The organism is Williamwhitmania taraxaci, assembly GCF_900096565.1.
GTDB lineage: Bacteria > Bacteroidota > Bacteroidia > Bacteroidales > Williamwhitmaniaceae > Williamwhitmania > Williamwhitmania taraxaci.
This window is the reverse complement of sequence record NZ_FMYP01000026.1, coordinates 1-47,994: the sequence shown is the minus strand read 5'-3', so window position 1 is coordinate 47,994 and position 47,994 is coordinate 1. Positions and strand designations below refer to the sequence as shown.

42 protein-coding genes are annotated in these 47,994 nt (G+C 43.6%); 26 read left to right on the top strand and 16 right to left on the bottom strand.

Translation table 11 applies throughout. The features are described 5' to 3' along the window. A partial coding sequence (locus BLS65_RS19020) for a DUF4372 domain-containing protein (protein WP_125869715.1) occupies positions 1–140 on the bottom strand: 140 nt, incomplete at its 3' end. 113 nt (positions 141–253) lie between these two features. Between BLS65_RS19020 and pnuC the strand changes: the two genes are divergently transcribed. Next, entirely contained in the window at positions 254–868 is a 615-nt protein-coding gene (pnuC, locus tag BLS65_RS08485; protein ID WP_092437928.1) for a nicotinamide riboside transporter PnuC, read from the top strand. Continuing rightward, positions 861–1,865, top strand: a complete 1,005-nt coding sequence (locus BLS65_RS08480; RefSeq protein ID WP_092437926.1) for an AAA family ATPase — start codon at positions 861–863, stop codon at positions 1,863–1,865. The genes pnuC and BLS65_RS08480 overlap by 8 nt, the downstream gene beginning before the upstream one ends. 370 nt (positions 1,866–2,235) lie before the next feature. On the opposite strand, the gene BLS65_RS08475 is transcribed toward BLS65_RS08480, so the two are convergent. Further along, positions 2,236–2,724, bottom strand: coding sequence for a hypothetical protein (locus BLS65_RS08475; protein ID WP_092437924.1), 489 nt, complete (start codon positions 2,722–2,724; stop codon positions 2,236–2,238). Between the two features lie 39 nt (positions 2,725–2,763). Then, a complete protein-coding gene (locus BLS65_RS08470; RefSeq protein WP_092437922.1) occupies positions 2,764–4,302 on the bottom strand; it encodes a YifB family Mg chelatase-like AAA ATPase in 1,539 nt (512 codons plus the stop codon). Positions 4,303–4,570: 268 nt separating this feature from the next. Here BLS65_RS08470 and BLS65_RS08465 point away from each other — a divergent pair, with 268 nt between their 5' ends. Then, complete coding sequence (locus tag BLS65_RS08465; RefSeq protein ID WP_092437920.1) at positions 4,571–5,827, top strand: nucleoside permease; 1,257 nt, start codon at positions 4,571–4,573, stop codon at positions 5,825–5,827. 217 nt (positions 5,828–6,044) lie between these two features. On the opposite strand, the gene lpcA is transcribed toward BLS65_RS08465, so the two are convergent. Next, positions 6,045–6,635 (bottom strand): D-sedoheptulose 7-phosphate isomerase, encoded by a 591-nt coding sequence (gene lpcA, locus BLS65_RS08460; protein ID WP_244500679.1) that lies wholly within the window; start codon positions 6,633–6,635, stop codon positions 6,045–6,047. Between the two features lie 137 nt (positions 6,636–6,772). Between lpcA and BLS65_RS08455 the strand changes: the two genes are divergently transcribed. The 5 genes from BLS65_RS08455 to BLS65_RS08435 all read left to right on the top strand — a co-directional run bounded on the left by BLS65_RS08455 (position 6,773) and on the right by BLS65_RS08435 (position 11,953). Next, complete coding sequence (locus BLS65_RS08455) at positions 6,773–7,057, top strand: hypothetical protein (RefSeq protein ID WP_092437918.1); 285 nt, start codon at positions 6,773–6,775, stop codon at positions 7,055–7,057. A gap of 10 nt (positions 7,058–7,067) precedes the next feature. Then, a complete protein-coding gene (gene mutL, locus BLS65_RS08450) occupies positions 7,068–8,903 on the top strand; it encodes a DNA mismatch repair endonuclease MutL (RefSeq protein ID WP_092437916.1) in 1,836 nt (611 codons plus the stop codon). A 219-nt stretch (positions 8,904–9,122) separates the two neighbouring features. Beyond that, positions 9,123–9,941: a rhomboid family intramembrane serine protease gene (locus BLS65_RS08445; RefSeq protein ID WP_092437914.1), complete on the top strand. Its 819-nt coding sequence runs from the start codon at positions 9,123–9,125 to the stop codon at positions 9,939–9,941. 1 nt (position 9,942) lies between these two features. After that, positions 9,943–10,824 (top strand): rhomboid family intramembrane serine protease, encoded by an 882-nt coding sequence (locus tag BLS65_RS08440; protein ID WP_092437912.1) that lies wholly within the window; start codon positions 9,943–9,945, stop codon positions 10,822–10,824. A gap of 1 nt (position 10,825) precedes the next feature. Continuing rightward, positions 10,826–11,953, top strand: a complete 1,128-nt coding sequence (locus BLS65_RS08435; RefSeq protein WP_092437910.1) for an endonuclease/exonuclease/phosphatase family protein — start codon at positions 10,826–10,828, stop codon at positions 11,951–11,953. Between the two features lie 145 nt (positions 11,954–12,098). On the opposite strand, the gene BLS65_RS08430 is transcribed toward BLS65_RS08435, so the two are convergent. Next, the gene (locus BLS65_RS08430; protein ID WP_092437908.1) at positions 12,099–12,881 is read right to left on the bottom strand and encodes a peptidase associated/transthyretin-like domain-containing protein; all 783 of its coding nucleotides are present in this window, start codon (positions 12,879–12,881) and stop codon (positions 12,099–12,101) included. A gap of 295 nt (positions 12,882–13,176) precedes the next feature. Between BLS65_RS08430 and BLS65_RS08425 the strand changes: the two genes are divergently transcribed. The 3 genes from BLS65_RS08425 to BLS65_RS08415 are packed head-to-tail and all read left to right on the top strand — an operon-like array spanning position 13,177 to position 15,591. Then, complete coding sequence (locus tag BLS65_RS08425; protein ID WP_092437906.1) at positions 13,177–13,992, top strand: 2,3,4,5-tetrahydropyridine-2,6-dicarboxylate N-succinyltransferase; 816 nt, start codon at positions 13,177–13,179, stop codon at positions 13,990–13,992. Between the two features lie 37 nt (positions 13,993–14,029). Beyond that, on the top strand, positions 14,030–15,007 hold the full coding sequence (locus BLS65_RS08420; RefSeq protein ID WP_092437904.1) for a glycosyltransferase family 9 protein: 978 nt from the start codon (positions 14,030–14,032) through the stop codon (positions 15,005–15,007). 2 nt (positions 15,008–15,009) lie between these two features. Then, complete coding sequence (locus BLS65_RS08415) at positions 15,010–15,591, top strand: L-threonylcarbamoyladenylate synthase (protein ID WP_092437902.1); 582 nt, start codon at positions 15,010–15,012, stop codon at positions 15,589–15,591. Positions 15,592–15,689: 98 nt separating this feature from the next. Here BLS65_RS08415 and BLS65_RS08410 read toward each other — a convergent pair whose 3' ends face one another. Beyond that, the gene (locus tag BLS65_RS08410) at positions 15,690–16,511 is read right to left on the bottom strand and encodes a head GIN domain-containing protein (protein ID WP_092437899.1); all 822 of its coding nucleotides are present in this window, start codon (positions 16,509–16,511) and stop codon (positions 15,690–15,692) included. A 35-nt stretch (positions 16,512–16,546) separates the two neighbouring features. Between BLS65_RS08410 and BLS65_RS08405 the strand changes: the two genes are divergently transcribed. After that, on the top strand, positions 16,547–16,957 hold the full coding sequence (locus BLS65_RS08405) for an acyl-CoA thioesterase (protein WP_092437897.1): 411 nt from the start codon (positions 16,547–16,549) through the stop codon (positions 16,955–16,957). Here the strand turns inward: BLS65_RS08405 and BLS65_RS08400 are convergent. Then, entirely contained in the window at positions 16,947–17,471 is a 525-nt protein-coding gene (locus tag BLS65_RS08400) for a ribosome maturation factor RimM (RefSeq protein ID WP_092437895.1), read from the bottom strand. The two genes, BLS65_RS08405 and BLS65_RS08400, sit on opposite strands and share 11 nt — an antisense overlap. 16 nt (positions 17,472–17,487) lie before the next feature. Beyond that, positions 17,488–18,024 carry a 30S ribosomal protein S16 gene (locus tag BLS65_RS08395; RefSeq protein WP_092437893.1) on the bottom strand — a complete coding sequence of 179 codons (537 nt, stop codon included), beginning with the start codon at positions 18,022–18,024 and terminating at the stop codon, positions 17,488–17,490. A gap of 367 nt (positions 18,025–18,391) precedes the next feature. Here BLS65_RS08395 and dnaE point away from each other — a divergent pair, with 367 nt between their 5' ends. Beyond that, entirely contained in the window at positions 18,392–21,877 is a 3,486-nt protein-coding gene (dnaE, locus tag BLS65_RS08390; RefSeq protein WP_092437930.1) for a DNA polymerase III subunit alpha, read from the top strand. A 68-nt stretch (positions 21,878–21,945) separates the two neighbouring features. Next, the gene (gene trxA / locus BLS65_RS08385; RefSeq protein ID WP_092437891.1) at positions 21,946–22,263 is read left to right on the top strand and encodes a thioredoxin; all 318 of its coding nucleotides are present in this window, start codon (positions 21,946–21,948) and stop codon (positions 22,261–22,263) included. A 388-nt stretch (positions 22,264–22,651) separates the two neighbouring features. Here trxA and BLS65_RS08380 read toward each other — a convergent pair whose 3' ends face one another. Next, positions 22,652–23,278 (bottom strand): NAD(P)H-dependent oxidoreductase, encoded by a 627-nt coding sequence (locus BLS65_RS08380; RefSeq protein WP_092437889.1) that lies wholly within the window; start codon positions 23,276–23,278, stop codon positions 22,652–22,654. A 210-nt stretch (positions 23,279–23,488) separates the two neighbouring features. On the opposite strand from BLS65_RS08380, the gene BLS65_RS08375 reads away from it, so the two are divergent. Beyond that, positions 23,489–24,868: a WD40 repeat domain-containing protein gene (locus BLS65_RS08375; RefSeq protein WP_170830044.1), complete on the top strand. Its 1,380-nt coding sequence runs from the start codon at positions 23,489–23,491 to the stop codon at positions 24,866–24,868. 138 nt (positions 24,869–25,006) lie between these two features. Here the strand turns inward: BLS65_RS08375 and BLS65_RS08370 are convergent, their stop codons facing one another. Continuing rightward, on the bottom strand, positions 25,007–25,627 hold the full coding sequence (locus BLS65_RS08370; protein WP_092437885.1) for a DedA family protein: 621 nt from the start codon (positions 25,625–25,627) through the stop codon (positions 25,007–25,009). Between the two features lie 177 nt (positions 25,628–25,804). On the opposite strand from BLS65_RS08370, the gene BLS65_RS08365 reads away from it, so the two are divergent. Together BLS65_RS08365 and BLS65_RS08360 are read left to right on the top strand one after the other, a co-directional pair. Further along, entirely contained in the window at positions 25,805–26,449 is a 645-nt protein-coding gene (locus BLS65_RS08365) for a cation efflux transmembrane domain-containing protein (RefSeq protein WP_092437883.1), read from the top strand. 37 nt (positions 26,450–26,486) lie between these two features. After that, a complete protein-coding gene (locus BLS65_RS08360) occupies positions 26,487–27,086 on the top strand; it encodes a class I SAM-dependent methyltransferase (protein WP_092437881.1) in 600 nt (199 codons plus the stop codon). A gap of 49 nt (positions 27,087–27,135) precedes the next feature. Here the strand turns inward: BLS65_RS08360 and BLS65_RS08355 are convergent, their stop codons facing one another. Beyond that, on the bottom strand, positions 27,136–27,792 hold the full coding sequence (locus tag BLS65_RS08355) for a hypothetical protein (protein WP_125869814.1): 657 nt from the start codon (positions 27,790–27,792) through the stop codon (positions 27,136–27,138). A gap of 4 nt (positions 27,793–27,796) precedes the next feature. Beyond that, positions 27,797–28,591, bottom strand: a complete 795-nt coding sequence (locus tag BLS65_RS08350; protein WP_092437876.1) for a metallophosphoesterase family protein — start codon at positions 28,589–28,591, stop codon at positions 27,797–27,799. A gap of 860 nt (positions 28,592–29,451) precedes the next feature. Between BLS65_RS08350 and BLS65_RS08345 the strand changes: the two genes are divergently transcribed. Continuing rightward, positions 29,452–30,033 carry an LOG family protein gene (locus BLS65_RS08345; RefSeq protein ID WP_092437874.1) on the top strand — a complete coding sequence of 194 codons (582 nt, stop codon included), beginning with the start codon at positions 29,452–29,454 and terminating at the stop codon, positions 30,031–30,033. A gap of 99 nt (positions 30,034–30,132) precedes the next feature. Here the strand turns inward: BLS65_RS08345 and ribD are convergent, their stop codons facing one another. After that, on the bottom strand, positions 30,133–31,218 hold the full coding sequence (ribD, locus tag BLS65_RS08340; protein WP_092437872.1) for a bifunctional diaminohydroxyphosphoribosylaminopyrimidine deaminase/5-amino-6-(5-phosphoribosylamino)uracil reductase RibD: 1,086 nt from the start codon (positions 31,216–31,218) through the stop codon (positions 30,133–30,135). Between the two features lie 122 nt (positions 31,219–31,340). Here ribD and prmC point away from each other — a divergent pair, with 122 nt between their 5' ends. The 6 genes from prmC to fumC all read left to right on the top strand — a co-directional run bounded on the left by prmC (position 31,341) and on the right by fumC (position 36,154). Then, positions 31,341–32,207, top strand: coding sequence for a peptide chain release factor N(5)-glutamine methyltransferase (gene prmC, locus BLS65_RS08335; RefSeq protein ID WP_092437870.1), 867 nt, complete (start codon positions 31,341–31,343; stop codon positions 32,205–32,207). Position 32,208: 1 nt separating this feature from the next. Beyond that, positions 32,209–32,730 (top strand): regulatory protein RecX, encoded by a 522-nt coding sequence (locus tag BLS65_RS08330; protein WP_092437868.1) that lies wholly within the window; start codon positions 32,209–32,211, stop codon positions 32,728–32,730. Between the two features lie 85 nt (positions 32,731–32,815). Then, positions 32,816–33,920 (top strand): peptide chain release factor 2 gene (gene prfB, locus BLS65_RS08325; protein ID WP_125869813.1). Its coding sequence is split into 2 segments (ribosomal slippage): positions 32,816–32,878 and positions 32,880–33,920, totalling 1,104 coding nucleotides; the frame shifts between segments, so codons are not numbered across the junction. A 2-nt stretch (positions 33,921–33,922) separates the two neighbouring features. Beyond that, on the top strand, positions 33,923–34,282 hold the full coding sequence (locus tag BLS65_RS08320) for an arsenate reductase family protein (protein WP_092437864.1): 360 nt from the start codon (positions 33,923–33,925) through the stop codon (positions 34,280–34,282). Between the two features lie 19 nt (positions 34,283–34,301). Then, on the top strand, positions 34,302–34,754 hold the full coding sequence (locus BLS65_RS08315) for a CAP domain-containing protein (RefSeq protein ID WP_092437863.1): 453 nt from the start codon (positions 34,302–34,304) through the stop codon (positions 34,752–34,754). A 5-nt stretch (positions 34,755–34,759) separates the two neighbouring features. Then, complete coding sequence (gene fumC / locus BLS65_RS08310; protein ID WP_092437861.1) at positions 34,760–36,154, top strand: class II fumarate hydratase; 1,395 nt, start codon at positions 34,760–34,762, stop codon at positions 36,152–36,154. A 93-nt stretch (positions 36,155–36,247) separates the two neighbouring features. On the opposite strand, the gene BLS65_RS08305 is transcribed toward fumC, so the two are convergent. Continuing rightward, entirely contained in the window at positions 36,248–38,665 is a 2,418-nt protein-coding gene (locus BLS65_RS08305) for a S9 family peptidase (RefSeq protein ID WP_092437859.1), read from the bottom strand. 205 nt (positions 38,666–38,870) lie between these two features. Between BLS65_RS08305 and queG the strand changes: the two genes are divergently transcribed. Both queG and BLS65_RS08295 read left to right on the top strand, forming a co-directional pair. Further along, positions 38,871–39,806 (top strand): tRNA epoxyqueuosine(34) reductase QueG, encoded by a 936-nt coding sequence (gene queG, locus BLS65_RS08300; protein ID WP_092437857.1) that lies wholly within the window; start codon positions 38,871–38,873, stop codon positions 39,804–39,806. 2 nt (positions 39,807–39,808) lie between these two features. Next, positions 39,809–40,780 (top strand): GSCFA domain-containing protein, encoded by a 972-nt coding sequence (locus BLS65_RS08295; RefSeq protein WP_092437855.1) that lies wholly within the window; start codon positions 39,809–39,811, stop codon positions 40,778–40,780. Positions 40,781–41,068: 288 nt separating this feature from the next. Here BLS65_RS08295 and BLS65_RS08290 read toward each other — a convergent pair whose 3' ends face one another. Both BLS65_RS08290 and BLS65_RS08285 read right to left on the bottom strand, forming a co-directional pair. Then, positions 41,069–47,218 (bottom strand): M6 family metalloprotease domain-containing protein, encoded by a 6,150-nt coding sequence (locus BLS65_RS08290; RefSeq protein ID WP_092437853.1) that lies wholly within the window; start codon positions 47,216–47,218, stop codon positions 41,069–41,071. 356 nt (positions 47,219–47,574) lie between these two features. Next, the coding region (locus BLS65_RS08285; RefSeq protein ID WP_317039061.1) for a group II intron maturase-specific domain-containing protein at positions 47,575–47,994 on the bottom strand (420 nt) is incomplete at its 5' end.

Below are 47,994 nucleotides of genomic sequence, written 5' to 3'. Positions count from 1 at the left end.
GGTTTTGCCTTAAACGTCTTATAGTAATGGTCTGCACCATGCTTTTTCACCAAGCTGCTGACATTAATGGCATCGATTAAGTTGATGGCTTGTTTGAAAATCGGCTGTCCGACTAATTTTATTTCTGTATTTTTGCCCATGTTGTGTTTTTTTTCGCAAAACAAATCTACAACATCGGGGTGAAACCTTCGGGGAGTAGCCCCTTATTTTTATTCAACTAACGTTTCAACTGGAATCTTTTTGTCGGACAGTAGTGATAGAAAATATTGCTTTTGAAATTTTAAGTTATCCAATAAGCTATGTAGAGTTAATAGGAACATTGTTTGGCTTGATTTCCGTATACTTTGCAACACGAGCAAACATCCTCACTTGGGCAACAGGAATTGTGAATGAAGGTTTTCTCTTCATCTTGTTTTTTCAGGTTCAGCTCTATGCTGATATGTTTCTGCAAGTTTATTTTTTTGCTGTCACGCTTTACGGTTGGTATCAGTGGAACGCTAAGACATCTGAAAACAAAATTTTCGAAACAAGTTTTAAAAACAAAATTTTCCTTGCAGCGATTATTCTGCTAGGAACATTGCTTTCTGGTATTTTCTTCACCAACATTCATTTGTATTTGCCAACTTATTTCAAAATACAAGCGGCTTATCCTTTCACCGATTCTTTTGTGATGGTTACAAGTATTGTTGCCACAATACTACTTGCAAAAAAAAGAGTTGAGAATTGGTATTTATGGATTGCGGTTGATTTGGTTTGTATAGTATTGTATTTCAAAAAAGGCATTTACTTTCTCTCTCTAGAATATTTTATTTTTCTATGGTTTGCATCTTACGGACTTTATCATTGGAGAAAAATGAGCTATGATTAAGGCATTTGTATTTGGGAAATTTTTACCTTTTCATAAAGGACATGAGGCGATGTTTAATTTCGCTTTAAGTAAGTGCAATCATCTTACGGTTTTAATTTGTTCCAGCGACAAGGAGAATATCTCGAGCACAACAAGGAAAAGATGGATTGAAAAAGCATTTGAGGAAAAGAAAAACGTTGAAATAAGAACCTTTAGTTATCTGGAAAGCGAATTACCAAACACTTCAGAATCTTCAAAAGAAGTTTCTGAAGTATGGGCAGCCATTTTCAAAAAACAGTTCCCCGATTATTCACTTGTTATAACATCGGAAGAATACGGCAACTTTGTTGCCGACTTTATGAATATCCAGCACATAGCTTTTGATATTCCTAAAAAACTTTTTCCTGTTTCGGCTACAGCTGTACGTAATGATGTATTTGCTAATTGGAAATTTTTACCTGATAGTGTTAAACCCTACTTTGCAATTAAGGTTGTGATATTAGGAACCGAGTCCACTGGCAAAACAACCTTATCAGAAAACCTTTCAAAGCACTTCAATTGCAGTTTGGTATTAGAAGCAGGTAGAGAAATTATTACCAACTCCAACTCTTTTAGTTTTGACGACTTGCACGTTGTGGCAAGAGTACATGCAACCAGAATTGAACAAGGAGTATTAGGCAATAGCCCTCTTGCAATTATTGACACGGATGTTCATACAACAAAATCCTATTCAAGATTCATCTTCGAAAAAGAACTTGAAATAGATGCAGACATCTACAACTCCAATGAAGCAAACCTATATATTTACCTTACTAGTGATGCGAAATACATACAAGATGGAACAAGATTGAGCGAAGCAGAAAGAAATTTACTAGACCTCTCCCATCGACAAGTTTTGACAGATCATAACATTGATATTGTAGAGATAAGTGGCAATTGGAACAAACGATTTGAAATAGCAGTTGAACAAATTAACCAACTAATTGCAAGAAATGGGAAGAACTACAAGAAGCAATAATTCATTGATAGGTTGGCGTATAGCTAGCAAAGTAGAAACGCATTCCCTTTTCGATAGTATAATCAAGCAATAAGGAGGCCTCTCAGCCTCCATTTTTTAGATCCACTGTGCTGATAATTTAGAAAGACCTAATACCACTCCTTAAACTGTGCGCATAGCGCCAATAAAGTTGCGCCATTACAAAAAAACGCCTACCATTGATCGTATCTATTACTACCCTACGGTATCATACCAAGCAGACTTATACTCATCGCACCTATTTCTGAAAAGACAGGAGCAGCATGCCATATTAGCAATGGAGTCCGCAAAGAGAAATCTATGTGCCAACTTTATTTCATGGTAGTTTCTAGTTCCGATCGATGCGAAGAGACTATGGTGTATCCGATTTAAGTGTAATCGTAACCATTGGAAAGCTGTTCATGCCGCCCTTTTGAAACAAAATACCCGATATAATACCGTCGTCCATATTAAACGATAGATGGATATCCTTGCTATCTATAGTGTCAACGGCAAAAACAGACCCTTTCAATGTGCCCGTGATGACGAAATCCGTTCCCAGGTGTAGCTTCTTAAAAAGCCAATTTCGGTTCTTATGAATGGAGCAGGCTTCAAAAGAGGCGTCACCCATATTTCCAGAGACTTGACCATTTGCGGAGATATTCAAGGTTAAGTTAATCGAGTCGGGGGCCGTTTTGAATTGATATTTACCATCAACCAAAAACCTTACGGTGACACGTTGGTTGGCACTCCAGCTACCAACGATGGATTCGGGTGGTGCCCAATCCATGGCCGATTCTATAAAGATTGAACCAACAAGAAAAACAAACACTACTCCAAACGCTAAAAGAATCCGTCTCATTCCATTATTAATAAAGGTATCCGGAAAACACACAAATTCCTATCCTGCCCAATTATCCCTATCCAAACTGCGGTATTGAATGGCCTCAGCAACATGAGCCGACTGAATATTCTCGCACTGCTCCAAATCGGCAATAGTACGAGCCACCTTTAAAATGCGGTCGTAGGCACGAGCCGACAACCCTAGTCGAGCCATAGCATTTTTGAGCAAAGCAGAGCCTGCCTCATCGAGGGTGCAATACTTCCTTAGCATCTTAGTGCTGATTAGCGCGTTGCAATGAACGCCCACATGGGCGGCATAGCGCTGAACCTGAACGTCCCTTGCCCTCACCACCCGTTCACGGATTTGGCTGCTGGATTCAGAAATCCTTGCCTCATATAGCTTATCGAACGGCACTGGCACCACCTCAATATGGATGTCGATGCGGTCGAGAAGTGGACCGGAGATCTTGTTCAGGTATTTTTGCACCACACCCGGCGAGCATACACACTGTTTTTCAGGATGGTTGTAATATCCGCATGGGCAAGGATTCATGGAGGCCACCAGCATAAAGTTGGCAGGATACTCAACGCTAAACTTAGCCCTTGAAATGGTAATCATTCTATCTTCGAGCGGTTGACGCAGCACCTCCAGCGCGGTGCGCTTAAACTCCGGAAGCTCATCAAGAAACAACACGCCATTATGAGCAAGCGAGATTTCGCCTGGCTGAGGATAGGTACCTCCACCCACCAGGGCCACATCCGAAATGGTGTGGTGAGGAGATCGGTAGGGCCGCTTTGTCATTAGCGATGTGCCGCTATCTATCTTTCCTGCCACAGAGTGAATCTTAGTGGTCTCCAACGCCTCGTCGAGGGTAAGTGGAGGAATAATGGTAGGGAGACGTTTGGCAAGCATAGTTTTTCCGGCACCGGGAGGTCCAATCATGATAATATTATGTCCGCCTGCCGCGGCAATTTCGAGGGCGCGCTTAACATTCTCCTGCCCCTTTACATCCGAAAAATCAACATCGTAGCTATTGGCATTTACGGCAAACTCCGCCACCGTATCCACAACCGTTGGTACAATGGTTAGCTTATCGCTCAAGAAATCGCACACCTGCCGAATATCCTCCACACCAATTACTTCAATACCTTTAACCACGGCGGCTTCGCGCGCATTGGCCATAGGTAGAATCAGTCCTTTAAAACCATCATCGCGCGCATTGATAGCAATGGGCAATACACCTTTTATAGCGTGAATACCTCCATCGAGCGACAGTTCGCCCATAATAACATACTTATCGAGATGAGAAGCAGAAACCTGCTCCGTGGCCGCGAGAATTCCAATGGCCAAGGGCAAGTCGTAGGCGGACCCCTCCTTGCGTATATCCGCAGGTGCCATATTTATAACAATTCGTTTGCCGGGCCAGTGATATCCACAGGTTTGAATAGCAGACACCATCCTTTGCTGGCTCTCTTTAACAGCAGCATCGGCAAGTCCAACAATAAAAAAGTTTATTCCTTGCCCCACATTTACTTCAATGGTTATGGTTGCCGCCTTTATCCCATATACCGCACTCCCAAAAGTTTTAACCAACATAGCGTTGTAGATTTGTGAATACACCACACAAGTAATTTAAAACAATTTAAGACTTATAAGTGAATAAATTTCGGACATAACCGAATAAAAAGCAAGCCTTTCAACTTTTTTGTTTGCAGAAAGTGATTTCATACTGCTTGAACAGCGCAGCCAATCAATGATTTATTAGAAATCGATTGCGAAAGCTTGGGCGACTCATTATTCTTACTATTTTTAGACCCCCTAATTCACTCGAAAAAAGAGAAATCTAACAGCAAAAAAAAATTATATGGGTATTAAAGGACGTCTAACCGCAATGAACTTCCTACAGTTTTTTGTTTGGGGTTCATGGTTAATAACAATTGGAAACTATTGGTTTAACACCAAGGAGTGGTCAGGTTCCGAATTTGGAATCATCTTTTCAACAATGGGAATCGCATCGCTATTTATGCCTGCAATCGCAGGAATAATTGCTGATCGGTTTCTTAATGCAGAAAAACTATACGGAATACTGCACTTACTTAGTGGCATTACGCTGTTTTTTCTTCCACAGGTAAACGATCCTTCCACCTTCTTCTGGGTAATGCTCGTATCCATGTGCTTTTACATGCCCACCATTGCACTTGCAAACTCTATTGCCTACACTGCACTGAAGAGCAACCGTTACGACGTTGTTAAGGACTTTCCGCCTATTCGCGTTTTTGGAACTATTGGGTTTATTGTAGCCATGTGGGTGGTAAATCTTACAGGCAATAAAAGTTCTGAGAACCAATTTTACATCGCTGCGGCAGTATCGATGTTCCTTGGCGTTTACTCCTTCTCGCTACCCAAATGCCCCTCATTTGGAGCCAAAAAGATTGATACTACACTGGCACAACGCTTTGGTTTAGATGCGTTCAAACTATTCAAGGACAAAAAGATGGCACTTTTCTTCGTGTTTTCTATGTTTTTGGGCGCTGCACTCCAACTTACCAATGCATACGGTGACGTTTTTCTAGGCGATTTCAAACTCATTCCGGAATACGCCAACTCCTTTGTGGTGAAGTACTCCACCATTATCATGTCAATTTCTCAAATATCCGAGACCTTGTTCATCCTTGCCATACCTTTCTTCCTTAAACGTTTCGGAATAAAGAAGGTAATGCTCATAAGCATGGTTGCTTGGGTTCTTCGCTTCGGACTGTTCGCTTATGGAGATCCAGTTGATGGCCTTTGGATGATTATTTTGTCGTGTATTGTTTACGGTATGGCGTTCGACTTCTTCAACATCTCCGGTTCGCTATTTGTAGAAACCTCCACTGATCCATCCATACGCTCGAGCGCACAAGGATTGTTCATGATGATGACCAACGGCTTTGGTGCCATTTTTGGCAGTTTAGTAAGCGGTTACCTAATCAAGGTTTTTTACACCTCTGCCGAAAACGTTAAAGACTGGCACTCCATTTGGTTGCTGTTTGCAATATACTCTGCAATAATTGCAATATTCTTTGCCATACTCTTTAAGCATAAGCACAACCCCAAAGAGATAGAAAACATACAACACTAAACAGTTACTGAACAAAAGCCCTACTCTTAAGGGAGTGGGGCTTTTTTATTGAGGGGAATCGGGCCAAACAAAGATACAGATTGACAAACCAAAATTAGCAAATAGCCGGTCTCCTATTTACTTTTCCACACTAGCAACTTTCCGTTTGCTCCTTAGAAAAGGAATGTCTTTAAGATAACCTTCCGAAAAGAAACGATGATTAAACACCATCGGTAGGTCATTTAGACAAATTAAGTTTCAGTTCAATAAGATGGATAAGCGAGTGAATAATCTTAATATGAACCTCCTGCACGCGATCGGCAAACCCGAAAAATGGAACGCGGATCTCCACGTCGCAAAGGTCGGCGAGCAGTCCACCATTTTTCCCGGTAAGGGCAACGATCTTCATTCCCTGTTCGCGAGCAGCCTTACAGGCTTCAACCACATTGCCCGAATTTCCACTCGTGCTAATGGCAAAGAGCACGTCACCGCGCCGGCCAAGGCCTTCGATAAAACGGGAAAATACCTTCTCATAGCCAAAATCATTGGCAGAGCAGGTAATGTGCGAAGGATCGCTAATGGCAATGGCTGGAAGAGCACGCCTATCTCCACGAAAACGACCGGAAAGTTCTTCGGCAAAGTGCATCGCATCGCTCATGGAGCCACCATTTCCACAGGAAATCAGCTTATGTCCCAGCTCAATTGCCTCCACCATTAAATTTCCTGCCTTCTCAATCGACTCCCAACTTTGGGACTCGGACATAAATAGATCGAGTACATCTCTCGCTTCCTGAAAGTTCTGCCGAACTTGTAACATTGGATCGTTCATAATTCAAAATTTGGATCGAATCTACAAAAATTTCTTATCCCACAGGCAACTCTCCAAGTAGAAACGCCGCCAGCAAAATTTAGTTGTGCACCATCGAGTAAAATGCCTAACTTTGTGCAAAGATAAAGCAAAAGACGATGGCATTTCGAGGATTGATTAAACTTCCTTCACATAAGCAATTTGGCTATGTGCCCCGCTATTACGATAAGGAAAAGGAAGAAAAGGAAGAGCAGCGCAAGAAGCGAGCCCTTGAGTTAGGTATTGAAGACAGAAATTCGGACCATAAACCAGGTACAAACATACGCCTAGGTGCAATGAGGGGCCATTACCGTCAGAAAGAGACTGGAAAAAGGACTTCCACTATCAGAGTAGTAATAATTATTTTTCTGCTACTGTTGGTAGCATATTACCTTCTCAGCTAAAAAACAGTCGATGCCAGATATCATAAGGCTTCTGCCCGACTCTGTGGCCAACCAGATTGCCGCAGGGGAAGTAATTCAACGCCCCGCCTCGGCCATCAAAGAGCTCGTGGAGAATGGGGTTGATGCAGGTGCCACCAGCATCACCGTTGTTGTTAAGGACGGAGGCAAAGAGTTAATACAGGTTATCGATAATGGTTCGGGGATGTCGGCTACTGATGCGCGCATGGCCTTTGAACGTCATGCTACCTCAAAAATCAGGGAGGCCAACGATCTATTTGCCATACACACCCTCGGTTTTAGAGGTGAGGCCTTGGCTTCCGTGGCTTCCGTGGCCGAGGTAGAACTCCGAACCCGCACGCACAACGAGGAGGTGGGCAATCTTATCCGTATCAGCGGCTCCAACATTACCGCCCAAGAACCCATCAGCTGCCCGGCTGGCTCTAATTTCATCATTAAAAACCTATTTTTCAACATCCCTGCACGGCGTAAATTTCTGAAGTCGAGTGCCGTTGAGTTGAAACATGTGGTAACCGAATTCGAACGCGTAGCGCTGGTATACCCTGCGGTAGAGTTCGCACTTTTCCACAATGAGACCCAACTCTTTTCCCTACCCGCAGGAAACCTTCGGCAACGTATTTCCGGCCTCTTTGGAAAGCCATTCAATACACAAATCATCGACATAAAGACCGACACCTCCATCGTGAATATATCGGGATTTATCGGAAAGCCTGAAAACTCAAAGAAAACAGCCGGCGATCAATATTTCTTTGTAAACGGTCGTTACTTCCGCAGCCCATACTTCCACAAGGCGGTGATGAGCGCCTACGACCAGCTGCTGATGCCCGAAGCGGTTCCCTCCTACTTCATCTATTTTGAGAGCGATCCGGCGGCCATCGACGTAAATATTCACCCTACCAAAACGGAAATCAAGTTTGAGGACGAGCGCGCCATTTGGCAAATTGTGCAAGCCACCGTACGCGAATCGTTGGGGAAATTTGCGGTAAGACCCTCCATCGATTTTAACACAGAACCTTCACTGGAGATGCCCATCCATAGACCAGGCATGAGTTTCAAACTCCCCCAAGTCGATATCGACCCCAACTTTAACCCTTTCGATACACGACCACAATCCGACGGAGGAAGTTTCCGGCCATCCTACCAATCGTATAGGAAAGAGGATGTACCGCAGGGATGGGAGGCACTTTATCAGGGTGCTGTAGATCGAAACATGGAGGAGCAATCGCGATTCAATCAACAAGAGACACTTTTCGAAAAGCCTAGTCTTGAAAAAAGTTTCTTTCAGGTTAAGGGCCGCTATATCCTCACCACCGTAAAATCGGGGTTGATGGTAATCGATCAAAAGCGAGCTCACGAACGCATTCTCTACGAATATTACCTCAGAAGCCTAAATACAGGACAAAAGGTTTCCCAAAAAGAACTCTTTCCTCAAGCCATCCAACTTATTCCATCGGATCACCTACTGCTCATGCAGAACGAGCACGAGTTAACACAAATTGGTTTTGAGATAAACGATTTAGGCAACCATTGCGTAGCCATAAGCGCAAAACCGGGCGATTTGGCCGAGGCCAATACCCAAGACTTAGTGGAACGATTGTTGGAAGGGCTAAAGGAAAACAGAGGCGCCCTTTTGGGCAGCAAAGCTGAAATTTTGGCTACATCACTGGCTAAGGCTGCCGCTGCCCGTTATGGACAACAACTCAATGGTGAAGAGATGCAGCACATAATGGACAAACTTTTTGCATGTAGCCAGCCCGGACTCAGCCCCGATGGCAAGCAAACCGTTTTCATACTTACGATGGACGATCTAGAGAAACGTTTCAAGTAAACTTGGTAACTATTCCTCCTTCGAATTCTAGTTTAGCCTAACGCAAATTCTAAAGATGGCAAACAACAGACTTCTAGGCTTGGAAGGTTGAATTATTGGAAGTAATTTCGCCTCCTAGATTCATTTCGTAAAAAGAATAAGCCACAGTGCGCTGACAAAAAATAGGGTTATTTGTTACTGTGAATAATACGCAAAGTTGATCACTCATAAAACTAGGCAATGAACGGATTAAGCAGAGGAATAAATTCAACACCTCCGGTGCTCAAGAATATTATTATCATTAATATTCTCCTCTTTTTAGCCACCGAGGTACTGACGAAGTTTGGGGTAAACCTAACCCAATATTTAGCGCTGTACTACCCCGGATCGGAATATTTCCGTCCACACCAACTCATCACCCACATGTTTATGCATGCCGGATGGGCTCACCTATTCTTCAACATGTTTGGTCTATGGATGTTTGGAAAAATACTTGAGCAGGTATGGGGCAGCAAGCGGTTTATGATATACTTTTTTGCCACAGGGCTTGGAGCTGCAGCGCTCCACTTGCTGGTAAACTACTTTATGATTTCGCATGCTATGGGAGAATATAAGGCCATGCTAAATACCCTTAGCCCCGAAACTTTCGATGCTTTCATACGGAGTAACTTCTCGGAATACTACGGTGCACTTAACCAAGAGTTAACCGACAAATGGTATAGCAATCCGGGTAGCGCGCAGCTGGCCGCCGATGCTCAAGGAGTAGCAAAACTACTAATGGATCGGATGATCAACATACCTACCGTCGGTGCATCGGGTGCTGTATTTGGTGTGCTGCTTGGCTTTGGAATGCTTTTCCCAAATACCGAGATAATGCTCCTTTTCCCCCCAATCCCCATGAAGGCAAAATACTTTGTGATGGGATACGGTGCCATTGAACTATACCTGGGAATTTCTCAACCGGGAAGCAACGTAGCCCACTTTGCCCACTTAGGTGGTATGATATTTGGATTTCTCTTGATAAAATACTGGAATAAGAAAACAACCACATTCTATTAGTATGAGCATAGGGCAGGAAATAAAACAATCTTTCAAGCAGGGAAGCCTTCACACCAAACTTATCTACGTTAACATAGGCGTATTTTTGGCGGTGAGCATCGTGAATGTAATCATGCTTATAAGCGGAAACAGAGATTATTTCTCCTTGCTCGAGTGGCTTCAGGTGCCCTCTTACCTTCCGCACCTGATTAGCACACCGTGGACCTTGGTAACCTACATGTTTACCCACGAGAACTTGTTCCACATCCTGTTCAACCTGTTGGCGCTATACTGGTTTGGCCAGATATTCTTGCGCTTTTTTACGCAAAAGCAGCTTCTCTCCACCTACCTCTGGGGTGGGTTGGCAGGAGGTATTCTCTTTGTATTGGCCTTCAATGCCATACCGCTGTTTGTGGAGATGAAATATTTATCAGTGATGATTGGGGCCTCCGCTTCAATTATGGCCATTACCTTTGCGGCTGCTACCTACGCCCCAAATCACACCATTTATCTTCTCTTCTTTGGAGAAGTTCGGCTTAAGTATATTGCACTGGTTTACCTGATCATCGATTTAATAAGCATTGCAGGAACAAATGCCGGAGGACATATTGCTCACCTAGGCGGAGCACTGGCAGGATACCTTATTGCACTTAAACTAAAGCAGAACAGCACCACCAACCTAGGACTGGGTTGGGTAGAGGGAATTTTCAACGTTTTTTCTTCGGAACGAAATAAGATGAAGGTAGTGCACAAGCGCAACATGTCCGATATGGAGTACAATGCCACTAAGGTAAAACGCGAGAGTAACATCAATGATATTCTCGATAAAATAAACAAAACAGGCTACGAATCGCTCACCAAAGAAGAGCGCGAAGAGTTATTCAAATTGGGTAATAAAAACTAGGGTGAGAAATTTCTTAAAGGGATTAGTCGTTTATTCGGGAACCATTATTGCAATTGCACTGGTAATGTCCTTTCTTGCCACACTAGTAAGTCCGGCTACCTTTTGGCCCCTTGCCTACTTTGGACTTGCCTTTCCCGTTTTACTCCTAATGAATCTTGTCGTTTTCGTTTTGCTTATTATACATAAAAAGAAAACGGTTATCATTCCCCTTATTGCCTTTATCATTTGTATTGAACCGGCCTCCAACTTCTTTCAGTTCAGGATACAAGCCCCTAAAAACAAGTTTGAGCATCGTGATGTTAAAATACTCACCTACAACGTTCACCTATTCAACCTGATAAACTGGAACGACACCCCCAACAAGTTGGAAGACGTGGTAAGGTTTATCAACTCTCAAAAACCAGATATCGTTTGTCTTCAGGAGTTCTGCCTCACCTCATCCCCCGAAGTTCAAAAGAAGATAAAAAAACTTTATGCCAACTACCCCTACAGGCATATTGAATACAGCATGACCTCTAAGAAATACAACTTCGGGATTGCTACTTTAAGCAAATTCCCAATCATAAAAAAAGGGGTTCTGCCATTCGACAAAACGGCAAATGTTTCGATATACAGCGACATAAAAATCGGTAAAGACACGGTAAGACTTTACAACAGTCACCTCCAAAGCACCAGGCTTCGCGAAAAGAACGTCAACCTACTGCTGAATCAGAAGTTTCAAAACTCCGACAAAAAGATGGAAGAGTTGAAGGACTTCAACACTCGGCTATTTGTGGCATACGAAAAAAGAGCCATTCAGGTTAAAATAGTGGCAAAGCACCGAGAAAAATCAAAGTATCCAGTAATCATGGCTGGCGATTATAACGATCCCCCAATCTCCTATAGCTACCGCAAAATGCGCGGAAACCTAACGGATGCGTTCAAGGAAGCAGGGTCGGGATTCGGATCAACCTATGTTGGAATGCTGCGTATTCTACGTATCGATTACATATTCCACGCCCCAGCCATCAAGGCCACCGAATACGCCAGTCCAAGAGTAAACTACAGCGATCACTACCCCGTGGTGGTGAATCTTGCATTCCCCAAAAATTTAAGAGGAGTTGAATTAAAGACCAACACAACAAAATAGAGAGAACAACTATACACCATTTTCAGAATGGTCCTCGCTATCCCGTTCATCCTCATTGCCAATAATATAAACAACAAACCCGAACCGCAAATCAGTTATGTGGCTTAAAAATAGCCACTTGGTCGGAATGGTCCGTTTTTGCCGATTAACACTTATTAAAAACCTTGCACCAGACCTCATACTTCACCTTTACATAAGCAAGAAGATCGTAATCTCGCGCGGTAATAACATACTCGGTATCGGCTTTGAGCCACAAGAGAAACGCACAGGCGTTCATCTCGGAACAATGCACCTCACGCATAATGGTAGCCGGATTCAACTTCTCCTCAGCCAATCGAATACGGCCGGTGGCCGCTAAATGTTCGTTGAGTTTGCGCTTCTGCTGGTGATACCAATCCTCTCCAAATCCGACTCCTGCAGATTTCGGCGTGCCTAAATATAACTCTTGGCTCATAGACGAAAGGTAGGCGCTGAGCCGTTGTGTTTTAGTATCGGGCAGTTTCAGCGCTAAGAAATCGCGCTTAAAGTCAGTATAATCGCGCCACCGCCTAGCCACCACGGCTTCTATTTCGTAAGAAATTGGGGCCAGGTAAAAAGGAACCCTCATGGTATCGGACATCACACCGAGGAAAAGTTGCATCCTCAGATGGGAGTAACCAATGGAGGAGATATACACCGAATCGTTATCGCCAACGCCAATCCGAAACAGTCCGAAGTTATCGGTGGTAGCCCCATAACCTCGGGTAAGGTTAACGATATGGGCAAATGCTATGGGTTCGCCATCCTTTAAGGAAACTACCTTGCCGGTAATAACCCTCACCGAGTCGGACTTGGGGGCCGTGGCACCACTGGCTTCAAAAACTCCAAAACAGAGCAGTAGCAAAAGGAAGGAATACTGTCGCACTTTTTTTATATAAAAGTAGGTCATTAATCATTACATCAGACACCAATCAATACGGCTATAGCTCTCTTTAGTAGGAATTAAGAATAATTAACAGTATAGCGGATAGGCTGGAATTATCTGGACACTGCAGCATTGCATGTCCTCACGATTAATATAAGGTAATACCTACACTCGAAATTCATCGATATTTCTTACGATGCACACCCAGGATCGGCCCACTAACAATACCTATAGTTTGGCGCAGCGGTTCGTCGACAATTAAATCGCTTGAGGCTGTAAGCACTTTCCGTCGAAATAGTACCTTTGTAAAAAAAGAAATATGGAAAAGTTAAGGATGGCCATTGAAGAGGCTTGGAACAACCGAGCACTACTCTCCACTCCCTCAACCCAGCAAACCATTAAAACCGTCATCGAGCTACTCGACAAGGGGGAAGTCCGCGTTGCCGAACCTACCTCCGATGGCTGGAAGGTAAACGAATGGGTAAAGAAAGCGGTAATCCTCTACTTCCCTATTTGCAAAATGGAGACCATTGAGGTGGGTCCATTCGAATTCCACGATAAAATTCCGTTGAAGAAGAATTACGCCGCCTTGGGTGTTCGGGTTGTTCCACACGCTATTGCCCGCCACGGATCGTTTCTGGCAAAAGGCACCATCCTAATGCCCTCTTACGTTAATATTGGAGCCTTTGTGGACGAAGGAACCATGGTGGACACATGGGCCACTGTAGGATCGTGTGCACAAATCGGCAAAGGCGTACACCTCTCTGGAGGAGTGGGCATTGGCGGTGTATTGGAACCCTTACAAGCGGCTCCAGTGATTATCGAGGATGGTTGTTTTATTGGCTCCCGATGCATTGTTGTTGAAGGAGTTAGGATTGGCAAGGAAGCCGTTTTAGGTGCCAATGTGGTACTTACAGCCTCCACCAAAATCATCGATGTTTCGGGTGAAACCCCAATTGAGTATAAAGGTTACGTGCCACCTCGCTGCGTAGTAATACCGGGAACCATTCCCAAAACATTCCCTGCCGGGACCTACCAGGTTCCCTGCGCCCTGATTATTGGTCGCCGCAAGGAGAGCACCGACCTCAAGACATCGCTCAACGATGCTCTCCGGGAGTACGATGTTGCAGTATAGTAAAACTCCACTAAAATATTTGCCACTACACTAGCGCATGAAAAAGATACTCATTATTCAAACAGCCTTTATTGGTGATGTCATTCTGGCCACCCCAGTAATTGAGGCATTGCATAAAACTTTTCCGGATGCGGCCATCCATTTCCTGCTGCGCAAGGGCAACGAAGGACTACTAAAAAATCATCCGTTTGTAAAACAGGTGATTATATGGGATAAGAAGAAAGAGAAGTTGAAAAACCTATTCCGGATTTTACGACAGTTGAGGAGAGAGCATTACGATTTAGCAATAAACCTGCAACGCTTCCTTTCTACGGGCATCTTCACCTCCTTCTGTGGTGCGACTGCCCGTATCGGGTTCAAAAAAAACCCCCTTTCGCTGTTTTTTACTCACCGTATTAAGCACGAAATAGGCACAGGGAAACATGAGTGCGAGCGCAACCTTGAACTGATTGTTCCCGTTGCAGGTGGTGGGTGGGAAAAGCGTCCGGTTCTCTATCCTTCGTCCGAGGATTATGCCGCGGTAGCTTTTCTGAAAAACGAGAGCTACGTTTGCATGGCCCCCACCTCGGTATGGTTTACCAAGCAGTGGCCACCCGAAAAGTGGGTAGAGTTAATCTCATCGCTCCCCAAGGACACCAAGGTTTACCTCACCGGAGGTCCGAGCGATTTCGGCGCATGCGAGGCAATTGCAGCAAAGTTCAGTGGCCAGGTTATCAACGTCGCAGGCAAGTTAAGCTTCCTCGAATCGGCGGCACTCATGGCCGATGCTACCATGAACTACGTGAACGATTCGGCACCGCTCCACATGGCCTCGGCGGTGAACTCACCCACCACAGCCATCTTCTGCTCCACTATTCCTGAGTTTGGATTTGGACCACTTTCGAGCAACAGCAGGATAATAGAAACTACCGAAAATCTGGACTGTCGCCCCTGTGGCCTGCATGGCCACCGCACTTGCCCCAAGGGCCACTTCCGTTGCGCCTACAACATCGATATAAAACAATTCAATTCATAACCATGGAACAAAGAGCCAACTTAGACCAATACATAACAGAGGCCTTAAAGGTGCTACGCGCCGGAGGAATCATCCTATACCCTACCGATACCGTTTGGGGCATTGGTTGCGATGCTGAAAATGCAGAAGCAGTTAAGAAAATATACGACCTCAAAAAACGTGAGGATTCAAAGGGAATGATTATTTTGGTTGACAAGGCTGACCGCATCAACAGCTACGTAAACGAAGTGCCCGAAATTGCATGGTCGCTCATTGATATTACCGACACCCCACTCACGATCATCTACTCGGGTGCTAGAAACCTTCCGACAAACCTTCTACCTCCCGAAAACAGTGTTGGAATTCGCGTGGTTAACCACCAATTTTGCGAACAGCTTATTCGGAAACTCAACCGTCCATTGGTTTCCACTTCCGCCAACACGACCGAAAAACCAAGTCCAATACAGTTCCATAACATCTCCCAAGAAATTATCGACGGGGTCGATTACGTGGTGCCAATGGAGGCCGAAGGAGAACCTACAGGAAAACCCTCTGCCATTATTATGCTGGGAGTGGGTGGCCAGGTAAAGATTGTAAGAGAGTAAAACCATCAACGCCTCCACAAACGATTTATCGATTTCAAAAAACAAAGGCTGTCTCAACCAAATGAGACAGCCCTTCCTATTTAACCCTAATCAACACACTATTTTACAGGTTCAATTTCACCCGAACCAGAAACCTTAGCCGAAAGTTTTGGGCTGCCCTTATACTTAATATCTCCGCTACCCGAAATACCTGCATCCAACGCTCCAGTTGCCCACACAGAGCAATCACCGCTACCGGCAATGCGCACTTTTGCATCAACAGCCTCAACGCCAGCAGCCGAGATAGAACCGGAACCGCTTATAGAACCGCTAAGGGCATTTGTTTTCCCTGCATTCAACTTCACATCACCGCTACCGGCAATGCTTGCCTTAAGGTTTGTAGCCTCAACTGATGAAATTACGATATCACCACTTCCGGCGATGGCGAGCTCCAAGTTTTCAACTTTCAACCCCAACTTTGCATAGAATCCACCGGAGCCGGCAATAGAAAATCCAGTATAGGTTGGTGCCGTAATGTAAATTTTCAAGTTCTCGTTGCTGTTCCAATTGAACCATTTGGTTTTCCACTTTATCTTTAGGGTAGAACCATCAACGGTAGTTTCAATCTCCTTAAGAGCATCGGCAGGTCCCTCGATGGTAAAACTAAAGGCCGAACCCTGCTCTACATATACATCGGCAGGAACCGCTAGCGCAACTTCGGTATAACCAGTTACATCCCGAGTTTCCTTAACAACCGGTCCACCAGTGGATGGAGTGGTAAAAGAGCACGACATCCCTAGTGTGAGTATAACAAATACTCCAAAAATAAATCCTGACTTTTTCATGGCACGAATAATTAGAATAGGTTTCTTATAAACGCCACTGCAATTATTTGCAGAAGAACTTGCCCTAAATACGCCAGTAAGAATTTTCCGCTGCACGATCTGAAGTTTTTTTTCTTCCTTTGCAAAAAAAAATGCAACACTACACTCCGATACAGATACGATTCAACGATATAGATGCACTTAACCACGTGAACAACACCGTATATATGCAGTTTTTCGACATAGGAAAACTAGCATTCTTTCAAGAGTGCCTTGGGGATGAAATTAACTGGAGCGAGGTTACTCCGGTAATGGTGCACCTGGAGGTAGATTTTTCAGCACCCGTTTTTATCGATTCAAAAATCAGGGTAAACAGCCACGTCACCGGATTTGGCAACAAGAGTTTCCGTATGGATCAGGAGATAGAAAACATTGATACAGGCGAAATCCATAGCCGTAGCAAAAGCATTATGGTGGCATTTAATCCGAAAACAAACGAAGGAGTGGTGGTTCCAAACAGTTGGAGAGAAAAACTTGCGCGTTACAGCGAACTTACTCTTTAAAAAGATCGATTAATCCCGATGGCAGGTCGAAGGTGATCTCCTTTTTCTTTTCAGAAACCTCTAGAATAAGATCTTCGTGAACCGGTATCAATATTTCGGTTCCATTATGGTCTACCACAAAGAGTGGATTGCCGGTGATGTCATGGAAGTCGACAATAGAGCCCAAAAGGCCAAGATCGTGGTCGATTACAGTGAAGCCGACAAACAGTTCAAGTCCCGTAAGTTCGTCCTCTTCCTCTTCGGTAGATTGGAAAACGAATAGGGGAAGTCCCACAAAACGAGCGGCAGCTCTGGACGATTCAAAATCGTCGAACATGACCAAAGCTTTGTCTTTTCCTCGGTTGCGGAACGATTTTAAAAAAAGAGGAACCGGAATTCCGTCTATTTCAACGAAAACCGGTTCCTTCATGTTCTCTTCAATGGAATACTCCGACGCAAGATTAACTTGTAGTTCGCCATCGGCACCAAACTCTCTGGCTATTCGGCCTATATATAGTTTGTCATCTTCTCCCATTGGAAATGCAGTGCAATTATGCCTCAGCAGGTGATTCGTCTGCAGCAGCGGTTTCTTCAGCAGCAGCTGGAGCAGGTGCATTCTTAGCGACCATAGCGGCGCGCTTTGCAGCAACTGTTTTTGCTTTTGCCTCACGAACCTTTGACTCTGCCTCAAGACGAGCCTTCAAGTCGGCATCTTCCTTGCTCGAAAGACCATCTTTCTTCGCTTGGATTGCAGATTCCTTCTTCTTGAGGAAATCTTGAAAACGCTCTTCAGCAACTTCCAAGGTAAACGCGCCCTTGCGAACGCCATCAAGAAGGTGTTTTTTGTAAATCACACCTTTATAGCGCAACATTGCCCTACAGGTGTCGGTGGGTTGAGCACCCTTTTGAAGCCAGTCTATTGCCTTATCAAAGTTAAGGTCAATAGTAGCAGGATTAGTGTTCGGATTGTAACTTCCAATCCTTTCAATGAACTTACCATCCCGTGGCGCCCTGCTATCAGCTACCACTACGTGGTAGTAAGCATACCCTTTGCGTCCATGACGCTGAAGTCTTAATTTTACTGGCATACTGATAATTTATGCTTGTTGAACCTAAAAAATTTAGCCCGGCAAAGATACGGATTATTATTGAATCGACTAATCCACAGCCAACTATTTTTCAGAAACTACAACATTGCGAATTTGCCGAAAATCAGGCCAACCCACACGAATGCAGTTTATTGCTATGCAAACTGCTTACAAAACAGATTTCGGCACCCGATATCCCCCAATTTTCTCAAAACTATTTTCACCTCCACCAAAAAACAATCCACAAAATATGTTGACAACTTTTAGTGCTCCGAGGCTGATAACGTCATCGGCAAACCGTAACTTTAACCAATTAACAGCTGCCGACACATCATCGCCCAACATACAATATTTCAAATATATAGAAATGAAGAAATTTGTACATCTCCACGTACACTCACAATATTCTATCCTCGATGGTGCATCCAGCGTTGGTGGCCTAATTAAAAAAGCCAAAGAGTATGAGATGCCTGCCTGCGCAATTACCGACCACGGAAATATGTTTGGAGTAAAACTTTTCCACAAAAAAGCAAAGGAAGAAGGGATAAAATCGATTCTTGGATGCGAAGCATATGTAGCCAAGAACGGCCGATTCGACCGATCGGACAAGGACGACCGCTCAGGACACCACCTTATACTGTTAGCCCAGGACTACGAAGGCTATAAAAACCTCACCAAACTTGTATCCTACTCCTGGACCGAGGGTTTTTACTACAAACCCCGTATCGACAAGGAACTTCTTCGGAAATATAACAAAGGGATTATTGCCTCCAGCGCTTGTCTCGGAGGCGAGATTCCGCAAGCCATCATGAACTTAGGAATGGATGAGGCCGAGAAGGTCATTCAAGAATACCAGGAGATTTTTGGCAGCAACTTCTACCTCGAGATGCAGCTTCACCGCTCCGGAAATCCCAAAATAGACGGTGATGTCTACCAAAACCAAGTAATGGTAAACAAAGCACTATTTGAACTCTCGAAGAAAACAGGAGTAAAGTGCATAGCCACCAACGATGTTCACTTCATTAAAAACACCGATGCAGATGCGCACGACCTGCTCATCTGCCTCAATACAGGAAAGGATCTCGACGATCCCAACCGAATGCGGTATACCAAGCAAGAGTATTTCAAATCGGGCGACGAGATGGAGAAACTCTTTGCTGATCACCCCGAAGTTCTCGATAATACCCTCGAAATTGCTGATAAGATTGAGAACTATGCTCTCAACCAAAAGCCCATCATGCCGGCATTCCCACTTCCACCGGAATTCACCGACGAGATGCTCTTCCTTCGCCACATAACCTTTGAGGGTGCAAAAAAACGGTGGGGCGATAAGTTGGAAGGAGCACTGCTGGAGCGTGTTGAATTTGAACTCGACACCATTGAGCGCATGGGTTTCCCGTCCTACTTCCTCATTGTGTGGGACTTTATCCGTGCCGCTCGCGAAATGGGCGTTTCCGTTGGTCCGGGTCGTGGTTCGGCAGCGGGTTCGGCGGTGGCTTACAGTTTACGCATTACCGATATCGACCCCATTAAGTATGACCTTCTTTTTGAGCGCTTCCTCAACCCCGAGCGTATCTCCATGCCGGATATCGATATCGACTTTGACGAGGATGGACGCGAAAAAGTCTTGAAGTGGGTAGTAAACAAGTATGGCCAAAAAAGGGTAGCGCATATCATCACCTTTGGAACCATGGCAGCAAAAATGGCTATCCGCGACGTAGCTCGCGTGCTTAAACTCCCACTGATGGAGGCCGACAAGCTCTCCAAGATGGTACCCGAACGACCAGGAACTACCCTAGCCTCTGCCTATAAGGAGGTTCCTGAACTTATGAATGCCAAAACAAAAGGAGATGCGTTGGTGATGGACACACTTCGGTTTGCAGAGGTATTGGAGGGTTCTGTGCGCCAAACAGGCGTTCATGCCTGCGGAATTATCATCGGGAGAAACGATCTGGAGGAAGATATACCACTCAGTACCAATAAAGATTCGGAACTATTTGTTACCCAATACGACGGAAAGCACGTTGAGGATGTTGGCCTACTAAAAATGGACTTTCTTGGGCTAAAAACCCTCTCCATCATTATGGATGCCATTGAGTATGCCAAGGAATCGAAAGGTGTCGACATCGACATTGATGCCATTCCCATCGACGATGCTGAAACCTTTGAACTCTTTGCCCGTGGCGATACTACTGCTCTGTTCCAGTTTGAGTCGCCTGGAATGAAAAAATACCTTCGTGCCCTTAAGCCAAACCGGTTCGAAGACCTCATTGCCATGAACGCGCTCTACCGTCCGGGTCCACTGGAGTATATTCCTGACTTCTGCGACAGGAAGAACGGCCGGAAGAGTATTGAGTATGATCTTCCCGAAATGGAGGAATACCTGCACGACACATACGGGATTACGGTATACCAAGAACAGGTGATGCTTCTGTCGCAGAAACTAGCCGGTTTTACCAAAGGCCAAGCGGATACGCTGCGTAAGGCGATGGGAAAGAAGCTCATTGCCATGATGGATGAGCTTAAAGAGAAATTCCTAGCCGGAGGTGCCGAAAAGGGTCACGACAAGAAAATACTTGAGAAGATATGGCTGGACTGGGAGGCATTTGCCCAGTACGCCTTTAACAAATCGCACTCCACCTGCTACGCCTGGATTGCCTACCAAACGGCCTATCTTAAGGCGCACTATCCGTCGGAGTTTATGGCAGCGGTACTCAGCCGCAACCTATCCGACATTAAGAAGATCACCATCTTCATGGACGAGTGCAAGCGCATGGGAAAGCAGGTGTTGGGACCCGATGTGAATGAGAGTTCCTATAAGTTTACGGTAGATGCCGAAAGCAACATCCGCTTTGGACTTGGAGCAATAAAGGGTGTTGGTGAGGGAGCCGTTCAAAACATTGTGGAATGCCGAAAAGCAGGCGGAAAATTCAAAGACATCTTCGATTTTGTGGAGCGAGTAAACCTGCAAAGCGTAAACAAGAAGAACTTAGAATGCCTAGCCTTGGCAGGAGGTTTCGACAGTTTTGGCCTAAAACGTCACCAATACTTTGCCACCGACGCAAAGGAAGTCACCTTCATCGAAAGCCTAGTGCGATACGGCAGCCGTATGCAGAGCGACAAGGATAGCAGCCAGCAAAGCCTCTTTGGTGGAGATCTTGGCTTTGCTGCCATTGGTCGTCCAGAACCACCCATTTCGGAAGAGTGGAGCAAGTTGGTTCTTCTAAACAAGGAGCGCGAGATGGTGGGTATCTATCTCTCCTCGCACCCCATGGACGATTACCGCTTCGAGCTCAACCACTTTTGCAACACAAGTTTGGCCGAATTGGGCAACGTAAACGAGCTGCGCAACAAGGAATTATCGTTTGCCGGAATGGTTACTGGCGTTCGTAATGCCCTGACAAAGACCGGAAAACCTTATGGTAGTATCACCATTGAAGACTACACCGAAAGTTTCCAGCTAACCCTCTTCGGTAAAGATTATGAAAATTATCGAAAATATTTTTACCAAGGTTATACGCTACTCATTAAGGGCAGAGTAGAGCCTCGCATGTACAACGAGAACGAATTCGAGGTGAGGGTGAAGAGCATGGTAATGCTACACGATGTAAAAGCAGAAATGGTAAAATCGCTAACACTAAAACTGCCATTGAACAACATTACCGAAGAACTTGTTACTGAACTCAGAGCAGCAACGGACAAGCACAAAGGAAATGTAACCCTTAAAATAAAGGTTATCGACCCTGACGAAAAAATGGCTATCGATTTCTTCTCAAGAGCCATCAGAATAAATCTCGACAACGAGTTACTGCAGTTTTTTGAAGAATTAGACCTTCAAATTGCCGTTAACTAAAAAATGTTGCATCTTTGCTTTAAGCACATACAGAACAAAAACAATATAACAATAAAAAGTAACTAATTATGGCACTAGAAATTACCGATAGCAACTTCGAGGAGTTGGTAATGAAATCGGACAAGCCGGTTGTGGTTGACTTCTGGGCAGAGTGGTGCGGTCCTTGCCGCATGATTGGCCCAATCATTGTAGAACTAGGTCACGAATACGATGGCAAAGCCGTTGTAGGTAAGGTAGACGTAGATGCAAACCCTGAAATTTGTGCGAAGTATGGCATTCGCAACATACCTACCGTTCTTTTCTTTAAGGGTGGCGAAATTGTGGACAAGCAAATTGGTGCAGCACCAAAGACTAAGTTTGTAGAGAAGCTCAACGCGCTGCTGTAGCCGACTGCATCTGCAAATAATCCCCGTAGGCGAAGGTCTGCGGGGATTTTTTTTATATTTTTAATGCCACTCTCCTTCAAAAGATTTCTCAGAAAACTCCACGGCGAGTCGTTGCTTATATGAATAGAGCAATTCAACAATAGTTTAGAACATCAACTCGTGGCGACGACAAGATATCCTATACACATTGGATACAGCACGAAATAAATCTAATCGGAAAGGTGGGCCTGACCTCTAGTCACAAATGCATGTCTTCGCCTTTCCACTGGAAGTTCACACTAGAGTCACTGTAGTGTGTAAAAACAGAGCAACAGTATAGTCCATAAAAAATGGGGCTACCCAAGGCCCCATTTTTATGCACTATTTAACCAAAGAAAAAATCTAACCATTAAATCATTTCGAAAAGGGCACTATTCGATTTACGTACCTTTGCCGCATTTACTAGGTAATCGGTTTTGCTATCGCGGTAGCCCAATGCCAGCAGCACTGAACTGCGATATCCCTTTGCGCGAAGCCCAAGAATCTCATCCATAGCCGGAGCGCTAAAGCCCTCCATCGGAGTGGAGTCCACCTCTACCTCGGCAGCGGCAACCAGTCCAAACCCAAGGGCTATGTAAGTTTGCTTGGCAGCCCAGGTAGCATAGTCGTCTTTGGACATTCCCTGCACCGACATGATCATCTTCTTGAAATCCCCTAACGATTCAACCGGAACATTGCGCTTTGTGGCAATTCGATTGACATATTCTTCTACCTCGTCGTTGGTCAATTCCTCCCGAGCAGCAAACACCAACAGGTGCGAGCCTTCGATAATTTGAGGCTGAGGACATGCCGAAGCGTGAATCTTTTTTCGAACATCTTCACTCTCCACCACAAAAACCTTAAACGGCTGAATCCCGATAGAATTAGGTGCCAACTGAATAGCATTCAGAATTACATCTAATTTATCATTGGAAACTTTTGTTCCATTCATGTGCTTGGTGGCATACCGCCATTGCAACTTCTTTAGAAAATCCATATTCTCAGTTAATTTGTTACATATCTAAAACTACACTAACAAACATCAATGAACCATCTTTGTTCAAAGTTTACGCAGTCACATTTAACATTAATGAGATAACCTTAGATCCAATAAGACCTCAAAATGGATTTCAAAGTGCTATATTTGCTATTGACATTTTCTATTGAATGTTACCTAAGAAGTAACGATTGTAAAACCTTGTCAACTATGCGCAATACATTAGCAACGTGCCTTATTGTTTTAGTGGGAAAACTCACAGCAATGGGGCAAGATCCAGCAGTTACTGAGATTTATGGAGCCGACAAAAACCTAATAATGACCCAGGCCTGTTTTAGTTCCGATGGAAAACACATGCTCGTCAACTCAAAAAGTTTCATTAGCCTCATCGAATTGGCATCGAGCAATACCGTGGCCTCCATCGATGGTGAAGGAAGCATTCTTACAGCAATTGCCCTATCACCCGATGCATCAATTGCTGTAACCGGCGATAGCGATGGGAAAATAAAGACATACAACATTTGGAAGCAAAAGCCGGGAACTAAATACAAGAATCACAAAGGATCCATCATTGCCCTTGCCTTTAGTCCTAGCGGGGAGTTGATTGCCTCGGCTTCAGCAGACAGGTCCGTTCACATTTGGCGGGTAGCCGACGGCAAGCGGGTAGCAGCGGTAGAAGGGTTCCGATCGCCCATTTCAATGATTGCTATAAGCCCTGATGGGAATACACTCGCAACCGTTGAATCGGTATCGACAGGTGAGGTAAAACTCTGGAATTTGGAGAATGGTAGCCCGATCTCCGTGGTTCAATATGCTAAGTCGAAAATCTCAGCTATTGCCTTCAGCCCCGACAGCAAAAGGCTAACCATTGGGACCACCGCCTACGAAATAGAGATAAAAAACATAGCCGGCAGCAGTTTTTACCTCCGGACCAAACCTCACAAAATGCCTATCATGGCACTTACCTTCAGCCCCGATGGTAAGGTAATAGCCTCTAGCGACATTCAAGGTGGTACCATAACATGGAACGCTGAAACCGGCAGCCTAATACGAGTAATCAAGAGTCCTCAAGGGAATAGCCTAGCCCTAAAATTTAATCTCGACAGCAAATCGCTTATACTAGCGGGATATAACGGTGGTGTAGCTCAGTGGAATTATACAATAGGGGTAAACCAATGGCTCGACATTTTTCTCCATGAAAGGAAAAATGAAATTGGACTTTGGGCCATGCAAGGAGAGAGCGAAACAGAGCAAGACTATGCCAAGCGCGTTAACGACGTTTCCCGTAAAGCACGAGAGGACAAAATCAAGGAAGACGGACTGGCGCGCCTCAAAGTCTACTATACCAGTGTAATAAACTGGCAGAGTTACTCACTGGGAGCCTATGCCGCCGACAAGGAGGAACTTACACTCACAACCCCTTTTTCGGTTCCAGTGCGGCTAACTGTTCCAGCAAAAAAACTGGAGACATTTAAACTAAACTACCCTACATTTTCCATAATCCCAGAGTTAGAGGTCGTCAGCGATGCAATAGCGGTGAAAAGTCTAGAAATTAAAAAGGGGATGGAGATTTATAAAGCAGAGAAGTGAACATTGAAGAACCCAGCATATCCTTCGAACCAAATGGGCGAATAAACAGCGAATGCTGTCAACTACATAACAGTTAGGTAAACATTAAAGGACGACTGGAATAGTCGTCCTTTAATTTTTAACCATTTATACTGCAATCTATTCGTGCTTTTTCTTGAAATGGTAAACGAGGTATATTCCGAAGCAAACGCCCAAAACCAATAATCCGTAAGAAAGCTCGGTGTAGTACGTGTCCAGTAATGCCTTTTGAGAATATAGACTATAGCCCAGCACCGTTAAAATAGCATTCCATACGGCAGAACCAATCAATGTGTAAAGAAGAAAACTCTTAAGATTCATTTTGGCCAATCCTGCAGGAAGTGAAATTAGCTGGCGAATGCCCGGCACTAAGCGTCCAATTAGCGTACTGGATTTGCCGTGACGCACAAAATAGGCCTCAGCCTTTTCAACACCGGAACGACTTAAGAGCATCATTTTACCGAAGCGAGATTCTGCCAGCTGGTAGACGATTTTTCGACCAAAAAAAAGTGCAAAGTAATAATTGAATAGCGCACCGATTAAAGACCCCAAGGTGCTAAAGAAAAACACAAGGTAAACGTTTAGGTCTCCTTGAGCGGCCTTCCATGCAGCCGGAGGTATTATCACTTCGGAAGGAAATGGAATAAACGAGCTCTCAATTGCCATCAAAAGGGTTATGGTTCCGTAGTTGATATGTTCCATATACCAACTCACCACCGAGCTAAAAATCTCTGTTATCATAGCGTTCCAATTTTGTTCTCAAAAGTAACAAAAGGTTGGAAAATAAATGGCCTACCTTAAAATGAAACAGAATAACGATAAAACTGTCCCTTTTCACAAACGAATCAATTTGGTAAGAGCATTAACCTTATGGCATACTTTAATGTTTACTAATTTGAAGCATTAGAAAACATCCTCATGACGGAATTGCAGCGAAAATTATACCGGCAGGCATTTGCCCTTGCCCTTATTACTATCTTTTACAACATTGCAGAAGGCATGATATCCACATACATGGGCTTTCAAGACGAAACTATAGCCCTCTTTGGTTTTGGCATTGATAGTGTTATCGAAACCATTTCGGGAATAGGTGTTGCACATATGATTCTTCGAATCCAACAAAACCCAAACACTCCGCGCGATGCCTTCGAGATTAAAGCACTGAAAATAACAGGTTTTTCTTTCTATATCCTTACCGCCGGACTTGTCGTCACCTCGGTTTACAATCTATACAGTGGTCAAAAACCAGAAACAACGTTTTGGGGTTTGGTTATAGCTTCAATCTCTATTTTTACCATGTGGGCCCTAATCTGGGCCAAGATGCGCGTAGGACGTGCACTTGATTCGAAGCCCATTATTGCCGATGCTGGATGCACCCGCGTGTGCCTATACATGTCGGTGATACTATTGATTTCGAGCCTTACCTACGAAATTACCGGATTGCCCTATATCGATGCAGTTGGAGCATTGGCTTTAGCTTGGTTCGCGCTGAAGGAGGGACGGGAATGCTTTGAGAAGGCAAAAAGTATCTCCGTTTGTGGATGCAGCGACGGATGCCATTAACTTCATAATATTAACGCGTTACAAACAAAAACACCAAATGCAAAACCCTTGGGATATTCGCTATTCGGGCGAAGATTACGTTTATGGAAAGGAGCCCAACACATTTTTCAAGGAGTGCCTAAGCTCTCTTCCAGCAGGAAAACTGCTTCTACCAGCCGAAGGCGAAGGGCGCAACGCTGCCTGGGCCGCGGGAAAAGGCTGGAAAGTTACCGCTTTCGACCAGAGTCAAGAGGGTCGAAGAAAGGCCTTACTCCTGGCACAAGAAAAGAGTATTACTATCGATTACAACCTTCTGGCAGTGGAGGATTTCAATCCAGAAAAAGATGAGTTTGATGCGGTAGCCCTCGTTTACCTCCACCTTCACCGCGAGGTTCGCATTCCTTTCCATCAAAAGATAGCTCATTGCCTAAAACCCGGAGGTCGCTTAATCGTAGAGGCATTTACCACAAAACAAATAGGATATAACTCCGGCGGCCCACGTGATTTAAACTTGCTTTATACTCCCGGGTATATCCTCGACGACTTTCGCGATTTTACCTTCACTATTGGAGGCGAAGAGGAGGTTTTCCTTAATGAAGGAGAATACCATTCCGGAAAGGCAAGCATAATTCGATTCTTTGGAACAAAAAAACATTAGTCTTGCCACCAAGATAAATGTAATCAGCCTTTAACACTAAAGCAAAAAACTACAAGATGCCATGTCTCTTTTCCTTTCCCCCAATGGGGCCACTCTTGTTCAGAGAGATGGTAAATCCAGCCGAAACATTCCAAATATCGCTAAACCTCATTACCCTTTCGTTGGAAGTTTTCACATAGTCCCAAAAATAGTAACCAAGAGTGCCAACTTCCACAAAAAAACCGGCCTTGTCGATATATTTTGAACCCTTCACATCAAAATTCAATTTACCCCCAACAACTGGAGCTAAGTGAATAGCGTTTTGCGGGTAGTAACCATCAGGATAATGGTCGGGCCAAATAACATGTGTGTTGGTTGTTCGTGCAAAAATAAGGTTTAAGCCTGCATAGTTGGATGTAGTAACCCCTTTAAATGGATGGCGCTGGCTAGTCGCAAGCAGACCTTTTACAGCAATAGTCTTTACCTCCACACCATGCTCACTCTTGGGTAAATAGCCATAAATAAAGTAAGCACTACTCTTTTCGCTCTTGCTTTGATAACCAAAACCAAGGGAGGCAAGTCCCATATTTCCAGCATACTGAACAGACACTACATCGGGAACAAACCTAAACATCTTACGCTTCGTTGCTTCTTCAGGAACGGTTTCCCCAAATGCAAAAGATGAAGACAGAAGCATCGTAAGTAGTAATAAAACAAAAATCAACATAATCCTAAAAATTAACCTTACTCGTCACCACGGTATCGGCAGTAACTGTAACCAGTGAATAGTATCGTCTCGAAACACTCCCAACTACAATATACCGATAGCCATCCATTTGATTATCCGCATAGTTGTGGTTGTGGCCGAAAAAAGCTAGGTCAACCTTACTCTTCAGCATGCGTTGGAATACAGTATCATACTCACCAGCCAGTTGATCACTTTCTGGTGGGATATGGGCAAAGAGGAGTTGATGGTTATGGGCAATAGAATCGTTCAACTCTTCTGATAGCCATTCAAAACTTGGTCGGCTGTTACCGTTCTCCCAAACAATATCATCGAAAAAAACCAGCTTTGTTCCATGGAACTCAAAACTGAAGTTGGAAGGGCCATACATTTTCTGGAAGATCTCCCTTCCATTCGATAAATAATCGTGATTGCCGATTACAGTAACAAAAGGAGTTTTAAGTTTTGATATCTGACGGTATTCCCAGTCGAACTCCTTGAACAATCCTGCATCAGTTACATCCCCATCAACAACGGTAAACTGAACCTGCTTATTGGCATTAATACTACTGACGGCATCCGCTAAATCGGCATAAAAAGTATGTGGATCGGAGATAACAGCAAAAGTAAACGTATCGTTCCGATTCGGAGGCAAATCGTTAGCCACTATCTTACGAATGTTATCGGCATTAACGGAAGTTACCCGTACCCTAACGTCATATGGACTATACTCAACCAGGTCTTCGCACGATTGAAAAAACAGAACTCCCAGCAATGCAATCGGTGTAAAATATCTCTTCATAATCAACCCCTCATTTTATAATAGTAAAGTGGGGGCTCCGGATTGCTGGGCCGTGCAGAAGCCCTAATTATGCATGGCCCTACCCAACTATGATTCTACCGGTCCCCCACTTATATCTAAATACACTGATTCAGCTTGTTTCAAACAGTGCTTTCTTACAACAACGAAACTACTATGGTGCTTACCATCACCAGTAAGAGCACAAAAAATAAGTTTTTAGTGACTCTCTCGTCCTCTGAGATTATCTGTGACTCTAACCGTTCCAACTGTTACACTAATTTCTCTTGATAATGAGTGGAAAAGAAGGGGAAGTATTGCTTTTAAACTATAAGTGCAGAAGCCCTAATTTTGCACTTAAGCGTAAACCCAACTATGAACTCAAAAAACAACCACTCCCCCATCCAATCCTAACATTCACTCTAAACCTTAAACCTTAAAATCATTTAACACTGCAAAGAAAGGTTCTCTTAATTTGCAGAAAAATAAAAACCCGACAAAACAGTAAAATTCACCGACGAAAGCAATTTTTCGTAGGACAAACTAGTATTTAAATTTTTCATTATTATCAACACTAATATTATTATACACTATAGTTTATCTTATATTTATCATGCTATTATAGTTATCTATATTATTAATCCATTTGGTTATTTCTGATGGCAAAGATAAATTCATTTTTTTCCAAAAAAATCATTTCATCAATTATTTTTATCTTTTATGTTTATTTACTTAGGTATTAACGACACGTAACATTCCGCGATTAACAGTATAGAATGCTCCAGCGGTAAGCGATAACGAGCCTATGCTTAATGATCAAATTAAAAAATTCTTTGCACCTTTGGCTTCCTAAAACAAGAGATATGGAACGGAAAATTTGCATATACTGCGCCTCTAGCAATAAGGTAGCGTCCAAACATTTCGAGGCTACCGACATCCTAGCAACCGAACTCGTAAAACATGGTATCACGGCAGTTTATGGCGGAGGTTCAGCAGGTTTAATGGGCCGATTAGCAAATACAATGCTCGCCCAAGGAGGCAAAGTGGTGGGTGTTCTCCCTCGATTCATGGAGAAGGTAGAGTGGGGACACAAAGGCCTTACCGAACTAATCCTAGTGGAGGATATGCACGAGCGTAAAAAATTACTGATCAATGAGGTTGATGCAGTGGTTGCACTACCCGGAGGTTGTGGAACGCTGGAAGAGTTAATGGAGGTAATTACCCTGAAACGGTTGGGGAAATTCACCAAGCCCATTATCATACTAAACCTCGACGGATTTTACACCCCGCTTGTGGAACTTCTTGACAAGATGATCGAGGAGAAATTTATGCGACCCGAGCACCGCAGCATATGGACAGTGGTAAACAGACCCGAAGAAATCCTCCCCGCCATTGAAAGTGCCCCAGAATGGAGCGAAGACAAAATAAATATTGCGGCGGTATAGACTACCAAAACTGAAACTAGTGCTGCTTTTACAATAGTTTAGGAGCAAGAATGGCCACTGCATACGCGTGGCCGTCCTTAACCTTTTCACCAACTCCCACTACACATTCCTATACGTATAAAGAATACTATCGAAGAGTCGATCTTCGGTAATGGGTTGCGCCAAAAGAACCGGAGCCCTCACGCCAGAGTTGAAGAGTTTACGACCTATAAAGACCCTCGCCTCATCCCAAAGATTACGGGAGATAAACGACTCAAGAATCTGAGGTCCGCCTTCAATAATAATACTTTGGACCGACCGCTGGTAAAGCACCTCCATAATTTGGGGTTCGATATCGCGAGAAAAATCAATAGTAACCATTTCTATATTTGGCCTATTCAGGAAGAGTTGCCTGCGGGAGGCGGAACCCGAATTATTGCCCATCATGATTAGCGTCTGCGATACCTCATCGTACACATTGGCATCAGCAGGTAGCCTTAGGGTTCTATCTATCACCACTCGAATGGGACTTTTCCCCCGCCAATCTCTTACGCTCAGACGAGGATTATCCAGTTCAACTGTACGGGTTCCCACCATAATGGATTGTTCCTCGGAACGCCAACGATGCACAACGGCACGGGCCAACTCATTGGTGATCCAAATTGGTTTCTGATCATCGCCCGGCAACCGCTCTATGTCCACGTAACCATCGAGCGATTGAGCCCACTTAAGTATAATATATGGTCGTTTCTTGAGCTGAAAAGTAAAAAACCGACGATTCACTTCCATCGCGCGTTCGGACAACACGCCCTCGATTACTTCTATTCCTGCCTCTAACAAACGGGCAATACCTTGTCCTGAAACTTCGGGAAAGGGATCGCGCACAGCAACCACAACACGAGGAATCCCCATTGCAACAATAAAATCGGCGCACGGAGGTGTTTTGCCTTGATGGCTACATGGCTCCAAACTCACGTAGAGTGTTGATTTTTTAAGCTGTTCTTTATCCGTCACCGAGTTAATTGCGTTAACCTCGGCATGAGATTTCCCAAATTCTGCATGAAAACCCTCCCCAATTATTCGTCCATCGCACACCACAACTGAACCAACGAGTGGATTAGGAGCCACATTACCCAAACCGCCTTGTGCTATTTGAATACATCGCTCCATAAACAACTCATGGTTACTCCTTTCTACCTCCGACATACTGCTCTCCATTGAAATAATTGCAAAATGTTTTCGAAAACGCTGCAATAGGTAAATCCTGTTTTGTAATTTTATCCCAAAATGTGCGCTAATTTAGAAAATTGAATCCTCTTTCCTCTGAAATGCTAGAAAAAAAGACAAATACTTACCTCACAGCATTCAATTTTGTAAAAAATGCAGTGACGCCCCTTTATGAGGAGCAGGAAGCAACAGCCATTGCCAAACGTTTTTTGGAAGATACGCTCCATATAAGTAGCTACGAGATATTTCTTTACCCCGGACACCACGTCCACGAAATAGGCCAAGCCCTGATTGAGTCTGGAACAGAACGTCTGGCAAAGGGTGAACCCCTTCAATACGTCATTGGGAAAATGGAATTTATTGGGGTTGATTTTCAGGTTACGCCAGACGTCCTCATTCCGAGGCCCGAAACGGAAGAGTTGATTTGGTGGATTGCCGCCGACCAGCAAGGAAAAGAGATAACCCTTTTAGATGTAGGCACAGGCAGCGGCTGCATTGCCATCTCACTTGCACGAATGCTCCCAAAAGCAATGGTTTACGCCACAGATATCTCCGAGAAAGCACTTGCTCTTGCCAAAACCAACGCCGAACGCAACAAAATAAAGGTTCAATTTATCCAGAACGACATACTAAGCAATCAAGCAAATCTACCGTTGGATCGGTTCGACATCATTGTGAGCAATCCGCCATACATTACAGAAAAGGAAAAAAAAGTAATGCACCGAAATGTACTAGAACACGAACCACACCTTGCTTTATTTGTGCCCAACGATGATCCGCTGCGCTTTTACAAGGCCATAGCCTCGTTGGCCAGTTCATATAAAAACCCAGGAACCATCTACCTTGAGATAAACGAAGCCTTTGGTAAAGAAACCGCCGAACTATTTTCCACTTTAGGCTTCGACACTATTATAAGGAAGGATATCAATGGAAAGGAACGCATGATCCGTGCAACGCCAAAGGATTAGCATGCAAAACGAACACCACAAAAGAACGATGACGCCCGATGCGGCACTCCAAAGGCTAATGGCCATGTGCAGCCGGAAAGAGATGAGCGAGGGAGATGCCTTGCGAAAGCTCAGTTTATGGGGTGTGGATCCCGAACATCACAAGGAAATACTGGAAACACTTCGCAAGCATAACTTTGTAGACAACCTGCGGTTTGCCAGAGCCTTTGCCAGCGACAAGGCGAAATTTAACAAGTGGGGCCCCCGCAAGATTGCAATGGCTCTGCAAATGCATCACATTACTCAAGAAGCCATTAAAGAGGTTCTATCCGACACAACGGCCAACCAACCGCCTGAAATATTGGAACAGTTACTAATACATAAGGCAAAAACAATCAAAGCAAACAACAGTCAAGACTTCAAAGCAAAGATCATACGATTTGGACTTTCGCGAGGATTTCTCTACGAAGAGATAAAGGTTGCATTGAAGAAAGTGACCGTGAATCGTGAATTCGGTGAAAATGCCGACATCGAACCCGATTAAATTATTGCTTTTTTGTTTGGCTTCGGAAAACAACCGATTGCCTTGCCTTCTTTTTTTTACCTTTGCACCATAAAACGACAATTCAATGATAACCACGGATCAGATAAAAGAGTTTATAAGGCGCCAGGATGCACTGAGGAGGCATCTTTGACGTCGATAAGAAACGAATTCAACTTGACGAAGAAGAACTCCGAACCCAAGCGCCAACCTTTTGGGACGACGCCAAGAAAGCGGAGGAACAACTTAAAAAAAATGCATCTCTAAAGGCATGGATCACTGCATTTGATGCAATCGCCAACTCACTTGACGATTTGCAGGTAATTGCAACCTACCAAAAGGAGGGTGATGCTACCGAAGAGGATCTTCAAGCACAGTACAACATATCTGTTGTCCTGATTGAGGAGATGGAGATGAAAAACATGCTCGGCGCCGAAGAAGATAAGTTTGGGGCTATCATGAAAATCAATTCCGGTGCTGGTGGAACAGAGAGTCTCGACTGGGCTGGTATTCTATTTCGTATGTACACCCGATGGGGTGAGCGAAATAACTACCAGGTAAAGATAATCGATTTGCAACCGGGAGAGGAAGCCGGCATAAAGAGCGCCACCATTGAGTTTGTGGGCGATTTTGCGTATGGCTATCTTAAAACGGAGAATGGCGTTCACCGACTGGTGCGCATCTCCCCTTTCGACTCGGCTGCGCGACGACACACTACCTTTGCTTCGGTATTTGTATCGCCTGCAGTAGACGACACCATTGAGATTACTATTAACCCGAGCGATATAAAATGGGATACCTTCCGTTCCAGTGGGGCGGGGGGCCAAAACGTAAACAAGGTGGAAACAGGAGTTCGCCTACACCACATGCCATCGGGAACGGTAATTGAAAACACCGAATCGCGATCGCAATTCCAAAACAAGGATAATGCGCTACGCATCCTTAAATCGCACCTTTACGAGCTAGAGTTGCGCAAAAGGATGGAGAAGCAAGCCGAAGTAGAAGGAACCAAAAAGAAGATTGAATGGGGATCACAAATCCGAAGCTACGTTATGCACCCATACAAAATGGTGAAGGATCTACGGTCGGGTTATGAAACATCGAATGTGCAAGAGGTTCTCGATGGCGATCTCACCGAGTTTATCAAGGCCTACCTGATGCAAACCGGCGGTGAAGCCAATAATCCCGACTAACCATGACGCTAAAAATCTACCATAACCCACGCTGTCAGAAGAGCCGAAATGGCCTTGCTTACCTAACGAGTAAGGGCATTGAAGTAGTGGTTCGCGATTACCTAAAAGAGCCTCTTACACGTAAAGAGTTAGATACGCTTCTATTGAAACTCCATATTTCGCCCGATCAGCTAGTACGTACGCAGGAAGACTATTTCAAAAAAGAGTTGAAGGGACGGAATTTCAACTCCGAAGAATGGATTACCATTTTATTGGAAAACCCTAAACTGATTCAACGTCCAATCGTTGAAGGGAAATACAAGGCGGTTATTGCAAATCCCCCAGAGGAGATGGAAAGGCTTCAAGAGTTAAAGAACATTTAATTCAACAAAAGTTACCGAAATGAGAAGATTCCTCCTGCTTATCTGTTTCGCCGTTTTTGCCACAGCATGCTCAAAGGACAAATCGGACTATGAGTATGCGCAAATGGAGACTCAGGTGTTGAAGTTGATAAACGAACACCGGGTAGGTTTAAAGTTAGTCGAACTAAAGGCTAACGCATCTATAGTAGATCAGGCACGCAGCCACAGCATGCGCATGGCCTCTGGTGCGGTTGCATTTGGCCATGATGGATTCGACACCCGTTTTGATGCGCTCAAGGATAAACTTAAAGCAAGCAGTGGTGCCGAAAACGTGGCTATGGGCTATTCCACACCCGAGTTAGCTGTGGCCGGATGGTTAAACAGCAGTGGACATAAAAAAAATATTGAGGGAAACTATACGCTCTCCGGGGTGGGCATAGCAAAATCAAAGAGCGGAGTTTTCTATTACACACAAATATTCATTAAAAATTAAGCACCATGAACTATCGTATCGAAATGGATACCATGGGCGAGGTTCAAGTCCCCGCCGATAAGTATTGGGGCGCCCAAACAGAGCGTTCGAGAAACAACTTTAAAATAGGTCCAGAGGGCAGCATGCCGCAGGAAATTATTACTGCATTTGCCTACCTTAAAAAAGCTGCAGCATTGGCCAATACTGAGTTGGGAGTGCTTCCTAAAGAGAAGTGCGACCTGATAGGGAAAGTTTGCGACGAAATTCTTGAAGGTAAACTCTTCGACCAATTTCCATTGGTAATTTGGCAAACCGGATCGGGCACCCAAAGCAACATGAACGTAAACGAGGTTGTGGCAAACCGCGGACATGTAATCACCGGGGGCAAACTTACCGACGAAAAAAAAGTGCTCCACCCAAACGACGATGTAAACAAATCGCAATCGAGTAACGACACCTTCCCCACCGCTATGCACCTTGCTGCATACAAGGTAGCCGTAGAAATAACCATTCCAGGAATGATGGTTCTACGCGAAACCTTGGCAAAGAAAGCTGCCGATTTCATGACTATTGTGAAGACTGGCCGCACCCACTTTATGGATGCCACACCGCTTACTCTAGGCCAAGAGTTTTCTGGCTATGTTCAACAAATCGACAACTCGGTAAGGGCCATCAACAACGCCATTGAAATGGTTCGCGAACTGGCCCTTGGTGGAACTGCCGTTGGAACTGGACTGAACACACCAAAGGGTTACGACGTTCTGGTTGCCAAGAAGATTGCTGAACTCACTGGGCTTCCCTTTGTAACTGCTCCCAACAAGTTTGAAGCACTTGCAGCCCACGATGCTATGGTGGAACTTAGCGGTGCCCTTAAACGTGCTGCAGTTTCACTATTCAAAATTGCCAATGATATTCGTATGCTTAGTTCCGGCCCCCGCTGCGGAATTGGCGAGATTATTATCCCCGACAACGAACCGGGTTCCTCTATCATGCCAGGCAAGGTTAATCCAACTCAACCCGAAGCACTTACCATGGTTTGCGCTCAAGTTATGGGTAACGACATGGCCGTTACCATGGGTGGATCAATGGGTCAGTTCGAGCTCAATGTGTTTAAGCCACTTATTGCAGCCAATGTCCTTCAATCGGCACGGCTAATTGGTGAAGCATGCGTTTCGTTCAACGAGAAATGTGCCGTAGGCTTAGAGCCAAACCGTCCAAACATTCAGCTGCATCTTCAAAACTCGCTTATGTTGGTAACGGCTCTTAATACCCATATAGGTTACGAAAAGTCTGCCAAAATTGCCAAGAAGGCTCATAAGGAGAACAAAACCTTGAAGGAAGCAGCAATGGAGCTAGGCTACGTTTCGTCCGAAGATTTCGACACGTGGGTAGATCCACTCAAAATGGTAGGAACACTTTAATCCACTCCTAAATTCTTAAAAAAAAGAGCCGGCTAATAGCCGGCTCTTTGTATAATTACACCACAATTGGTTTGTAGCGTTTAAGGTCAAGCTTTACTTTTTTTCCTTCAAATACTTTTCAAGAAACCGATCTTGTTCCCAAAGCAGGTGAAAAATATTCTCTTTTGCGACATAACCATGAGACTCCTTTGGTAATAAGAGCAGGCGCACTGGAGCTCCAAGTCCTTTGAGCGCCTGAAAGTAACGCTCAGACTGTAAGGTAAATGTTCCTGGATTATTATCGGCATCACCATGCACTAACAGAAGTGGAGTATGCATTTTATCAGCATTCATAAATGGTGACATTTTGTTGTAAACATCAGGAACTTCCCAATAATTTCGCTGCTCGCTTTGAAAGCCAAATGGAGTAAGCGTTCGGTTATATGCTCCGCTGCGCGCAATACCACAGGCAAAAAGATTGGAATGAGAAAGCAAGTTAGCAGTCATGAACGCACCGTAAGAGTGGCCGCCTACCGCAACTTTCGTTCTATCAATATAACCTAAAGAGTCAACGGCATCAATAGCGGCCTTTGCATTGGCTACTAGCTGTTCTAAAAACGAATCGTTAGGTTCAGTGGCACCTTCGCCTACAATTGGAAACGAAGCATCATCGAGAACCACATAACCTCTAGTTACCCAGTAAACAAAAGAGCCATAGTATGGGAAAGTAAACTCATTTGGATTTGCAGACGATTGGCCTGCACTATTCTTATCCTTATACTCTTCGGGGTAAGCCCAGATTAATAGGGGAAGCTTTTCTTTTTTTACCTTATCGTAACCTACAGGCAAATAAAGAGTTCCCGACAACGAAACGCCATCGTTACGCATATATTTAATCACCCTCTTCTCTACACCCTTGATGCTCTCAAACGGATTTTTAAAAAAGGTTAATTGGGTTAGTGCACTCTTTTTTATGTTTCGCATGTAATAGTTCGGGAACTCGTTGCTCGATTGTATTTGAACGAGTAGGTCGCCCTTCTTTATATCAACAAACGAAAAAAGTCTTTCAATCTTATTCGTATAATTGCTCTGATACACGCGTTTGGTCTTGAGCGTTTTCAAATTTACCTGATCAACAAATGGAAACTGGCCATCCTTTGTGTATCCATCGCCCAAAAGGTAAGCAACATCACGGTCGAGTGCAATAACATACTCACCGTATTGATTTTTGACGGTAACAAAACTACCCGGATCGGAATAAATATCTTGAGAATTCCTGTCATAAATAATCTTAAGTGGCAGCGATGGATTTGATGGATTAAACAGGTAAGTTTTAGTATTACGGGTATCATACCAATTGTCATACATCACTGCAACCTGATCATTTGCCCACATAATACCGGCAAATCGTTGGGGCGATTTTGCTAGTGAGGTTGGAGCAACAGTAAAAGGAGCGTTCAACTGAAAAACCTCATCTCTGAAATCAACTTTGTTCTCAGGGTTTCCCTCATCGAGAGCCACAACGAAATAAAGAGTTGATGGTTTGTCGTTGCGCCAATTCATATTTCGCTTTCCAGTTTGCACAGCCATAAAACCTTTGGGCATAACTTCGATAAGCGGAGTCTCATTAACAACCTTTATCTCTTTTCCAGCTTTGTCGTAAACCACAGTTTTGGATGGGAAACGATACATTGGAACGAGGTATGAAAATGGCTTTTGAATGGTCTCAACCATCAGATAATTTCCGTCGGGCGAAAAGTTTATACCCGAATACATTGCCTTTCCCATAAACAGAGAAGCCTTACCATTCAAGTCAACTGAATAGAGTTCGGAACTTGCAATGATCTCAAAATTAGTTTCATCTAATTTATTCTTGAGCAAATCGGGATAAGTTCTATTTTGCGCTTTCTTACCATCGCTAGTGCTCACTGTAGGTCCTGTAGGAAGTTCCTTTTTAGAGTCAACCAACGCCGGTCTATCCCTAGGAAGCATCATCACAAGAAGTTGTGTCCCATCACCAAACCAAACAAAAGGTTCATCGAGGTTGGCGTTTACAGTTGGTTCAGTAAGCCTTTGGGCAGTAGCCGAAGCAATATCTAAAAGCCATACTTCAACCCCAATTTCGGTGGTGTTTGTAAATGCCATTTTTGTTTGGTCAGGCGACCATTGAATATTGGAAATCCGAGAATTATCCGGAAGACTCTTTACCTGAATGGGTTCCTTATCTACAACTTTACGAACTTTCAGATTAGTGGTATAGGTGACAGTACTAGAAATGTTGGTGACTGGATTTATCCGTAATCCGCCTAAACGAAGCTCGTCTTGGTTAAGATCCGATAAGGTTTTGTAGGTGCTTCTATAACCTAAAACCATGTATTCCTTTTTATAATCCATCATTACCGATGGAGCTCGCTCATAGTTCGCCAGTTCCAAAATTTCTTTGGGTGGCAATTGGTAGGTAAGGTTCTCTTGTGCAAATAACGAAAGCGTAATTCCGCAAAATGCAACAGAAAAGAAAACAATTTTTTTCATTCTAAAATGGATTTTGGTGAGTAGTAACGATTCTATTTAAACAGTGAACTTAAGTATAATGTTTGACTACAGAGTCAAAAAAGGTTTAATAAGCGCCCCAAATCAGCATAGTGGCCTGTTACAGCTGGAACCAGATGAGCAATTATCAACCAACATGGCCTCACTCCCATTTTTCGTTTAACTTTGGTACTTCAAAACAGTAAAAATGGAAAATTCTCCACCAAAATCCCTAAAAGAGAATATCTGTATCAAGGCCGCAGAACTTGGCTTTGAGGCAGTGGGATTTGCAAAAGCCGAACACTTATCCTCGGAGAAGGAGAGATTAAACAATTGGCTTAATCAAGGTTTTCAGGCAGGCATGGGTTACATGGAAAAGCACTTCGAAATGCGGCTTAACCCAACACTTTTAGTTGAAGAAGCAAAAACCGTCATTTCACTTCTATACAGCTATAACCAGGGCGAAGAACAAGCAACCGATGCACCCCGAGTAGCACGCTACGCATGGTTTCGCGATTACCACAAGGAATTAAAACAGCGAATGAAGGTGCTTATGGAGTTCATCTCACTCGAATTAGGGACTCCTGTAAATGGGCGCTATTTTACCGATTCGGCGCCCGTACTTGAGCGAGCATGGGCCGTGCGAAGTGGTTTGGGCTGGATAGGCAAAAACAGCCTATTAATCCACCCAAAACTTGGCTCGTTTACCTTGCTCGCTGAACTCATTCTCGATTTGGAACTGGAGCCCGACCAACCATTTGGCCCCGGCTTATGCGGAGCATGCACCCGCTGCATCGACAGTTGCCCTACTTCAGCAATTGTTGCAGCCGGAGTAGTGAACTCCAACCTCTGCATCAGCTACCTCACCATTGAGCACAAGGGGGAGTTTACACAAGAACAACACACGATGGTTGATGGCCATGCCTTTGGCTGCGACATTTGCCAGGAGGTTTGCCCTTGGAACAAAAAGCCATTGCGGGTTCTCTCAGGAAAAGCCGATTTAAATAGAGGCTTACTTTCATTAACTCCCGCCCAATGGCAGAGCATTGATCCCGAACAATTCGAAAAAATATTTTTTGGTTCTGCCGTTAAACGAGCCGGATATTCAGGAATTATTCGTAATCTTAATCAACAAAAACAGTAGCTATGGAATTTCGCACCACCGTTTCGGTTGACCCGTTTGAACAGAAAATAAGCTATAACAGCAAAGTTTTATTCCTTGGCTCTTGCTTTGCCACAAACATGGGCGACCGAATGGGCAACCTGCTCTTTCCCTCGCTTATCAACCCGTTTGGGGTGCTCTACAACCCTTTTTCCATAAGTCAATCGCTCAATGTTTTAATGGCCAACAACCTCTTTAGCGAAGAGCAACTCTTTAACCAAGGAGGACTTTGGGGCAGCTTCTACCACCACTCCTCCTTTTCTTCACCTTCAAAAGAGGAGTGCCTAACCAACATAAACCAATCGCTCGCAACAGGAAGAGAATTTCTCAAGGATATCGATTTTTTGGTAATCACCTTGGGCACCAGCTGGACCTATCAATACCGAAAAACCAGAACCGTGGTGGCCAACTGCCATAAGTTTCCAGCAAAGGATTTCGATCGAATCCCTATGACTGAAGATGAGATTATGCAGATGCTTGCGGTAGCAATCATAAAACTCCGGGAAAAGAATCCAAAGCTAAAAGTGATATTTACCATCAGTCCTATCCGCCACTGGAAGGATGGTGCCGTGAACAACATGGTAAGCAAGGCCACCCTTATCATGGCTGCCCAAAAGATGTGCCTATCGCTCCACGACTGCTACTACTTTCCTGCCTTCGAAATCATGATGGACGATCTACGCGACTATCGATTCTATGCCGAGGATATGATTCACCCATCAAGTGTTGCCGTGGATTACATCTTCGAAAAGTTTGTGGGAGCAGCCATCGATTCCGAAACAGCAAAACTCATCCCCGAAGTGGAAAGGCTAATACAGGCAGCGAACCACCGTCCATTCAATCCAGACACTACTGAACACTTGCAGTTTAAAAAAACACAGCGCCACAAAACGATGGAACTTCAGAAACGTTTTCCGCTGCTAAACCTTAGCGTTCTCTTGGAACAGTTTCAGTAAATGTAGAATTTCGTCTCTTTCTATTAATAAACCCTAGTGCAAAACTCAGAGGTATACCAACCGCTGTATTCAACCCGTATTCGTTTTCGCTGACGACACCTTGAAGCCTAAGCAATCCAGTAATTAGAATAGGATTGCTGGTTATACGGAAATGAGCAAAAGAGAAACCATGATGGCACCCGAAGACAAGTTAACACCATAAATTTGCACTATTACTACTGCGCATAAAACAAAAAAAGAGGCCACTCGCAATGAGTGGCCTCCTAGTTTTAATAAAGACAAAACAGATTATCTAATCACAACTTTCGCTGTATAAACCTTACCGTTTGCTTCTAGTTTTACCATGTAAACACCCGAAATCACATTCACAACTACCTGGTTTAAGCCTTGGCTTAAATCAGTAGTTTGGTAAACACCATTTCCAATTACATTGTAAACGTAAAGCTTAGCGGCACCCTTGAGTTCAGGAATATTAACGTAAACCACGCTAGCATCAGAGTAAATCTTCACTGCATTGCGATCATTTTCGTCAACACCTGTTCCTGGGGATACGGTAACCGTGCGTGTAACCGCAACAGCTGTATTACCAGCAGCGTCAGCGACGTTGTAGGTTAGAATATAATCTCCAGAAGTAGCTGTATTCACGCTACCCGTTACTACGATACTGGTCGAAATATCACCGTCAACATTATCGGTGGCGGTTGCACCAGGATCAGTGAAAGTAGCATTTTTGGCCACAGTCATTACTGCATCACCAAAGAGGGTAATTACCGGTTTGGTTTCATCAACCAATAAAACTCTATCGGCCGAGGCAGGAACATTAAAGTTAATATTGCCTGTTGAGGACGCTGTAATTGTTGACTCTCCTTCGCCAACAATATGAATCATTCCATCAACTATGGTGGCAACACTCGTATTACTGCTTACTAACGCAATATCTAAACCGGAAGTAGACATTACATCTGGGAAGAAATCGTCATCACTCAATTTCTTTGCAGAAATTGGATTGAAGGTAATTTCAGAATTTACCTTACTAATGACCATCGTTTCGGAAACAGTCCCTTCATAATTAACTTCATCAATAGTGGCAACAACGGCGTAAGAAGCTACATCAACTGGAGCGTATTTGCTTCCGTCATATGTAATCATATACTTATAAATGGCCGGAGTAGGAACCGCTACTTGAGGATTGTAGTTAAACGAACGAGTTAAATCAGGAATAGTAACCGTAACAACTTTCTTGTTAATTGTTAACGGTTGTTTTACATCAACAGCGTTAGTATAGGTACCATCTCCAGCTTGTGAAGCCAGAATATTACAGGTACCAACACCCACTACATGAATAAAGAAATTGCCTGAAGCCACAGGGTTTTCCACAACAGTTGCAACATCAGTATTATCGCTTGTATATGAAACAGCTAAAGAAGAAGTGGCCGTTGCAGTAAGAGCAACATCGGCATCTAAATATACAAGTGAAGCCAGACTGCTGAAATTAATGGATTGTGATGATTTCTTCACAAAACTAATCTCATTGCCCAAGGTTGTTCCATTACTATTGGTTGCAAAAGCAGCCGCATAATAGGTATTACCTAACGTTAATCCACTAATGGACTCCGAAATCGCGCCCATTCCAGTTGTAGATGAGGTAATTTTGGTATTAGCGGTAGTAACCGGACTTGATGTGCTCCAATAAAAACCACGCTCCGTAATAGTAGCTCCCTTATCATCGGTAATAGTACCACTAACAACTGCCGTAACATCTGTAGCATGTATTACTTCACTATTAGTAACCACAACAGGTACATCCGTAACAGCAGGCAGGTCAATTACTGCAGTAATCATAAATCGTGTTGATGCTGAGAAATCTTTTGGAGTTCCACCAGCAACAGGAATAACAACATTTACTCCTTCCATTGGCGCATTAATATTTTGCACCGCTGCTAACCAATAATTTGTCCCCCCCACGACAGTAACGTCAATCCCTACATAAAAATCAGAATTAGTAACTGTTGGCGGAACTAAAATTGCAAAGGTATTCCATGCACCTATTGTTACGGTTACTGGAGCAGATTCTCCAATCTTTACGCCATTAACATCATAAACATATGCCTTTGTTGATTTCCCTGAATTACTGCCAGTGTTATAAATAAATGCAGTAACCGTTTTAACAACCCGAGATCCAGCAACATGGTATTTTACAGCTGCAGAGTTACCCGCGGAGGAGTATGCTGTTGATGCAACACTTCCTACTGTATAAGAATACGTGTTGGCAGATACTGTTTGGGAAACCGTTCGGGCATCATTAGCTGCATTTAGGTCACCTGCTGCAAGAAATACTTTAACAGAGTTTGTCCCAACAGTATTCGTAGCAAAAGCGGGGAAAGTTACCCTTTGGGTTTTCCCCGATGCAAGTGATGGAATAACAATTGGTGTAGCGGTATAGGTGTTAGCACCGGTCACTTCCAAACTAACCGAAATATTTGCGGCATCAGTCTGTCCAATATTTTTAATATCGGCTGAAATAGTTTGTGGTGCGCCAACATCCGTTGGAAGATTTGTAAGTGTATATACATCTGCTACAGAAACATCATTAGCAGCTAACGGAGTAAAACGGAGTAATAAGCCAGGAATAAATGTATTTGACTTTTGAAACCTCCAGCCACTGTTAGTATAAACACCTTTTGCGAATGTACCAGTTGTCCATGATGCCGCGTATGCTTTATCTGCTCCGATAATGTTATCTGAACCATAACCGCCGCCTTTTATACCTACATATGCAATACTCCAATCGGATGCATTTGCAGAAGGAGTCCATGTGCCATAAACAAATTCGATGACATTTGTAGTTTCATATAACCTTATTTGAAACTCAAGGTTTGAATATTGGGTCTCAGTGGTGTATTCTTTGGAGGTTCCTACCAAAGCGCTGAAAGATTTGTCAGATAGATTTTTAAACTGAATCGTAGTCACCCTACTACCCACATTACCAGCAGTATAAACTCTATACTCAGGAACACCACTACCAGCTGTTAAATTAAAGTTAAAAGGAGCAATTAAATACATGTCTCTTCCATCATTATTATAAAACCCTTCCTCTGTTGCACTCCATGGATCCGAATTGAATAGCATTGCTGTTGATGGATTCGTAGTGCCTAACTTAATTACACCGTTTGTATTTAATATGAATTTATCAAACGCCAAACAGTTGAAATTAAAGTTAAATCCAATGTCAATAGGAGAAGAATTTGCATCATCGTAGTTGGCCACAGGAATAGCGGCACCATTTGTACCCAAATCGGTATATACTGAGGAAAATTTCCCTACACTCGAAGGCAAATAGTTCAAATAATCACAACCACCCGTTGTATAGAAAGGCACAATACTTCCATAAGATACGCCGTACATATTTTTGGCATAAGCTACAGCATAGTATGGAGATCCAGGTAGCAAGTTGGTTAATGAAGCACCGAATTCACCTATTCCACTTTGGCAAACGACATGATCAAACTCAATACCAAGTTCATAGGATTTCAGACCATAACAGATACCTCGTTCGGTAACAGGAGCCTCACCAATGCTGGTCACTTTACCGACAATGGTTGCTGAACTGCTCTGCAAATCGCGTATGGTAACTGTTTGTACAGTTGCAAGTCCCAGCGTAGCAAAACTACCTCGAAGTGGCTCTAAAGAGTAACAACTTGTGCTCGACACCTCATACACTGCATAATTATAAGGAGTGGCAGGAATAAGGTTGGTTAAATTTTTAGTGGTTGCATCGCCTACATAAATAACTTTTGACGCACCAATCATATCGCCAACCTTGTATAGTTTAGTATTCTGAGGAACACCATCAACACCTTCGGCGATACGTTGTAGAACAACGACACCTACACCATTACCTCTCACCCAACCAATTGTACCAGAAAACTTAGAAATATTGGAGGAAGAAAATGACTTTGGTGAGGAAGGAGAAACACAGGTAGATTCACCAACCTTAACGTCATCAATGTAAATATTGTCGCCATTGGCAGATATACCAGTAAAAGAGATGATGATCGCTTTACCGATATACTGATTCAGTTCAATATTAACGTTTCTCCAATGACTCGCCTCTGTAGGAGTAAAATCATTAAATGCGACTGTGCCCGGAACAGTAGCCAGTTCCTCACCACTTTTTTGCCACACGGTGGAATAAGTGTTTCCAAAATCAGTGCTAATTTGGATAGCCAAGCCATCAGAATTGGTCTTATGGTAAGCATAATTAAAGGAAAGTGAAGGAGCACTACCACCTTTTAAATCAATAATTGGTGTTAATAGTTGATCTTTGGTGCCGGCATAATTCCAATAATCAATAAAAGCCGCTTTTGTAACGTTCCCATCTGCACCTGTTACCGTCTTTTCAACCCAAGTTCCATCTATCACATCTGGATTAATTACCGTCCACAAAGCGGGTGGGAAGGAATTACCCTCAAAATCTTCGGAAAAAGGGAAAGAAGAGAAAGAAGAAACAAGCATAAATAATTTCATTGTCATATCGTTATCTACGATAAGATCACCTACGACAGCGGTGGCAATTTCGACAGTATGCATACCTGCTACCGGAATAATAAGAGGAGTAGCAAACTCAAATTCGGCAACAGCACCCGGTTCTATCGTATTTACAAATATTTCAACTACCGGAACCTCTCCATCGATTTTGTAGGAAACAGGGAAATTAGAAATAGCAGCAGAACCATAATTTCTTATGGAAGCCTTAACACTAACTCCTCCAGTATTTAACAAGCCCGATTGGGGATTAATAACCGAAACTACTCCGGCATCGGCAGCGGGAATATTCTGGACAAAATCAAAGTTAATCTTCCCAGCAACTTCTTGAATATTAGTAATCGGTTTATATACCCGTTTCCCATCATACGCCTTCATGGAAGGAGTCGTTTCATCGGTAAATGCAAGTATGTTAGCAGTTCCGGGAAAGGTATTTGCAGCACTATTCAATGCTACCCCATTTGCCCTAACAAGACCAACGCCCTGATGTTCTTTATCTGTATTCACTCCATTACCAGCGGTGGAAATGTAGGTACTATCAATCCGCCAAATTAAAAGGCCATGGCCATAAACATACTGGTTGAACCCAGTCTGTTGACGATTCTCCAAGATATAATACTCACCCTTAGTTTGAGTATTTACCCTAAACAAATCTTGGCTTGAACTGCAATCGCCCAAATTCATTGCAACTTGAGGATTAACAATTGCAACAGGAGTTTGCCAGCCCAATTTAGCCCTAGCCCATGGATTGTGGAAAGAAGGAGTTTGACTATTATTATTGTAAGCACCTCCATCCATTACATCCCAATCACCGGGTGTTAAAGCTTTAGTATAATCGATATCATAGGTATCGGGCAGTCCTAATGCATGTCCAAATTCATGACAAAAAACGCCAATTGAACCCATAGCATCACCCGTAGCACCGGTAACACCTGGATCGATGTTGTACAAATCGATCTTAACGCCATCATACATACGATCCATTCCACTATAGCGAAGCGCACTCTGATGCGACCAAATAGCATTTGAGCCAGCACCTTGTGCTTCATCATTATTGGAATGAACAACAATAACAGCATCAACATAACCGTCACCATCATTATCGTAATCGGCAAAATTCACACCATCCAATTCAGCAGCATCAATAGCCTCCTGAACAAGAAGTTTTGCGTTTGTATATTTATTTCCATTTATATTTGCACCATACTTAGCGACTGTGCCATTGGCATGATAAGGCCCCTTTACAGTAGTAATACAATTTAATTGATTGTAGGAAACCGCTTTGTAATAGTCCTTAAAACTACCCGTGCCGTTGTAACCAGCCAAATTCATCATATTGTCATATTCCAGACGCGAATGAGCAAAAGGACGATCCTTAAAATCAATTAAAAGCATCAGCACCTTACGATCGCCAGTAGTCGCTCCACGTGTCTTTGAACCCGTAGTTTTCACAGAAATAGTAGGGTGAAATAATTTCTCACGAATTTTTAGTGCTTCAATAATTTGCCCTTTACTAAAAGTCAAATTTTTTCGAGTAGACACACCTGATTTTGATCGGGCATCGGTAGCAACAATATCCGAAGGTATTAAATTACCCTTAGCGTCTTGTGTAGCATAACAATAGTAACCCTTTTCATTCTCCAACAGAGTATAACCAGTGGGAGTTTCCTGCCAGTGTAAAATTTCATCACCCTTCAGGTAGAAGGAGATTGCTGTTCCATCAGGATTTTTAGCATTAATCAACCCTGGATAAGCTGGACAAAACTGAATTGCCCTTTCGGACTTATCAGAGAATGCATTGCTTGTATTGCTACTATCACCAATAACAGAAAAGGCTGCTAGTGGCAATAAAAACAATGCAAACAACAGTTTGCGAGTAAAACAATTCTTCATAGTTTGATATTTAGGTTAATTAAAATGGGCTTAATTTCAAGGTAAAATTTCACTCACCTGCAAAATAACATACTTTAGGTATAGTCAATTAAACCACCCAACATCGCCAGAAATAACAAAAACTTTTCATAGCTAATTAGGAATGATTAATCCGGGCATGAAAAAATTAGAAATCATTTTTTAAACATACGATTTATTTTCATTTAAAGAGACCTTATGTAATGTTTTTACAGAACACAAATAAAAAAGCCATTAGAACTGATAATTTATACTCATTCTAATTTCTCTCATGCTTCTTAAAAACCGATAAAATCCACAAATCGCAACAACAAATAATTGCCTAATCGAGTACCCTCTCACACCACCGTGCATGCTCTCGCACACGGCGGTTTCCTTAAATTGGTTAAACGTTCGTATTTTAATACAAGGTTGTACAAGCCTTGCTCCTCAAACCATAAAATGCTCATAGCCTGATTGGCTTGTGGGCATTTTGCTTTCCGCCAATGACCTTTGCCCAAAAGCGCTAAAATCCAGCTTTGCCATTCCTTGACCCCCATGCTTTCTAAAAAGCGCTGGAGCGTTATCACCCTTTTACATTGCTTAAGCCTAAAACAGCGTAACTTGCGCCGTATCCATTGGTCGGTCGATTGTAAAAGTCCACGGCATTTTGCATGCTGAAAATAGGTTAACCACCCGCGCAATACTGGTTTCAGCTCGGCGATAACCTGTCCGAGGCTCACCCCTCTGTTGCGCTTGGTGATTGCCCTGATTTTCTC

What these genes read in the sequence shown, in the direction of transcription:
- BLS65_RS08350 (WP_092437876.1), bottom strand. Translation starts at nt 28,591, where the DNA reads ATGAAGAGATATTTTACACCGATTGCATTGCTGGGAGTTCTGTTTTTT.
- BLS65_RS08315 (WP_092437863.1), top strand. Translation starts at nt 34,302, where the DNA reads ATGAGAAGATTCCTCCTGCTTATCTGTTTCGCCGTTTTTGCCACAGCA.
- BLS65_RS08320 (WP_092437864.1), top strand. Translation starts at nt 33,923, where the DNA reads ATGACGCTAAAAATCTACCATAACCCACGCTGTCAGAAGAGCCGAAAT.
- BLS65_RS08365 (WP_092437883.1), top strand. Translation starts at nt 25,805, where the DNA reads ATGACGGAATTGCAGCGAAAATTATACCGGCAGGCATTTGCCCTTGCC.
- BLS65_RS08405 (WP_092437897.1), top strand. Translation starts at nt 16,547, where the DNA reads ATGCAACACTACACTCCGATACAGATACGATTCAACGATATAGATGCA.
- BLS65_RS08360 (WP_092437881.1), top strand. Translation starts at nt 26,487, where the DNA reads ATGCAAAACCCTTGGGATATTCGCTATTCGGGCGAAGATTACGTTTAT.
- BLS65_RS08295 (WP_092437855.1), top strand. Translation starts at nt 39,809, where the DNA reads ATGGAATTTCGCACCACCGTTTCGGTTGACCCGTTTGAACAGAAAATA.
- BLS65_RS08375 (WP_170830044.1), top strand. Translation starts at nt 23,489, where the DNA reads ATGCGCAATACATTAGCAACGTGCCTTATTGTTTTAGTGGGAAAACTC.
- BLS65_RS08420 (WP_092437904.1), top strand. Translation starts at nt 14,030, where the DNA reads ATGAAAAAGATACTCATTATTCAAACAGCCTTTATTGGTGATGTCATT.
- BLS65_RS08305 (WP_092437859.1), bottom strand. Translation starts at nt 38,665, where the DNA reads ATGAAAAAAATTGTTTTCTTTTCTGTTGCATTTTGCGGAATTACGCTT.
- BLS65_RS08395 (WP_092437893.1), bottom strand. Translation starts at nt 18,024, where the DNA reads ATGCCAGTAAAATTAAGACTTCAGCGTCATGGACGCAAAGGGTATGCT.
- BLS65_RS08475 (WP_092437924.1), bottom strand. Translation starts at nt 2,724, where the DNA reads ATGAGACGGATTCTTTTAGCGTTTGGAGTAGTGTTTGTTTTTCTTGTT.
- ribD (WP_092437872.1), bottom strand. Translation starts at nt 31,218, where the DNA reads ATGTCGGAGGTAGAAAGGAGTAACCATGAGTTGTTTATGGAGCGATGT.
- BLS65_RS08345 (WP_092437874.1), top strand. Translation starts at nt 29,452, where the DNA reads ATGGAACGGAAAATTTGCATATACTGCGCCTCTAGCAATAAGGTAGCG.
- BLS65_RS08465 (WP_092437920.1), top strand. Translation starts at nt 4,571, where the DNA reads ATGGGTATTAAAGGACGTCTAACCGCAATGAACTTCCTACAGTTTTTT.
- BLS65_RS08330 (WP_092437868.1), top strand. Translation starts at nt 32,209, where the DNA reads ATGCAAAACGAACACCACAAAAGAACGATGACGCCCGATGCGGCACTC.
- dnaE (WP_092437930.1), top strand. Translation starts at nt 18,392, where the DNA reads ATGAAGAAATTTGTACATCTCCACGTACACTCACAATATTCTATCCTC.
- BLS65_RS08430 (WP_092437908.1), bottom strand. Translation starts at nt 12,881, where the DNA reads ATGACCTACTTTTATATAAAAAAAGTGCGACAGTATTCCTTCCTTTTG.
- BLS65_RS08470 (WP_092437922.1), bottom strand. Translation starts at nt 4,302, where the DNA reads ATGTTGGTTAAAACTTTTGGGAGTGCGGTATATGGGATAAAGGCGGCA.
- BLS65_RS08440 (WP_092437912.1), top strand. Translation starts at nt 9,943, where the DNA reads ATGAGCATAGGGCAGGAAATAAAACAATCTTTCAAGCAGGGAAGCCTT.
- queG (WP_092437857.1), top strand. Translation starts at nt 38,871, where the DNA reads ATGGAAAATTCTCCACCAAAATCCCTAAAAGAGAATATCTGTATCAAG.
- BLS65_RS08355 (WP_125869814.1), bottom strand. Translation starts at nt 27,792, where the DNA reads ATGTTGATTTTTGTTTTATTACTACTTACGATGCTTCTGTCTTCATCT.
- BLS65_RS08370 (WP_092437885.1), bottom strand. Translation starts at nt 25,627, where the DNA reads ATGATAACAGAGATTTTTAGCTCGGTGGTGAGTTGGTATATGGAACAT.
- BLS65_RS08400 (WP_092437895.1), bottom strand. Translation starts at nt 17,471, where the DNA reads ATGGGAGAAGATGACAAACTATATATAGGCCGAATAGCCAGAGAGTTT.
- BLS65_RS08415 (WP_092437902.1), top strand. Translation starts at nt 15,010, where the DNA reads ATGGAACAAAGAGCCAACTTAGACCAATACATAACAGAGGCCTTAAAG.
- BLS65_RS08445 (WP_092437914.1), top strand. Translation starts at nt 9,123, where the DNA reads ATGAACGGATTAAGCAGAGGAATAAATTCAACACCTCCGGTGCTCAAG.
- trxA (WP_092437891.1), top strand. Translation starts at nt 21,946, where the DNA reads ATGGCACTAGAAATTACCGATAGCAACTTCGAGGAGTTGGTAATGAAA.
- BLS65_RS08425 (WP_092437906.1), top strand. Translation starts at nt 13,177, where the DNA reads ATGGAAAAGTTAAGGATGGCCATTGAAGAGGCTTGGAACAACCGAGCA.
- mutL (WP_092437916.1), top strand. Translation starts at nt 7,068, where the DNA reads ATGCCAGATATCATAAGGCTTCTGCCCGACTCTGTGGCCAACCAGATT.
- fumC (WP_092437861.1), top strand. Translation starts at nt 34,760, where the DNA reads ATGAACTATCGTATCGAAATGGATACCATGGGCGAGGTTCAAGTCCCC.
- BLS65_RS08480 (WP_092437926.1), top strand. Translation starts at nt 861, where the DNA reads ATGATTAAGGCATTTGTATTTGGGAAATTTTTACCTTTTCATAAAGGA.
- BLS65_RS08380 (WP_092437889.1), bottom strand. Translation starts at nt 23,278, where the DNA reads ATGGATTTTCTAAAGAAGTTGCAATGGCGGTATGCCACCAAGCACATG.
- BLS65_RS08455 (WP_092437918.1), top strand. Translation starts at nt 6,773, where the DNA reads ATGGCATTTCGAGGATTGATTAAACTTCCTTCACATAAGCAATTTGGC.
- BLS65_RS08290 (WP_092437853.1), bottom strand. Translation starts at nt 47,218, where the DNA reads ATGAAGAATTGTTTTACTCGCAAACTGTTGTTTGCATTGTTTTTATTG.
- prmC (WP_092437870.1), top strand. Translation starts at nt 31,341, where the DNA reads ATGCTAGAAAAAAAGACAAATACTTACCTCACAGCATTCAATTTTGTA.
- lpcA (WP_244500679.1), bottom strand. Translation starts at nt 6,635, where the DNA reads ATGAACGATCCAATGTTACAAGTTCGGCAGAACTTTCAGGAAGCGAGA.